Source organism: Streptacidiphilus carbonis (assembly GCF_000787775.1).
Taxonomy (GTDB): domain Bacteria; phylum Actinomycetota; class Actinomycetes; order Streptomycetales; family Streptomycetaceae; genus Streptacidiphilus; species Streptacidiphilus carbonis.
Genome location: NZ_BBPM01000026.1, coordinates 58,502 through 102,311, shown reverse-complemented (window position 1 = coordinate 102,311; position 43,810 = coordinate 58,502). Strand labels below are relative to the sequence as shown.

Sequence of the window (43,810 nt, the reverse complement as noted above, 5' to 3'; positions counted from 1 at the left end):
CCCAGACCGGGGGCCCCCCCTTGATCCCGAACCGCCGATGTCCACACCGAAGACGTTCACGTCGTGAATCCCCTGTTCGTCGTCGAACCCGATAACGCCAACCTAGGACCTACCCCGTCCGGCCGCCTCACGTACGTGAATCAGTACGAGCCGGCCGTGAACCGGGGGAACCGGCCGCGGGCCCTACTTGCCCGCGGCCTCCGCGCGCAGGTCCCGGCGCAGCTCCTTGGGCAGCGAGAACTGGATGTGCTCGTCCGCGGTGCGGACCACCTCGACGTCGCCGAAGCCGCGCGCGGCCAGCCACTCCAGCACGCCCTCGACCAGGATCTCCGGGACCGAGGCGCCGCTGGTGACGCCGACGGTGGCGACCCCCTCCAGCCAGGCCTCGTCGATCTCCTCGGCGAAGTCGACCAGGTGGGCGGCCCTGGCACCGGCTTCCAGGGAGACCTCGACCAGTCGCACCGAGTTGGAGGAGTTGCGCGAGCCGACCACGATGACCAGGTCCGAGTCGGCCGCGATCTGCTTGATCACCACCTGCCGGTTCTGCGTGGCGTAGCAGATGTCGTCGCTGGGCGGGCTGGTCAGCAGCGGGAAGCGGGTCTTCAGGGCGCCGACGGTGGCCATCGCCTCGTCCACCGAGAGGGTGGTCTGCGACAGCCACACCACCTTGGACTCGTCCCTGACCTGCACCTTGTCGACGTCCCCCGGGCCGTCCACCAGGTGCGTGCGCTCCGGCGCCTCGCCCATGGTCCCGATGACCTCCTCATGGCCCTCGTGGCCGATGAGCAGGATGTCGTAGTCCTCCTCCGCGTAGCGGAGGGCCTCCTTGTGCACCTTCGTGACCAGCGGGCAGGTCGCGTCGATGGTGGCGAGCTTGCCGCGCTGGGCCTCGTCGTGGACCGAGGGGGCGACGCCGTGGGCGGAGAAGACCACGATGTTGCCCTCGGGGACCTCCTCGGTGGCGCCGACGAAGATGACGCCCTTCTTCTCGAGGGTCTGCACGACGTACTTGTTGTGGACGATCTCGTTGCGGACGTAGATGGGGGCCCCGTACTGCTCCAGAGCCTTCTCCACGGCGATGACGGCACGGTCGACGCCCGCGCAGTAACCGCGCGGGGCGGCGAGCAGGACACGGCGGGATGCGGTAGCAGGCATGGTCCCCAGCCTACCGGCAGGGCGGGGCGGCCCCCGGGGCCGTCCGGTCGTGGCTCTCGGCGCTGTCGGACCCTGCCGATAGTCTCGACGCATGGCCCTGGACACTTCGGCGGACACCCCCATCCCGGTGGCGAAGGTGTCCCAGCTCATCGGCGGCTGGATCAACCGTCTCGGCGCGGTCTGGGTGGAGGGGCAGATCACCCAGCTGAGCCGGCGTCCCGGTGCGGGCGTGGTGTTTCTGACGCTCCGTGACCCGTCCGAGGACGTCTCGCTCTCGGTGACCTGCTACCGCACCGTCTTCGACCCCGTCGCCGAGCTGGTGTCCGAGGGCTCGCGGATAGTGGTGCACGCCAAGCCCGAGTGGTACGGGCCGCGCGGCACGCTGTCGCTGCGCGCCGCCGAGATCCGCCTGGTCGGCCTGGGCGACCTGCTGGCCCGGCTGGAGCTCCTGAAGCGCACTCTGGGCGCGGAGGGGCTGTTCGCCGCCGAGCGCAAGAAGCCGCTGCCGTTCCTGCCGCAGTGCATCGGCCTGGTGACCGGGCGCGCGTCCGCCGCCGAGCGCGATGTGCTGCAGAACGCGCGCCGGCGCTGGCCGGCCGTCCGCTTCGAGGTCCGCAACGTCCCGGTGCAGGGGGTGCACGCCGTCCCGGAGGTGATCGCTGCCGTCAAGGAGCTGGACGAGCACCCGGACGTGGACGTGATCATCGTGGCCCGGGGCGGCGGCAGCGTGGAGGACCTGCTGCCCTTCTCCGACGAGCAGCTGGTCCGCGCCGTCTCGGCGGCCCGGACACCGGTGGTCAGCGCCATCGGCCACGAGCCGGACCAGCCGCTGCTGGACTTCGTCGCCGACCTGCGCGCCTCCACTCCGACCGACGCCGCCAAGCGGGTGGTCCCCGACGTCCGGGAGGAGCTGGCCCGGGTGCACGGGCTGCGCGACCGGGCCAGGTACGGCGTCCGGGCCCGGCTGGACCGGGAGGAGAGCGGGCTCGCCTCGGTCCGCAGCCGGCCGGTGCTGGCCGCGCCGTACCGGATGGTGGACGAGCGGGCCGCCGAGCTCGGCGCCCTGCTGGAACGCTCCCGGCGGACCCTGGACCACCGGCTGGACCGGGCCGCGTCCGAGCTGGCGCACACCCTGGCCCGGGTGGTCGCCCTCTCCCCCGCGGCGACGCTGCAGCGCGGGTACGCGGTGCTGCAGCGCGAGGACGGCGCGGTGGTGCGCGACCCGGCGCAGGTCGCCTCCGGCGAGCGGTTGCGGGCCCGGGTGGCCGAGGGCGAGCTGTCGGTGACGGTGGATCAGGGCTGAGACAGCGCAGGCAGGAAGGCAGCGGAGGCCGGGACGCCGGGAGGCAGGGAGGCAGGGGAAGCGTCCGGACCTCAGCGGCGCCGGGTGCGGGACAGCGGGACGGAGTGCTCGGTGAAGCCGAGCTGCCGGTAGAGCTGCTGGCCGGAGGCGGTGGCGTGCAGGTCGATCCGGGTCGCGCCGCGGGCGTCGAACCAGTCGAGCAGGGCCTCGGTGCAGGCCCTGGCGTAGCCGCGGCGGCGGCTCCCCGGGTCGGTGCAGATGTTGAAGACGAAGCCGAACAGCCCGTCGGGGTGCGCGGGCGCCGGCAGCCGTTGTTCGAGCGTGCCGACGGCGCAGGCCGCGAGACGGCCAGGGTGCGCGGTATCGTCGACCACGAAGATCCCGAAGTTGCTGTCGGGATCGGCGGTGACCTTGCGGAGCAGGTCCTCTGCGGCCTCGCGCCAGCCGGCGGAACCGTCGCCGGCGGCGGCCGTCCCGGCCTGCATGGACTCGAACATCAGCTGCCGCAACCGGACCAGCTCGGGTGCGTCGTCGGGGACGCCGGTACGTACGGTGACCATGCGGCGGAGGGTAGCGAAACGGCGGCGGCACTGTCGCCGGAATTGGTCGCCGGAATTGTCAGTGCGGGCCCCTAGGGTGGGGCCATGGCTAAGAAGTCGGCGGGTGAGGCAGCGGTGGACGACACCCTGGGCTACGAGCAGGCGCGGGACGCCCTGCTGGAGGTCGTCCGGACGCTGGAGACCGGGGGGACGTCACTGGAGGAGTCGCTGGCCCTGTGGGAGCGCGGGGAGCAGTTGGCGAAGGTCTGCGAGCGGTGGCTGGACGGCGCCAGGGCCCGGCTCGACGCCGCCCTGGCGGAGGGCGAGGAGGAGCCCGAGGAGTGATCCACATCACGTGATCCCGGACTGCGGAAATAGTTGAAACTTCACCTATGTTGGAACCCGTGACAGCGGCGACCCTGCCGTCCGTCCACAGGTACACATCTCGAAGGTGAATCATGTCTGACGCTCTGGTACTCGACGCCGCCGCCCAGGACCTCCTGTTCCGCGAGGCCCGCACCGCCAACACCTTCACTGACGAGCCCGTCAGCGACGAGCAGATCCAGGCCGTCTACGACCTGGTCAAGTTCGGCCCGACGGCGTTCAACCAGCAGCCGCTGCGCATCGTCCTGGTCCGCTCGGCCGAGGCCCGCGAGCGCCTGGTCGGCCACCTGGCCGACGGCAACAAGGCCAAGACCGCCGCCGCCCCGCTGGTCGCGATCGTCGCCGCGGACCACGAGTTCCACGAGGAGCTGCCGACCCAGTTCCCGGTCTTCCCGCAGGCCAAGGACCTCTTCTTCGCGGAGCGCCCGGTCCGCGAGGCCTCCAGCTCCTTCAACGCCGCCATCCAGGTCGGCTACTTCGTCATCGGCATCCGCGCGGCGGGGCTGGCCGCAGGCCCGATGACCGGCTTCGACGCCGCGGGGATCAACAAGGACTTCTTCCCCGACGGCGACCACTCGGTGCTGGCCGTCATCAACATCGGCAAGCCTGGGCAGGACGCCTGGTACCCGCGCAACCCCCGCCTCACCTTCGACGAGGCCGTCACCACCGTCTGACGACGTGCACGCAGAACGCCCCGGCCGCTGACAGCGGCCGGGGCGTTCTGCTGTGCTGCGTCGGGGCTACTTCAGCGTCGCGGCGAACTTCTCCAGGTTCGCGAAGGACTCCGTGCCGGTCACCACCGTGGTGACCTTGCCGGACTCCAGCACCAGGGCCCGGTAGCGGTCGCCCTGGTAGTGGCTCCAGGCCTTGCCGTCGACCGTGCTGGTGGCGGCCTGCTTGACGCCGTTGGTCGTCGCGTCCGCGAGGAACGCGGTCACCGGGCCGTTGCTCTGCCGCACCGCGACGTACTGCTTGGCCGGGTCGATGAAGCCGAGCGTCCACTCCGCGTCCTGCGGGTCGTTCCCGTCGTACTCGACGGCCGTGGCGTTCCACCCGGAGGGCAGCCCGGCGGGGGCCAGCACCTGGTACGGGGCCGCGCGCTCGGCCGACGAGAGGGCGGACCGGTACTCGACCGCGTGCACCCCGTTGCCACCGCTGTGCGGGATGAAGTAGTAGATGACAAAGCCCGCCGCCATGACCGCGAGCAGCGACAGGATCATGTCGCGCACGGACTTCCCGGCCATGCCGGGCCGCTTCTGCGTCCTGGTGGGTGCTGTCCCGGTCTGCGCCGGCGCGCTCTCTGTTGCCACGCCTCCATGGTGGCCCATGCCCTGCCGGGCCGCCCGCACCGGGGTGCCGAACCGCCGCAATCCGGGCCCCCGCCCGGCCCGCTGAGCAGGCACCACTTACCCGGGGTGCCCCAGGCCACAGACATCTGTGCAGGTCACGGATAGGCTCGCAACACCCTCATCCGGCCGTCGTCGTACAAGAGAGGTACGCAACCGATGACCGAAAACCAGCACCACAACCACGCCCTTCCCTCATCCCTGGAGGTCGCCCCCGAGGCGCCCGATCGCAACCTCGCCCTTGAACTCGTCCGCGTGACCGAGGCCGCCGCCATGGCGGCCGGCCGCTGGGTAGGACGTGGCGACAAGAACGGCGCCGACGGCGCCGCCGTTCGCGCCATGCGCACCCTGGTCCAGACCGTCTCCATGAACGGCATCGTCGTGATCGGCGAGGGCGAGAAGGACGACGCGCCCATGCTCTACAACGGCGAGCGGATCGGTGACGGCACCGGCGCCGAGTGCGACGTCGCCGTGGACCCGGTGGACGGCACCACCCTCACCGCCAAGGGCATGCCCAACGCGGTCGCGGTGCTCGCCGTCGCCGACCGGGGCACCATGTACGACCCCAGCGCGGTCTTCTACATGGACAAGCTGGTCGCGGGCCCGGATGCGGCCGGACTCGTCGACATCACCGCCCCGGTCGAGCACAACGTACGGGCGGTGGCCAGGGCCAAGGGCTCCGCGCCCGAGGACGTCACGGTGGTGCTGCTGGACCGCCCGCGCCATGAGCAGCTGGCGGCCGAGATCCGGGCCACCGGCGCCCGGATCAAGTTCATCTCGGACGGTGACGTGGCCGGCGCCGTGATGGCCGTGCGCGAGGGCACCGGCGTGGACCTGCTGCTGGGCATCGGCGGAACGCCCGAGGGCATCATCGCCGCCTGCGCCATAAAGTGCCTGGGCGGTGTGATCCAGGGCAAGTTGTGGCCCAAGGACGAGGCGGAGCGCCGCAAGGCGCTGGACGCCGGGCACGACCTGAACCGGGTGCTGCACACCGACGACCTGGTCAGCGGCGACAACGTGTTCTTCGTCGCCACCGGGATCACCGACGGCGAGCTGCTGCGCGGCGTGCACTACAAGTCGGAGACGGCGACCACCAGTTCACTGGTGATGCGGTCCAAGAGCGGGACGATCAGGCAGATCGACAGCACCCACAAGCTGTCCAAGCTGCGCGCCTACAGCGCGATCGACTTCGACCGGGCCCGCTAGGCGCTGTCCGACGGACGCTCAGCCCGCGGCGGCGACCTGGCTGCCGACCCGCGCCGCCTCCCGGAGCTCCTGCTCCCGGCGGCGGCGCCGGGCGAGCACCACCCGGCGCTCGGCGGCGGTCAGGCCGCCCCAGACGCCGTACGGCTCGGGCTGCAGCAGCGCGTGCTCCCGGCACTCCAGCAGCACCGGGCAGCGTGCGCAGACCCGCTTCGCCTGCTCCTCGCGCGCCAGCCGGGCCGCCGTCGGCTCCTTGGAGGGGGCGAAGAACAGCCCCGCCTCGTCGCGGCGGCAGGCCGCGCTGGAATGCCATGGACTGTCATCCGCCGGTCCGCGTTGTGCCGGGACGTGTGCAACATGTGCACGGGGGTCGTCCATACGGGCCTGTATCGGATGAAGCACGACGCACTCCTGACGACAGTGGCGAATGCTCGGTGTGTGAGGCCAGAACTACCCCGTCGCAGACCGATTCATGCATTGCGCACACAATCCGGCGAACGCTGCGTCAGCCTTCGCCGGCGTCCAGGAATTTGCGTGCCTTGTCGCGGGCCCTTGCGGCCAGTTTGCTCGGCTTGCGCCGCTTCGCCTCGACCCCGCCGAACACCGCGGCGCCCTTGATGGTGACCACCGGGCCGTGCGGATCGGGACTCTCCTGCCGCCTCACGTCGAAGCCGCCGAAGATCCCGGCGCCGCCGCCGCGCAGGGTCACATGCTCGGGGACCTTGATCTCCACACCGCCGAACACCGCGGTGCAGTGGATCTCCAGCTCCGGGGCGTCGAACACCGCCTCGGTCAGGTCGATCTCCACCCCGCCGAAGATCGCGACGGCCTTGAGCATCCGGCCGGCCCGGAACCGGCCCTTGCGCTCGGCCCCGCCGAAGATCGCCACCATGGACTCCGGCTCGGAGCGGGACGGCAGCGCGGACCGGCCCGGACTCGGCGCCGGTCGCGGGGCGGCGGCGGCCGCACCGGCCGTGGGCATGCCCTGGTGGGTGGCGTGGTGCGACGGCAGGTCCCGGGTCAGCGGCACCAGTTCGCCCAGGGTCTTCGCCGCATAGACGGCGTCGACGCGCTCGCCGTGCTCCTCCGCGGTCAGCCTCCCCTCCGCGTACGCCTCGCGCAGCGCCTCGGCGACGCGTTCGCGGTCGGCGTCGGAAGCACGCAGGTCGGCTTCGGCCGGGTCGGCGTAGGGCTTCTTCAACGGATCCGGGACGGGCTTGGGCACGGGTGAGTTGTCCACAGGGTGAGGATAGTCACCCTGCCACCCTCCATGACAGCCCCGACGACCCCGATCAGTACCCTGGGGAAGGCTCCGCCACGGCTGCCGGAGCTCGGAGCCCGCCGCCGAGCTCCGATCGCCGAAGAATGAGGACCCCACGATGCCGGACTTCGCCTACACCGACCTGCTGCCGCTCGGCGCGGACCCCACCCCGTACCGGCTGCTCACCACCGAGGGCGTCTCCACCTTCGAGGCGAACGGGCGGCGCTTCCTGCGGGTCGAGCCCGAGGCGCTGCGGCTGCTGGCGGCCGAGGCGATGCACGACATCTCGCACCTGCTGCGCCCCGCGCACCTGGCGCAGCTGCGGCGCATCCTGGACGACCCCGAGGCCAGCCCCAACGACCGCTTCGTCGCCCTGGACCTGCTGAAGAACGCCAATATCGCGGCCGGCGGGGTGCTGCCGATGTGCCAGGACACCGGCACCGCGATCGTCATGGGCAAGCGCGGCCAGAACGTGCTCACCGAGGGCGGCGACGAGGCGGCGCTCTCGCACGGCATCTACGACGCCTACACCGAGCTCAACCTGCGCTACTCGCAGATGGCCCCGCTGACCATGTGGGACGAGAAGAACACCGGCAGCAACCTGCCGGCCCAGGTCGAGCTCTACGCGACCGACGGCGACGCCTACAAGTTCCTCTTCATGGCGAAGGGCGGCGGCAGCGCCAACAAGTCGTACCTCTACCAGGAGACCAAGGCGATCCTGAACGAGTCGTCGATGATGGCCTTCCTGGAGCAGAAGATCCGCTCGCTGGGAACGGCCGCCTGCCCGCCGTACCACCTGGCGATCGTGGTCGGCGGCACCAGCGCCGAGTTCGCCCTGAAGACGGCGAAGTACGCCTCGGCCCACTACCTGGACACGCTCCCCACCGAGGGCTCCCCCACCGGCCACGGCTTCCGCGACCTGGAGCTGGAGGCCCGGGTGCAGGAGCTGACCCAGAAGATCGGGATCGGCGCCCAGTTCGGCGGCAAGTACTTCTGCCACGACGTCCGGGTGATCCGACTGCCCCGGCACGGGGCCTCCCTTCCGGTCGCCATGGCCGTCTCCTGCTCGGCCGACCGCCAGGCGCTGGCCAAGATCACGCCGGAGGGCGTGTTCCTGGAGCAGTTGGAGACCGACCCGGCGAAGTACCTCCCGGAGACGACGGACGAGCACCTGGACGACGCGGTGGTCCGGATCGACCTCAACCAGCCGATGAACGAGATCCGCAGCGAGCTCAGCAAGCACCCGGTGAAGACCCGCCTCTCGCTGACCGGAACGCTGGTCGTGGCCCGCGACATCGCCCACGCCAAGATCAAGGAGCGCCTGGACGCCGGCGAGGGCATGCCGCAGTACCTCAAGGACCACCCGGTCTACTACGCAGGCCCGGCCAAGACCCCCGAGGGCTACGCCTCGGGCTCCTTCGGCCCCACCACGGCCGGCCGCATGGACTCCTACGTCGACCAGTTCCAGGCGGCGGGCGGCTCCATGGTCATGCTCGCCAAGGGCAACCGCTCCCAGCAGGTGACCGACGCCTGCGCCAAGCACGGCGGCTTCTACCTCGGCTCCATCGGCGGCCCGGCCGCGCGCCTGGCCCTCGACTGCATCAAGAAGGTCGAGGTCCTGGAGTACGCCGAGCTCGGCATGGAGGCGGTCTGGCGCATCGAGGTCGTCGACTTCCCGGCCTTCGTCGTCGTGGACGACAAGGGGAACGACTTCTTCGCTTCGCCGGAACCGACGCCCACCTTCACCTCGATCCAGGTCCGCGCGGGCGCATAGGGCCACCAGCCCGACGGACGGAGTCCGGCGCAGCCGGTCGAAGCTTGAGAGGCCCCCTGGGGCCGAGCAATGCGAGACCGGCCGTCGACGCAGGTGCCAAGGGGAACGACTTCCTCACCGGCCCGGGGGCCGCCGCGCAGCCGCTGATCACCAGCATTCCGGTGCGGTGGCCCGGTCGGGCTGGAGAGGCGAGCGGCGTCCGTAAGGGGGAACAGCCGCTCGCCTCCCGTCGCTGTGGGTAGACGGAACCCATGGCGATGAGCAAGGACGAACCCAGCATGGACGAGACGAAGAGCTACCGGATCGAGCACGACTCGATGGGCGAGGTGCGGGTGCCCGCCGGGGCCAAGTGGGGGGCGCAGACCCAGCGCGCGGTGGAGAACTTTCCGGTCTCCGGGCAGCGGCTGGAGCGGGCCCACATCGAGGCGCTGGCCCGGATCAAGGCAGCTGCGGCGCGGGTGAACGCCGAGCTCGGGGTGGTGGACGGGGACGTGGCCAAGGCCGTCGCCGAGGCAGCCGACGAGGTGGCCGAGGGGCGCTGGGACGCGGAGTTCCCGATCGACGTGTTCCAGACCGGGTCCGGGACCTCGTCCAACATGAACGCCAACGAGGTGATCGCCACCCTGGCCGCCGAACGGCTGGGCGCGCCGGTCCATCCGAACGACCAGGTCAACGCCAGCCAGTCGTCCAACGACGTCTTCCCCAGCTCGATCCACATCGCGGCCACCGCCGCCGTCACCCGTGACCTGGTCCCCGCGCTGGAGCACCTCGCGGAGGCGCTGGAGCGCAAGGCGGCCGAGTTCGCCGAGGTGGTGAAGTCCGGGCGGACGCATCTGATGGATGCCACCCCGGTGACCCTGGGGCAGGAGTTCGGCGGGTACGCCGCCCAGGTCAGGTACGGCGTCGAGCGGCTGCGGGCGACGCTGCCCCGGGTGGCCGAGCTGCCGCTGGGCGGAACGGCCGTCGGCACCGGCATCAACACCCCGCCGGGGTTCTCCGCCGCCGTGATCGCCGAGGTGGCGCGCGCCACCGGACTCCCGCTGACCGAGGCGCGGAACCACTTCGAGGCGCAGGGCGCGCGGGACGGGCTGGTGGAGCTCAGCGGTCAGCTGCGCACCGTCGCCGTCGGGTTCACCAAGATCGCCAACGATCTGCGCTGGATGGGGTCCGGGCCGCGCACCGGGCTGGGCGAGATCAACCTGCCCGACCTCCAGCCCGGGTCGTCGATCATGCCGGGCAAGGTCAACCCGGTGATCCCGGAGGCCGTGGTGATGGTCGCCGCGCAGGTGGTCGGCAATGACGCCACCGTGGCGGCGGCCGGCGCCGCCGGCAACTTCGAGCTCAATGTGATGCTGCCGGTGATCGCCAGGAACCTGCTGGAGTCGGTCCGGCTGCTGGCCAACATCGCCCGGCTGCTGGCCGACCGCACGGTGGACGGCATCACCGCCAATGTGGAGCGGATGCGGGAGCTGGCCGAGTCCTCCCCCTCCGTGGTCACCCCGCTGAACCGGTACATCGGTTACGAGGAGGCGGCGAAGGTCGCCAAGCAGTCGCTGGCGGAGCGGAAGACGATCCGTCAGGTGGTGCTGGAGCGCGGCTACGTCGAGCGCGGGGAGCTGACGGAGCAGCAGTTGGACACCGCGATGGACGTGTTGGGGATGACCCGGCCGTGACTCGCCGGGACCCGGCCCTGACCGCCCGTGGGGGTGGCGGTCAGGGCCGGGCGACTCGGGCCTCGCGGCTCAGGCGACGCCGATGTCGTCGGCCGAGTAGGCGCTCTGGCCGTACCACCCGTGGATGTACAGGGTCACCGAGGTGGACGACCCGGTGGTGAAGGTGACCGTGAGCTTCTGCCAGGTGGAGCCCGGGCTGGCCCAGGTACTGGCGCTGGCTCCGCCGCTGACGCCCAGGTAGACGTAGTTGCCCTGGATCCATCCGGTGAGGGTGTAGGCCGTGTTGGCCTTGAGCGTCAGCGTCTGCTGGCACTGGGCGGTGTCACCGGACGTCGGCGTGGCCGTCAGCGCATGGCTGCCGCTGTGGACGGTGCTGCTCTGGACGGTGGCGCCGCCGGCTGCGGAGCAGGTCCAGGGGGACAGCGAGCCCGTCTCGAAGCCGCCGTTGACGACCGCGCCGCCGCCGGGCGGGGTGGTGGTGGGCGGCGCGGTGGTGGGCGGGGCGGTGGTCGGCGGGGCCGTGGTCGGCGGCGCTGTCGTGGGCGGGGCGGTGGTCGGCGGGGCCGTCGACGGGGCCGGGCAACTGGACGCCGAGCCGTTGGTGTCGGTCACGGTGTCGTTGAACAGGGTCGCCGCCGGGTCCAGGTCGTACATCGAGAACATCATGGTGCCGCCCAGGCCGTTGCAGTGCAGGTAGTCGGTGGTGGCCTGGATGGACCGGGCGTCCTCGCCGCTCCAGAAGTTGGAGCCGTCGTAGAAGTACGCGGCCTGGGCCGCCGGATCCCAGAAGGTGTCGGCGGCGTTGTCGACGACGCCGGTCAGCTCCTTGTACATGCGTACGCCCGCGACGTTGCCGGAGTCGGCCGCGCCGGTCGCCGGGCCGGTCGCGGTCTGGAACAGCCCGTGGTTGCTGCCGGCCGGAACTCCGGTCCAGCCGCGGTAGTAGAACGGGACTCCCAGCGTGAGCTTGCCCGCCGGGAAGCCGCCGGTGATGCCGTACTGGGAGTCGCCGACGGTGTACGCCTTCACCGCCTCGTCCACCGAGTACTTCGCGGTGCCGGGTGCGACCGGGGTCATCGGGTCGTTCGGCCCGGAGTACAGCGGCGCCTGGTGGTTGGTGGGCCCGGTGGGCTCCCAGCCGCCGTGCATGTCGTAGGTCATGGCGTCGCCGAAGGTCAGGTACTGGCCGATCTTGTCGGTCTCGACGTTCTGGATCTTGTCCTGACCGGACGGCAGCGCGGCGCTGAGGGCGTAGCTCTTGCCGTCGGCCGAGCCCTGGGTGTTGAGCTCGCTGCGGAACTCGGCCAGCAGCGCGGTGAAGTCCGCCTTGTCCGCGGTGCTGGAGTGGTTGCCGGTGTGGCCGCCGCCGCCCGGGTACTCCCAGTCGATGTCGAAGCCGTCGAAGATGCCCTTGCCGGTGCCGGCCCCGCCGTAGCCGTTCTGCGAGGGCAGGTTGCCCTTGATGAACATGTCGATGCAGGAGGAGACCAGGGCCTTGCGCGAGGCGTCGGTCGCCGCGGCGTCGGAGAAGTACTTGGAGTAGGTCCACCCGCCGATCGACAGCAGGATCTTGAGGTTGGGGTTCTTCGCCTTCAGCTCCTGGAGCTGGTGGAAGTTGCCCACGATCGGCATGTTGTAGGCGTCCGAGGTGCCGTCGACGCTGATGCTGGAGTCGTAGGACTTGCCGTAGTCGGCGAAGGAGTCGCCCGCGCCGTCACCGGCGTTGGGGTTGCTCTCGTCCTGCGAGGCGGCCGAGTTGGCCTCGAAGCACTGGTGCGTGGTCGGGTCGATGTTCTCGAAGTCGTAGATCAGGTAGTCGAGCTTGGGCGCGATGCCCTCGGTCTGCAGGTTCTTGGGGTAGAAGGCGTTCTGGTAGATCGACCACTGGTCGAAGTAGGCGACCTTCAGCCCGCCGCTGGTGGCGGCGGCCCCGGTGGTGTTGCTCGCCGGGGTGACCGTGGCCGCCCCGGCCGAGGTACCCAGCAGCGACGCGGACAGCCCGACCAGGGCCGCGGCGACGGTGGCGACGGCCACGCCGAGCCGCCGCGAACCGCGACCGGACCGCTCGGAGCTTGTGTGCCCAGGGGTTCTGGGCAGGGTGTGGCGCATGGATTGGTGCATGGTGCGTCCTCCCGAAGTGGGGGATGAGGGGGACGGGAGCGCATGCGCATGCGTTGAGCTGTTGAGCAGGTACCTGCCACTCAATGTGGTACAGACCAATCATGCCGTCAAGGGCGAGGACCGATAAGGGTCTGGACCAATAAGGGAACTGACGGCTGGTTATGATCTGACTGGCCGCGCTGCGGTCGAAGGAGTTCAGGCACGGACAGAGGGTGGTCGGCGATGACCGATAACGCATCGGGCTGGATGAGCACGGCCATCCGCCTGGAGCCGATCCAGCCGGTGGACCTGCGCACCGACCGCCCGCAGTCGGCGCGGATGTACGACTTCCTGCTCGGCGGGAAGACCAACTTCCCGGTGGACCGCGCGGTCGCCGAGCAGGCACTGGCGGCCTATCCCGGGCTGCGCACGGTGACCCGGATGAACCGGGCCTTTATGCGCATCGCGGTCGAATTCCTGGCCCGGCAGGGAATGGACCAGTTCCTCGACATCGGCACCGGCATCCCGACCGCGCCCAATGTGCACGAGATCGCCCAGGGCATCCGTCCGGACGCCCGGATCGTCTACACCGACAACGACCCGATCGTGCTCGCCCACGCCCGCGCGCTGCTCACCGGGACGACCGCCGACGGCCGGGTCGACTACATCGAGGCGGACCTGCGGCAGCCGGAGCAGATCCTCGGCCACACCTGCCTCAGCGGCCCGCAGCCGGCGCTGGACCTGGACCGGCCAGTGGCGCTGCAGCTGGTCTCGGTACTGCACTTCGTCCCGGACCAGGACGAACCGTACGCCCTGGTCCGGGAGTTGCTGAAGCCGTTGGCCTCCGGCAGCTACCTGGTGCTGTCGCACGCCACCGCCGACAGCAACCCGGAGCAGGTCAACCGTGGCGCCGACACCTACCGCGCGGCGGGGGTGCGGTTCCAGACCCGCACCCGCGCGGAGGTCGCCGCCTTCGCGGACGGCCTGGACCTGCTCGCCCCCGGCGTCGCCACGCCGACCGCCTGGTGGCCCGGCTTCGCCGGGGACGCCGAACTCCCCTACGCCGAGGATCCGGCCGTCGACGACGCCTACCTGCTGATCGCCAGGAAGCCCTGAGCGGTACGCGGGCCCGTGGTGGTCAGCGTTGGCGTCCGCGCGGCTTCAGCGGGAGGTCGGGCAGGGCGGGCGCGGGGACGGGGGCGCCGTCGTAGCCGTGGACCTCGCCGAAGCGGGTGCCGGTCGTCCAGGCCTCGCGGGCCTCGGCGATCTCCTCCCCCGTCCTGGCCACGAAGTTCCACCACATGACCAGCTTCTCCTCGAACGGCTCGCCGCCGAGCAGCAGCAGGCTGCTGTCCGCGGCGGCGCGCAGCGGGAGGTCGCGGCGTCCGCAGCCCAGGTAGAGCATCGAGCCGCGCTCCACCGGCACCCCGTCCACCTGGGCGTCGCCGGCCATCACCAGCACCGCGTACTCGAAGTCGGGCTGCAGCGGCAGCCGCGCCGAGACACCGGCGGCCAGGGTGAGGTCGGCGCCGACCAGGGGTGAGTAGGTCCGGCCCGGGGAGCGGGCGCCGTCCAGCTCGCCCATGATCACGGTGGCGTGCACCCCGGGTGCGGTGACCTCCGGGAGGACCGGGTGGTGCTCGAAGTGCGGATCGGTGTGTCGATGCACGTCAGGGAGTGCGACCCAGAGCTGCGCGCCGTGCAGCAGCCGGGAGTGCTGGGACGGGGACTGCTCGGAGTGCGCGATGGCCCGTCCGGCCGTCATCAGGCCCAGCTCACGCGGCCGCACCGTGGCCAGGCTGCCGAGGCTGTCGCGGTGCTGCACCTCTCCGTCGTGCAGCCAGCTGACGGTCTGCAGGCCGATGTGCGGGTGCGGGGGGACCTGCATCCCGGGCTCGGAGGCGATGTCGTCGGGGCCGTAGTGGTCCACGAAGCACCAGGCGCCGACCATCCGGCGCCCCAGGTTCGGCAGCAGGCGGCGCACCACCGTGCTGCCGCCGAGGGGGACCTGCTTGGCCGTCAGCAGCTCGTGCACGGGGGTCGCCGAGACGTCCTCGCGGCCGCCGCACAGTCGCGCCTGCGGCGCGGTTTCCAGGTTGCTCATGGAGCCAGCCTAGATCTGTTCCGCCTCTGTTCCGGCTGGTCGCGCGCCCAGTTGGTCGGACTCGGTCCCGCGCCCCTGGAATTCCGCCGCCAGGAGCGCGGCGCGGACGTCCTCGTCGACGTGCTGGCGGGTCTTGAGGTAGCCGACGGTGGTGTTGGTGACGGCGACCAGGGGGACGGCCACCACCGCGCCGCCGATGCCGCCGACCACCGAGCCGATGGTCACCGAGAGCACCACCGCGATGGGGTGCACCCGGACCGCGCGGCCCAGGATCAGCGGCTGCAGCAGATGCCCCTCGATCTGCTGCACCGCCAGCAGCACCGCCAGCACCATGGCCGCGGTGAACACCCCGTTGGTCACCAGCCCGATCAGCACCGCCACGGTGCCGGTGACCAGCGCGCCGACCAGCGGGACGAACGCGCCGAGGAAGATCAGCACCGAGATCGGCAGCGCCAGCGGCACCCCGAGCAGATAGATGCCTATGCCGATCGACACCGAGTCGATGAACGCCACCAGCACCGTGCCGCGCACATACGCGGTCAGCGTGGACCAGGCCCGGGGCCCGGCCCCGGCCATCCCGCGGCGGGCGCCGGGCGGGAACAGCCGGAGCAGCCAGCCCCAGATCCGCTCGCCGTCGTAGATCAGGAAGAAGGTGCAGAACGCCGCCAGGAAGACGCCGGTCAGGATCTCGATCACGACGCCGACGGTGGAGAAGCCGAAGGAGGTGATCTGGTCGCTGTTGGTGCCGATCGCCTTGGACAGCTGCCCGGCGAACTCGTTGATCTGCTTGTCGGTCAGATGCATCGGGCCGTGGGTCAGCCAGGTCCGGATCTGCGAGATGCCGTTCTGGACCTTGCCGGTGACCTCGTTGAGGTTGGTCGTCACCTGCCAGCCGACGAACCAGCCGACCAGGCCGATGCCGATCAGACCGCCGATGAAGGTCATCGCCGCGGCCAGCCCCCTGGGCACCCCGTGCCGCCGCAGCCAGGCCACGGTGGGCTGCAGCAGCGCGCTGATCAGCAGCGCCGCCACGAAGGCGAAGGCGACGATGCGCAGGGTCTGGACCACGCGGAACAGCACATAGACGCCGGCGCCGACGATCAGCAGCCGCCACATCAGCTCTGCGGTCACCCTGAGTGACCAGGGCACCGCCTCGGTCGGGCTGGTGGGCCTGGCGGGATAGTGCGACAGCCCGTTCTCCACCGGGGGGAGGACCGCCACCGGCGGCGGCGGGTCGTTGCGGTGCTCCACCACCCTGACGTCGGCCTCGACCTCACGGCGCCGGTGCTCCAGCCGCGCGGTGATCCGCGACAGCAGGGACGCCCCCCACTCCGCCGGTCCCCTCTGCTGCTCGCCTGGCATCGCCCGCCCCGCCCCTTCACACCGATGAAGCCTGCTCACGCCCGCCCGTTCCGGCCCCTGAGGGCTCCGAGAGTTCCGAGGGCTTGGAACCGAACGGTACCCGGTGCTCACGAACGAGAGCGGGGCGGCCCACCCGAAAGCCGAGCCGGTCATCTTTCGACAGCCGATCGGAAAATCGGGTCATTCTCGGCTTTATGGGTTTAGCCGGACAGGGATCAGGGGACGACCAGCATCGAGGCCGCTCCGCACACGGCGGCCGTTCCGTGGGAGATGTATCGAAGCCCCCGATCGGACAGGGATCGGGGGCTTCAACATGTCTGCGGGGCCGCGGGCGCGCCGTCCGGCCTGCGCGTCAGTACGACTGGTGGACCTGCCAGTAGGCCCAGGCGTCGCAGGGGCTGCCGTAGCGGGAGTCCATGTAGCTGAGGCCCCACTTGATCTGGGTCGCCGGGTTGGTGCGCCAGTCCGATCCCGCCGAGGCCATCTTGTCCCCCGGCAGGGCCTGGACCAGGCCGTACGCACCGGAGCTGGCGTTGGTGGCGGTGTAGTCCCAGCCGCTCTCGCGCTCGACGATGTTGCTGAAGCAGGAGAACTGCGAGGCGGGGACGATCGACTGCGCTATGGCCTGCGCGGACCCGGCGCTGTAGGTCTGGGTGACGGCGGCGCGGGCGGCGGCACGGCTCGCGGCGGCCACCTCGTCGGCGTGCGCCTTGGCGGCCTTCGCGGCGGCTGCGGCCTTGTCCGCGTCGGACTTGGCCTTGGCGACCTGCGCGGCCTTGATCCGGGCGGCCTCGGCGGCGGCCTTCTGCGCGGCGGCGGTGGCGGACGCCTGCTGGGCGTCGGCCTGCATGGCGATGTTCTCGCTCACCGTCTGGGCCTGCTCGCCCGACGGGATATCGGCGAAGAGAGTGGATCCTGCGACATCGGCGGTCTGCACGGTGGGCTGGGTGTCGCCAGAGGCGACGCCGACCACGGCTCCGACGGCAGTGACGGCGGTGGCGGAGGCCACAGCCACACCCCGAACCGAAATCCGGTTCACACGGTTTCCTTCCAGCGTCGTCCGTGTGGTGACCGCACGGACGAACCCCACCCCTGACGCTGGCCTCCCCCTGCGACGGTCACGGGAGACACGGGCCCGGAGCGCCCCGGTGGGAACGGGGCGCCATGGAACTCGGGCGGTACGGGACCGGACGTTTCACTCTGACGAGTGGTCAGTCCTGTCCCATACGGGGCCTGACAGAACCCACACCTTGCCCGACCCGGACGGCCCGGCGCAATTCCCGGTTACGTGTCGAACCTCACATGGCCGATGGGGCGGGAAGTTCTGCCGTTCCCCTGTGGGACACCTGGTGCCATGGTTACGATCGAGCAACTTTGCCTACGGCCGAGGCACGACAAGGGGCGCGGAAAACTGCGCCGCCGACCGTGCACCTCGGTGCACCGTCAACAGCACGGTTCCCCGCGCCCCGGCACGCTCAGCTGTGGATGTCCTCCAGCAACTCCGTGACCAGCGCCGCAATCGGCGACCGCTCCGACCGGTTCAGGGTCACATGCGCGAACAGCGGATGCCCCTTCAGCTTCTCCACCACCGCGACCACGCCGTCGTAACGCCCCACCCGCAGGTTGTCCCGCTGGGCCACGTCATGGGTGAGCACCACCCGCGACCCCTGGCCGATCCGGGACAGCACCGTGAGCAGCACGTTCCGCTCCAGCGACTGCGCCTCGTCCACGATCACGAAGGCGTCGTGCAGCGAGCGCCCGCGGATGTGGGTGAGCGGGAGGACCTCCAGCATCCCGCGGGAGAGGACCTCCTCGATCACGTCCGGCGTGGTCACCGCCGAGAGGGTGTCGAAGACCGCTTGGGCCCAGGGGCTCATCTTCTCCGACTCGGAGCCGGGCAGGTAGCCCAGCTCCTGCCCGCCCACCGCGTACAGCGGCCGGAAGACCATCACCTTGCGGTGCTGCCGGCGTTCCAGCACGGCGTCGAGGCCGGCGCACAGCGCCAGCGCCGACTTGCCCGTACCGGCCCGGCCGCCCATCGAGATGATGCCGATGTCCGGGTCCTGGAGCAGGTCCAGGGCGATCCGCTGCTCGGCGCTGCGACCGCGCAGGCCGAAGACGTCCCGGTCGCCGCGCACCAGGCGCACCCTCCCGTCAGGCGTGACCCGGCCCAGGGCCTTGCCGCGCTCGGAGGTGATCACCAGGCCGGTGTGCACCGGCAGCTCGCGCACCTCGGGGATGTCGACGGTCTCCGCGTGCCCGGCTTCGAACAGGGCGTCCACCTGCTCGCCGGCGACGGTGAGCTCGTGCATGCCGGTCCAGCCGGAGGTGATCGCCAGTTCGGCGCGGTACTCCTCCGCGAGCAGCCCGACCGAGCTGGCCTTGACCCGCATCGGCAGGTCCTTGGAGACGACGGTGACGTCGTACCCCTCGGCCTGGAGGTTGCGGGCGACCGCCAGGATGCGGCTGTCGCTGTCCCCGAGCCGGTAGCCGGCCGGGAGGACGGACGGATCGGTGTGGTTCAGCTCGACCCGGATCGTTCCGCCGACGTCGCCCACCGGAATGGGGGCGTCGAGCCGTCCGTACCGGACCCGGTAGTCGTCCAGCAGGCGCAGCGCCTGGCGGGCGAAGTAGCCGAGTTCCGGGTGGTGCCGCTTGGCCTCCAACTCCGTGACCACGACCACGGGGAGCACGACCTCGTGCTCCTCGAATCGCGTCATCGCGTTCGGGTCGGCCAGCAGAACGCTGGTGTCGAGGACGTACGTGCGCCGGTCTTGCGTGCTCCGGCGGCTCTTGGAGCTGACCACAGGGCCTCCCGGGCGGACGACCTGCTGTCATCCGCGGTTCGCCGGACCCTCGGGCCCCGATGGCCGAGGTCACGGTCTGATCCGGTTATTCCCCGGGTCGCCCGAACCATGCCGACGGCTCTGTTTATTCAAAGAGCGAACTGACGCCCCATCGCCATCAGCAGTTGCGCCGCCCTGCGCACACCCCGTCAGCCGCCGAAACGGCGCTGCCGATTGGCGTAGTCGCGCAGCGCGCGGAGGAAGTCGACCTTGCGGAAGGCCGGCCAGTACGCCTCGCAGAAGTAGAACTCGGAGTGCGCGCTCTGCCAGAGCAGGAAGCCGGACAGCCGCTGCTCGCCGGAGGTGCGGATGACCAGGTCGGGGTCGGGCTGGCCACTGGTGTAGAGGTGGCGGGCGATGTGCTCGACATCGATCATCTCGGCCAGCTGTTCGACCGAGGTGCCCAGTGCGGCCTGCTCCTGCAGCAGCTTGCGGACCGCGTCGGCGATCTCGTGGCGGCCGCCGTAGCCGACGGCGACGTTCACGAGTATCCCGCTGTGGTGGGCGGTGGCCTGCTCGGCCTCCTTGAGCACGGCGGCGGTGGAGGGCGGCAGCAGGTCCAGGGCGCCGACCGGGTGGACCCGCCAGTGGCCGGTGGCGGCCAGGTCGCGCACCGCCTGCTCGATGATGCCGAGCAGCGGGACCAGCTCCTCCTTGGGGCGGCTGAGGTTGTCCGTGGACAGCATCCACAGGGTGACCACCTCGACGCCGACCTCCTCGCACCAGCCGAGGAAGTCCGGGATCTTGTCGGCGCCGCTCTGGTGGCCGTCCACGGTCGACATCCCGGCCGCCCGGGCCCAGCGGCGGTTGCCGTCGAGCATCACCCCGACGTGGCGCGGCACGGCGGTCCGGTCCAGGTGCGCCTCGACCCGGCGTCCGTAGAGCCCGTAGGTCAACTGTCGGAGCACCGGTGTGCGGCGGATGACCCTGCCGAGGTCCATGGTTGTTGCGCCCCTCTGCTGCGACCTTCCGGGCAGGCGGACACGGAGCACCAGCCCACCCCCCGGGAGGTCACCCTACTCCCGGCCTCTGAGGGTCACGACTCGATCCCCTCGGGGAGCGACGCCCCGGACCCCCACGACGGCCTGCGTCCGATGGCCCGTCGGATCGGCAGACTATTGTTCATTCGTCTGACAAAATGCGCCCTCCGGAGAGGCATCCACCCCATGATCCCAGCTCCTTACCAGCCGGCCGACACCCGCTACCAGGGTTCGATGAACTACCGCAGGACCGGCCGCAGCGGACTGAAGCTGCCGGAGATCTCGCTCGGCCTGTGGCACAACTTCGGCGACGACAAGCCGTTGGAGACCCAGCGGGCGATCCTGCGCCGCGCCTTCGACCTCGGCGTCACCCACTTCGACCTGGCCAACAACTACGGCCCGCCGTACGGCGCCGCCGAGGCCAACTTCGGCCGCCACCTGGCCGCGGACTTCCGCCCGTTCCGTGACGAACTGGTGATCTCCACCAAGGCCGGCTACGACATGTGGCCCGGCCCGTACGGCGAGTGGGGCTCGCGCAAGTACCTCACCGCCAGCCTGGACCAGTCCCTGCAGCGGATGGGCCTGGACTACGTCGACATCTTCTACTCGCACCGGTTCGACCCGGACACCCCGCTGGAGGAGACGATGGGCGCGCTGGCGTCCGCCGTCCAGCAGGGGAAGGCCCTGTACGTCGGCATCTCCTCGTACAACGCCGAGAACACCCGCAAGGCCGCCGCGATCCTGCGCGACCTGGGCGTTCCACTGCTGATCCACCAGCCGTCCTACTCCATGCTGAACCGCTGGACCGAGGAGACTGCAAATTCTGAGGGGCGCTCGCTGCTGGACACCCTGGAGCAGGAGGGGGCCGGCTGCATCGGCTTCGCGCCGCTGGCCCAGGGCCTGCTCACCGACCGCTACCTGCACGGCATCCCGGAGGACTCGCGGGCCGCGCAGGGCAAGTCGCTGGACCCGGGCGCGCTCAACGAGCAGACCCTGTTCAAGCTGCGCGCGCTCAACGGCATCGCCGCCGAGCGCGGCCAGTCGCTGGCCCAGCTGGCGCTGACCTGGCTGCTGCGGGACCCGCGGATGACCTCGGCGCTGATCGGGGCCTCCTCGGTGGAGCAGTTGGAGACCAACATCGCCGCGGTGCAGGGCCCGGCCCTGACCGGGGAGGAGCTGGCCGAGATCGACCGCTACGCGACCGAGGCGGACATCAACCTCTGGTCTGCCTCCAGCGAGGGCTGATCCGGTCCAAGAGCTGGTCCACCTTGGTACAGACCGCATTCGGGAGGTTCTCCTCCGGATGCGGTCTGTACCTTTTTGCGCCCCGGCTTCCTGATCGGAGTTGTCTCAACGGAACCTTAAGCAGCAGTTGGGGGTCTTGACAGGCCAACTGGTCTAGTCCAACTTGTGGGTCAAGCTTCGGCTCGCCGAGCAGTGTCCGCTCGCCCCGCGCCCGCCATCAACGGGTTCCGTGGGGGTACGGGGGTCGCTCCCCGGGGAGTTGGAGCACCTCCTGTCTTCCCTCCCCCACACCTTGAGGACAGATCCATGGCTTCCCCTCGCCGCGCCATCGGCGCAGTCACCGCCTGTGCAACGGCCGTCGGACTCGGTCTGACCGGCCTGGTCGCCTTCACCGGCGGCGCCAGCGCGGACACCACCAACCTGGTGGCCAACCCGGGCTTCGAGACCGGCACCCTCTCCAACTGGACCTGCAGCGGCGGCGCCGTCACCACGTCCACCGTCCACTCCGGCACCCACGCGCTGGTGGCGACCCCCACCTCCAGCGACACCGCGCAGTGCAGCCAGACCATCAGCGTCCAGCCCAACTCCTCGTACTCGCTCAGCTCCTGGGTCCAGGGGCCGTACGTCTACCTGGGCACCAGCGGTGACGGCACCACGGACGTCAGCACCTGGTCCAACAGCGGTTCCTGGAACCAGCTGAGCACCACGTTCAAGACCGGCGCGTCCACCACCAGCGTCACGGTCTACCTGCACGGCTGGTACGGACAGGCCGCCTACTACGCCGACGACGTGGTGCTGAGCGGCGCCGCCGGGGCGACCACCTCGGCCGGCCCGACGGCGACGTCGGCCAGCCCGACGCCCACCGCGACCACGGCCTCCCCCACGCCGACCGCCACCACCGCCTCGCCGACGCCCACCCCGACCGCCACCGCGACAGGTGGCACCGGCACCGGCAAGCACCTGGTCACCGGCTACTGGCAGGACTTCGACAACGGGGCCACCGACCAGAGGATCAGCGATGTCAGCTCGCAGTACGACATCATCGCGGTCTCCTTCGCCACGGCCGACCCCAGCAACACCGGCGGCATCACCTTCTCGCTCGACCCGACCCTGCAGAGCAAGCTCGGCGGCTACACCGACGCCCAGTTCAAGGCCGACATCGCGGCCAAGCACGCGGCCGGCAAGAAGGTCGTGCTCTCGGTCGGCGGCCAGAACGGCACCATCAGCGTCGCCAGCGCCGCTGCCGCCACCAACTTCGCCGACAGCGCCTACTCGCTGATGCAGACCTACGGCTTCGACGGGGTCGACATCGACCTGGAGAACGGCCTCAACCCGACCTACATGGCGCAGGCGCTGCACTCGCTCGCGAGCAAGGCGGGCTCCGGCTTCGTCCTCACCATGGCTCCGCAGACCATCGACATGCTGAGCGCGGGCTCGGACTACCTGGCCACGGCGCTGGCGGTGAAGGACGTCCTCACCATCGTCAACACCCAGTACTACAACTCGGGTTCGATGAACGGCTGTGACGGCGGGGTCTACTCCGAGGGCTCGGTGGACTTCATCACCTCGATGGCCTGCACCGCGATCCAGGCCGGACTCAGCCCCAGCCAGGTCGGCATCGGCGTCCCCGCCTCGTCCAGCGCGGCCGGGAGCGGCTACGTCGCTCCCGGCGTGGTGGAGAACGCCCTGAACTGCCTGGCGAAGGGCACCAACTGCGGCACCTTCAAGCCCAGCACCACCTGGCCGGGCATCGGCGGGGTGATGACCTGGTCGACCAACTGGGATGCCAGCAATGGTAACCAGTTCGCCAACAACGAGGGTGCGTTCGTCCACGCGATGCCGTGACGCCGAACCGTCCCTCAGTGGGTGAGCGCCACCGCGAGTAGCGTTCCCAGCAGCAGGAACGGTCCGAAGGGAAGCTCGTCGCGACGCCTCGCACGGCGCGCGACGAGCTTCCCCACGCCGAAGAGGGCTGCCAGCAGGAAGCCCAGCAGCACGCCCTCGAAGACGGCCGCGAAGCCGTACCAGCCGAGTACCGCGCCGACGGTCAGCCCCAGGGCCGCGTCGCCGAGGCCGAACGGCAGCGCCAGCGCCATCAGCCAGAACACCGCGCCCAGCCCGGCGGCGCCGTAGAGGGCGTGCAGCGGGGAGCCGGTGCGGTCCCCGGCGAGCCGGGCCGCCGTGAGCAGCAGCAGTGTCCCGGCCGCCGAGGGGTAGGTGAGCCGCCGCGGCAGCCGGTGCTCGGCGACGTCGACCAGCGCCAGCGGTACCGCGAAGGCGGCGGCCCAGAGCAGCGCCAGGACATGCCAGTGGTAGCCGGTGGCCGCCGCGGTGGCGCCCAGCGCCGCCACGCACAGACCCAGACTCCAGCTTTCCGGGCGGCGACTCCCCGTTCCCCCGCCTGACCCCGTTCCCCCGCCTGACCCCGTATCCCCGCGTGCCCCCGTCGCCGGTGGTCCGGGCAGTACGGGTTCCGCCCGGGAGTCCTGCATGCACCTCGCGGCCTCGCGCCGTGCCAGGGGATGCACCGCGGCACCGGCCAGGCAGCCGGAGACCACGGTGAACACATACGGACCCAGCACGGCCGCCCCTCTCCCCCGGAGGACTACAGGCTAGCCTCAGCCGGTGACCGCCAGGGCGTCGATCTCCACCAGCAGGCCGACCGGGAGGCCCACGTAGACCGTGGTGCGGGCCGGGAAGCCGCCCTCGGGGAGGGCCTTGGCGAACCAGGCGTCGTAGGCGGCGTTCAGCTCGGCGAAGTGCGCGGTGTCGGTGAGGTAGACCCGCATCATCACCACGTCGCCCCAGCCCGCGCCGCCCGCCTCCAGTACGGACTGGACATTGCGCAGGGTCTGCTCGACCTGCTCGGTCAGCCCGGGGCCGACCGGGGCGCCGGTGGCCGGGTCGAAGCCGACCTGGCCGGCGACCTGGAGCAGACCGCCCTTGGCGACGCCCTGGGAGAAACTGGCGATCGGGGTCGGGGCCTGGTCGGTGCGGACGACGCTCTTGCTCATGGCGGTGGGCTCCTCGATGGCGGGTATACGTCCTGTACGAGCGAACTGCTGTGCGGCAGGATATGCAATCAGCATTGCGCCTGTCGCAACACCTCGTCACACCCGTATCGCCGTATCGCCGTATCGCCATGAGCCCGGGAGCACCGTGGACCGCCTCGCACTGGAACAGCTGGCCCGCACCGTCGTCGACTGGCGGTTCAAGGGCATGCCGCCCACCCGTGAGGAGGTGACCGTCGCCGAGCTGACGGCGGCCAAGCCCAACCTCTTCACCGACGGCTTCACCACGCCGCTGCTGACCCTGGACGCGGACGCGCTGCGCCACAACCTCGACCTGATGGCCCGCTGGACCGCGGCGCACGGGCTGGCCTTCGCCCCGCACGGCAAGACCCCGCTGGCCCCCCAGCTCTACCAGCGCCAACTGGAGCTCGGCGCCTGGGGGATCACCGCGGCGATGCCCTCGCATCTGCGGATGTACCGGGCCTTCGGGGTGCGGCGGGTGTTCCTGGCCAACGAGCTGGTCGACCCGGCCGCGCTGGCCTGGCTGGCCGCCGAACTGGACGCCGATCCGGAGTTCCGCTTCGTCTGCTACGTCGACTCGGTGCGCGGCATCGAGCTGATGGAGGCGGCGCTTCCGACCGGTGGCCGTCCGGTGGACGTGGTGGTCGAGCTCGGCGCGGACGGCGCACGCACCGGCGTGCGCGGGGTCACGGCCGCCGTCGAGCTGGCCCGGCGCGCCGCGGCCTCCGAGCGGCTGCGGCTGGTCGGCGTCGCCGGGTACGAGGGGACCATCGCCACCGTCGACGACCGCGCCCAGGTCCGGGCCTGGCTGGCGGACCTGGTCGAACTGGCCCACCAGGCGGACGCCGCCGGGCTGTTCGAGCGGGCCGGGGAGCTCGCGGTCGTCGAGGAGATCATTGTGAGCGCCGGCGGCAGCGAGCACTTCGACCTGGTCGCCGAGGCGCTGACCGAGCAGACGCTGCGGCTCTCCCGGCCGGTGCTGCGGCTGCTGCGCTCCGGCGCCTATGTCACCCACGACGAGCTGCACTACGCCGCCATCTCGCCGCTGCGCGACGCGGCCGAGGCGGAGCGGCTGCGGCCCGCGCTGCGGCTCTGGGCCCAGGTGGTCTCCCGGCCCGAGCCGGGGCTCGCCCTGCTCAACGCGGGCAAGCGCGACGTCCCCTACGACCTCGGCCTGCCACTGCCGGACGTGGTCCGCTCCGCCGCTACCGGCGCGGAGCGCCCGGCCACCGGACTGACCGTCAGCAAGCTCGCCGACCAGCACGCCTTCGTCGCCGTCGGGTCGGGGGCCGGCGTCGAGGTGGGCGACTGGGTCGGGCTGGGCCTGTCGCACCCCTGCACCGCCTTCGAGAAGTGGCAGCTCATCCCCGAGGTCGAGGCGGACGGCACGGTGGTCGACCTGATCCGGACCTTCTTCTGATGGCTCGACAGGTCCTGGTCCGCGGCGCCCTGGTCGTCGACGGCTCCGGCGGCACGCCCTACCGCGCCGACACCCTGGTCCGGGACGGCCGGATCGCCCTGATCCACCGCGAGACCGACCCTGGACCCCGACCCGGCACGGACCCCGACGGCCGTACCGTCGACGCCGACGGCCTGGCGCTCACTCCGGGCTTCATCGACATGCACGCCCACTCCGACCTCGCGCTGCTGACCGACCCGGCGCACCTGGCCAAGGCCGCCCAGGGCGTCACCCTGGAGGTCCTCGGCCAGGACGGCCTCTCCTACGCGCCGGTCGACGCGGCCACCCTGGCCGGGCTGCGGGTCCAGCTCGCGGGCTGGAACGGCGACCCCGAGGGTCTCGACTGGTCCTGGCGCAGTGTCGGCGAGTACCTGGACCGGCTGGACGCCGGACCGCAGGGCGGCGGACTGGCCGTCAACGCCGCCTACCTGGTCCCGCACGGCACCCTGCGCGCCCTGGTGCTGGGCTGGGAGGACCGGGCCGCCACGGTGAACGAGCTGGAGCTGATGAACCGGCAGCTGGACCAGGCCCTGGCCGAGGGCGCCGTCGGTCTGTCCGCCGGGCTCAGCTACTCCCCCGGGATGTACGCGGACACCGCCGAACTGGTCTCGCTGTGCCGGACCGTGGCCGCCCGCGGCGGCTACTTCTGCCCGCACCACCGCTCCTACGGCGCCAACGCCCTGGCCGCGTACGCCGAGATGACCGAGGTCGCCCGGCAGTCGGGCTGCGGTCTGCACCTGGCCCACGCGACGATGAACTTCCAGGTCAACGCGGGTCGGGCGGGCGAGCTGCTGCACCTGCTGGACACCGCGATCGCCGAGGGCGTGGACCTGACCCTGGACAGCTACCCCTACCTCCCCGGCTCGACCACCCTGGCCGCGCTGCTGCCCGGCTGGGCCACGGCCGGCGGACCCGAGGAGACCCTGCGCAGGCTTGCCGACCCCGCCGCGCTCACCGAGATCCGCGCGGCGCTGGAGCAGCACGGCTCGGACGGCTGCCACGGCGTGGTCGCCGACTGGGACACGGTGCAGGTCAGCGGGGTGCGCAACCCGGCGCTGCGCTCCGCCGTCGGGCTGACGGTCGCCCGACTGGCGGCCAGGGACGGGACCGACCCGTTCAGCGCCTACGTCCGGCTGCTGCGCGAGGACGGGCTGGGGACCACGGTGCTGCAGCACGTCGGCCACGAGGAGAACGTCCGGGCGATCATGCGCCATCCCGCGCACACCGGCGGCAGCGACGGACTGCTGGTCGGCGACCGCCCGCACCCCCGGGCCTGGGGCACCTTCCCGCGCTACCTGGGCCACTACGTCCGCTCCGAGGGGGTGCTCGGCCTGGCCGAGTGCGTACGGCATCTCACCGGCCGCCCGGCCCGCAGGCTCGGGCTGGCCGACCGCGGCCTGGTCCGCGAGGGGTACCGGGCCGACCTGGTGCTGCTGGACCCGCAGACGGTGGACGCGGGGGCCGGCTACGAGCGGCCGCGGACCGCCCCGTCCGGCATCCCCTACGTCCTGGTCGACGGGGTGCCGGTGGTCGACGACCACCGGCGCACCGACGCCACTCCCGGACGCAGCGTCAGAAGGAGCGGCACGGCCATTTCCTGACAGCCGGTCAGCCGATGGACGGGGAGTTCGCGCCGGGGGTGGTCGGTGTGATCACCAGATGGTGCGTCACACCCGGGGTGGGCTTCACCGTCAGCGACAGGATGTGCCTGCCGGCGTCCCACTTCTGCTTGTAGGCCCCGTTGAGCTGGATGTCGCCGCCGTCCGGGAAGTCGCCCGGCGGCAGGTAGACGTCGGTGCTGCCGGTCACACCGGCCTTGTCGTTCCAGTCGACGGCCAGCTCCAGGGTGGACTTGTCGTAGCTGAAGTCCACCGGCTGGCCGGCGATGGCCCGCGGGTAGGCGGTGGCCAGCACCGGGGCTATCCCGGAGGGCTTGCCTGGCGCCGCCCACGGCGACCAGCTGCCGGGGTCGCTGGACCAGTAGGCCGATCCGATCATCATGCTGTCCAACAGCGTCTGGACATGGTCGACGTAGAGGTGCGCGCCGTCCTGGGTCGCGTCCAGGCCCCACTCGCCCATCAGCACCGGCGCGTCCATCCGTGCCGCGGTGCGCTGCACCTGGGTCTGCCAGGAGGCCATGGTGCGGTCCGCCAGATAGGCGTCGGTGCCGGTGTAGGTGCCGCCGCTGTCCATGGGGGCCGGGTACAGGTGCGGCGCGTAGCCGATCCTGGCCTCGTCGCCGGCGGTGGCCGTCCTCGGGTCGTCGAGCTTGGGCAGGGCGCTGGGCAGGCCGTGGTCGGCGGTGGCCGCCGCGGGTTCGACGAAGATCCAGTGGTCCGGGTCCACGGTCCTGACGGCGTCGATCACCTGCTGGTAGAGGTGCGCCAGCGGTCCGGTCTCGAACGCCGGGCCCTGCAGCGATCCGCCCCAGGGCTCGTTCATCACGTCGTAGCCGAGGACGGTGCCGTTCTTGGCGAAGTACGAGGCGACATGGGTCCAGGCGGCGACATAGTGCTGCCGGTACTCGGGATGGCCCGGCTGGGTGCCCCAGAACTCGTCGAAGGCGTGGGTCACCCCGGGCTGGACGTAGGTCATCTCCCACGGGCTCTGCTTGTCCGCGGCCAGGCCGCCGCTGTCGGTGGCCCAGGCCGGCGCCCCGTTGCCGCCGACGGCGGCCCCGTAGACGTCCTGGTGCATGTCCAGCAGCACCTGGTAGCCCTGCGCCTGGTACCAGTCGACGCGCTGCTTCACCTCGGCCAGGTAGTGGTCGTCGTAGACGCCGGGCTCCGGCTCGACGTCGCTCCACTGGATCAGGAAGCGCACGAAGTCCGTGCCCAGAGTGTTGTATTCCCCGGTCACATCCCCCTGTTTGATCCAGGGCATTCCGTCGGCCGAGGTCTTGGCACTGCTGGAGGTGTTCAGTCCGTAGAGGATCAGAGCACGGCCCTGCGAATCGGTGATGAATCGCTCATGCCACCCTCCGCCCCCGGACGACTTGGCCCCCACCGCCCCCAGCAGTCCTATCGCGCAGGCCAGAACCACCAGGTTCACCAGCCATCGCCGCAGCCGTGCCACTCGCCCCACACCCCGCCCGCCCCGAAGTACCGATCCGGTGATCCTAGATCGCCGGAACCATACCTCCCACCCTCTCAATGTCCTGATCCGGTACCAAGATGTCCCGGCATATTCGCAGGTTGAGATTGTCCGGGAACGGCTGTCCAGAAGGAGACCGCGGCACTAGAGTCCGGCGCATGGCCATGATCGAGCAGCGCCCCTCCCCTCTGCGGGCGGCCGTGTCGCGCGCGCTGACGGGACGGAAGGTCGCCTACGCGGGCGGCCTGGTGACGCTGCTTCTGGTCCTGGCCTTCGGGACGGACTCGCTGCTGTTCTGGTTCACCCAGAACTACGGCGACCTGCTGATACCCAGCGCCCTGGGCGTGCCGGTGCTGCTGCCCGGGCTGCGCTTCACCCGTTTCGCCCAGGAGAGTTGGACCGCGCTGGGCTGCGAGGACTTCGCGGCGCTGCTGCTGGTCGGCACGGTGGTCCGGCTGCTCGGCCGGCACCGGAGGCTCTACCCGAGCTCCGGGCGGCTGCACCGGTTCTTCGTCGGCTGGGGCGCGCTGATGGCGGGCGGGCTGCTCTCCGGCTTCTTCCGCGGTCTGGTGGTGGCACGGGAGGTGGCCGGCGGCCCGCTGGCCTACTTCGGCTACCCGTTCCTGGGCGCGCTGGTCAGCCTGGTCTGGTGCATGGCGCTGGGCTGGATCCCGGGCCTGGCCGCGGTGTTCGCGGTGGTCCCGGCCGCGGCGGCGGAGCGGGCCCGCGAGTGGTGGGCCGAGAGCGGACGGCTGGTCCTGGTCTACCTGGTCGAGCCGGCCAAGGACCTGGGCGTGCAGGCCGCCCGCGTCTGGCGTGAGCGGGGCGGCGCGGAGGCCGCCGCGAAGCTGTGGAGCCGGGTGCGGGGTCTGCTCCGGTCGTCCGGCGAGCGGCTGTCCGCCGGCTACGGGTCCACCGCCGGGTTCAGGGCCGCCGCCAGGGCGAAGCTCCCGGCGAAGGCGAAGCTCCCCGCGAAGGTGGGGCTGCCGTCGAAGGTCAGGCTCCCCTCGGGGGTGAGACTGCCGTCGAGGATGAAGCTCCCGTCCGGGGTCAGGCTGCCGGTGAAATTCCCCCGTCAGCGCACCGGCGGCCGCGACGACACCGTCCCACATGACGAAAACCACAGGGCGTCCAGCACCAAGGCCCCGTAGAGTACCGAGCCATGCAGGTGATCCAGTCCAGCAAGCTCGCCAATGTCTGCTACGACATCCGCGGACCGATCCTCGACGAGGCCATGCGCCTCGAGGAGCAGGGCCACCGGATCCTCAAGCTGAACACCGGCAACCCGGCACCCTTCGGCTTCGAGGCACCGCCGGAGATCCTGCAGGACATCCTGCGCAACCTCGCCACGGCACACGGCTACGGCGACTCCAAGGGCCTGCTCGCGGCCCGCCGCGCCGTGGTGATGCACTACGAGGACCTCGGCTTCGAGGACCTGACCGTCGAGGACGTCTACATCGGCAACGGCGTCTCCGAGCTGATCCAGATGGCCATGCAGGCGCTGCTGGACGACGGCGACGAGGTGCTGGTGCCCGCGCCGGACTACCCGTTGTGGACCGCCTCGGTGAGCCTGGCCGGCGGCACCGCCGTGCACTACCGCTGTGACGAGCAGGCGGACTGGTACCCGGACCTCGACGACATCGAGGCCAAGATCACCGACCGCACCCGCGGCATCGTGATCATCAACCCGAACAACCCCACCGGCGCCGTCTACGACGACGAGCTGCTGCGCGGCATCACCGAGATCGCCCGCAAGCACAACCTCATCGTCTACTCCGACGAGATCTACGACAAGATCCTCTACGACGGCGTCAAGCACACCCCCACCGCGCTGTTCGCCCCCGACCTGCTCTGCCTGACCTTCAACGGCCTCTCCAAGGCCTACCGGGTGGCCGGCTTCCGCTCCGGCTGGATGACCGTCTCCGGCCCCAAGGAGCACGCCCGCAGCTATGTCGAGGGCATCAACGTCCTCGCCACCATGCGGCTCTGCGCCAATATGCCGGCCCAGCACGCCATCGCCGCGGCGCTCGGCGGCCGGCAGTCCATCAAGGACCTGATCCTCCCGGGCGGGCGGCTGCTGGAGCAGCGGGATGTGGCCTGGAAGCTGCTCAACGACATCCCCGGCGTCACCTGCGTCAAGCCCAAGGGCGCGCTCTACGCCTTCCCCCGGCTGGACCCCAAGGTCTACCGGATCAAGGACGACGCCCAGATGGTGCTGGACCTGCTGAAGCGGGAGCACATCTACGTGGTCCAGGGCACCGGCTTCAACTGGCCCGACCCGGACCACTTCCGCCTGGTCACCCTCCCCCGCGTCGAGGACCTCGCCGAGGCCGTCACCCGCATCGGCACCTTCCTGGACGGCTACAGCCAGCCGTAGCGGCGGGCCGCGGCGGCGGCGGGCGGCGACCGGCCGCGACGAGTGGCGGAATGCCCCCCAGTTTGGACAGAGTCCAAGTTAGGATGGTGTCCCGCACCCCGTTCACCGCATGCCCCGAGGGCGCCCCATGTACGAGCAGCCCAAGACCGTTCCCGGCTACCGGCGCGCGCCGACCAGGACCCAGGTCCACAACAGCAGCGCGCACAGCAGCACCGTTCCGGCCCCGCCGCGCGACACCAGGCTGGTCGGCCACCTCGCCGCGCTGCGCGCCGCCACCGAGGCGGTCCGGCGGACCACCGAGGAGCCCGCGGACCAGGCCGAGCTGGACGCCGCGCTCAAGCAGATCAGCGCCAGGCTCAACGAGGTCTCGGCCGTGTCGGCCCGGGCCGTGGCGGTGGTGCCGTCGGCTGCCGCCGACCGCGGCAAGTGCCTGCGTGAGCTGCATGAACAGGCCCATGCGCTGGCCGGGCGGCTGCTGGTGGTCGCCGCCGCACAGCAGGACACCGCCACCGCGATGCTGGCGTGCCGCCGCATGGACACCCATGCGGCGGCACTGGCCGCCCTGCCGGCGGCCGGCTGATCCCAGCCGCTAGCCCAGTCGCTCGACCAGCCGCTCGTACTCCGCCCACAGCTCCTTCGGCGCGTGCTCGCCGAAGCGCTCCAGGTGCTCGGGGATCAGCGCGGCCTCCTGCCGCCAGATCTCCGGGTCCACACTCAGCAGCAGCTCCAGGTCGGCATCGTCGATGTCGAGCCCGTCCAGGTCCAGCGCGTCGCGGGTGGGCAGCACCCCGATCGGGGTGGTCACCCCGTCCGCGCCGCCCTGCAGCCGCTCCACGATCCACTTGAGCACGCGGCTGTTCTCGCCGAAGCCCGGCCAGACGAACTTGCCGTCGGCGTTCTTGCGGAACCAGTTCACGTAGTAGATCTTCGGCAGCTTGGCGGCGTCCGCCTCCCGGCCCAGCTTCACCCAGTGGGCGAAGTAGTCGCCCATGTTGTAGCCGCAGAACGGCAGCATGGCGAAGGGGTCGCGGCGCAGCTCGCCGACCGTGCCCTCGGCCGCCGCGGTCTTCTCGCTGGCGACGTTGGCGCCGAGGAAGACGCCGTGCTGCCAGTCGAAGGACTCGGTGACCAGCGGGACCGCGCTGGCGCGGCGTCCGCCGAAGAGGATCGCCGAGATCGGCACCCCGGCCGGGTCCTCCCACTCGGGGGCGATGATCGGGCACTGCGAGGCCGGGACGGTGAACCGCGCGTTGGGGTGCGCGGCCGGGGTCCCGCTCTCCGGCGTCCAGCTGTTGCCGCGCCAGTCGGTGAGGTGCGCGGGGGGCTCCTCGGTGAGCCCTTCCCACCACACGTCGCCGTCGTCGGTCAGCGCGACATTGGTGAAGACGGTGTTGCCCCACATCGACTCGACCGCGTTGGCGTTGGTGTCCGCGCCGGTGCCGGGCGCGACGCCGAAGAAGCCGAACTCGGGGTTGATCGCGTAGAGCCGGCCGTCGGCGCCGAAGCGCATCCAGGCGATGTCGTCGCCGATGGTCTCGACCTTCCAGCCCGGGATGGTGGGCTGGAGCATCGCCAGGTTGGTCTTGCCGCAGGCGCTGGGGAAGGCCGCGGTGATGTAGACCGGCTCGGCCTTGACGTCGGGCGACACGGTCGGCGGCGTCAGCTTCAGCACCAGCATGTGCTCGGCCAGCCAGCCCTCGTCGCGCGCCATGGTCGACGCGATCCGCAGGGCGTAGCACTTCTTGCCGAGCAGGGCGTTGCCGCCGTAGCCGGAGCCGTAGGACCAGATCTCGCGGCTCTCCGGGAAGTGCGAGATGTACTTGGTCTCGTTGCAGGGCCAGGCGACGTCCGCCTGCCCCTCGGCGAGCGGGGCACCCAGGGTGTGCACGGCCTTGACGAACTCGCCGTCCTCACCGAGGAAGTCGAGGACGGCCTGTCCCATCCGGGTCATGGTGCGCATCGAGACGGCGACGTACGCGGAGTCCGTGATCTCGACGCCGCACGCGGCGAGAGGGGATCCGACCGGGCCCATGCTGAAGGGCACGACGTACATCGTCCGACCGCGCATCGAACCCGCGAACAGCTCGCCGAAGGTCTCCCGCATCTCGGCGGGGGCCTTCCAGTTGTTGGTGGGTCCGGCGTCCTGCTCCCGCTCGGAGCAGATGAAGGTGCGGTCCTCGACCCGGGCGACGTCGCGCGGGTCGGAGGCGGCGTAGTAGGAGTTGGGGCGCTTCTCGGGGTTGAGCCTGGTGAATGTCCCCTTGTCGACCAGGAGGTCACACAGGCGCTGGTACTCGGCTTCAGAGCCGTCGCACCATTCGATTCGGTCGGGCTGGGTGAGCTCTGCGATCTCCTGGACCCAGGCGAGCAGCGGTTTGTGCTGCGTGGGGGCGGAGGCGGCGAGGGCAGAGTTCTCGTACGGCACGATCGCTCCGTTTCGCACCGAATCGTCCTTGATCCGGTGACGGGGTTGAGGGTTCTCGCAGCGTAACGCCGATATTCCTAATGCGACATACCGCCCCTGTCCCCCCAATGTGACCCGGCACACAAAGTTGTCCCACCAGCGGGCGACGAATCAGGAAATCCGTCGCATCCACGGCGCTCCAGCAGGATGTTCGGAGCCGCGTGAGTGAGGATTCACACCATCTACTGATAAGTAACCTACGGTTCCGTAGGTAGTCTGACCCCATGACCGACGCCATCAGCGCCATCACCCCGCTCAAGCCCAGACTGCGGGGCTGGCTGCACGCCGGGATGTTCCCCCTGTCCGTCGCCGCCGGGATCGTCCTCATCTGCCTGGCGGGCTCGACCCAGGCCCGGATCGCCTGCGCCGTCTACTCGGCCTCGGCCTGGATGCTCTTCGGCATCAGCGCGCTGTACCACCGCTTCGACTGGGGCCCGCGCGGCGAGGCGGTGCTGCGCCGGCTCGACCACAGCAACATCTTCCTGATCATCGCAGGCAGCTACACCCCGTTCACCATCCTGCTGCTGAGCGGCGGCCGTCGGCAGTTGCTGCTCTGGCTGGTCTGGGCCGGCGCCCTGGCCGGGATCGCCTTCCGGGTGTTCTGGGTCGGCGCGCCCCGCTGGCTCTACACCCCCTGCTACATCGCCCTGGGCTGGGCGGCGGTGTTCTTCCTGCCGGACTTCCTGCGCACCGGCGGCATCGCCGTGGTGGTGCTGCTGGTGGTCGGCGGACTGCTCTACAGCGCCGGCGGCGTCATCTACGGCCTGAAGCGGCCGAACCCGTCACCGCGCTGGTTCGGCTTCCACGAGGTGTTCCACCTCTGCACGCTGGCAGCCTTCATCGTCCAGTACGTCGGCGTCTCCCTGGTGGCGTACTCGGCCGTGGCCTGAAACCGACGCCGCTCCGGCGCTGCCCACAATCGCATATTGACTGTGCCCATCTTTTGAGAGTTACTGTCATAAGACAGAAGCACTCAACTGATGGAGCCTGCCATGTCCTCTCCCGAACCTCCCCGGCCACCCGTCGCCGCCGTCCCGCGCCGCTGGTGGGCGCTGGCCGCCCTCTGCCTCGCCGTCCTGGTCCTCGGCTTCGACGGCACCGTCCTCAATGTCGCGCTGCCCGACATAGCGGTGCAGCTGCACGCCGGCACCGGCGAGCTGCAGTGGATCGTCGACGCCTACCTGGTGGTCTTCGCCGCCGCGATGCTGCCCGCCGGACTGCTGGGCGACCGCTTCGGCCGGCGCAGGCTGCTGATCGGCGGCCTCACCCTGTTCCTGGCCGCCTCGCTGGTCGGCACCTTCGCCGACTCCGCGAACACCCTGATCGCCGTCCGCGCGCTGATGGGCCTGGGCGGGGCGCTGATCATGCCACTGGCCATGTCGATCATCCCGACCCTGTTCCCGCCGAACGAGCGCAGCCGCGCCGTCGCCGTGATGACCACCGGCACCGCCCTCGGCCTGCCGCTCGGACCGATCCTCGGCGGGCTGCTGCTGAACCACTTCTGTTGGGGCTCGATCTTCCTGATCAACGTCCCGCTGATCGCGGTCGGCATCGTCGCCCTGGTGCTGCTGGTCCCCGAGTCCCGCAACCCCGCCGTCCCCCGGGTGGACCCGGTCAGCGCCCTGCTCGGCACGGCCGGCCTGGCCGCGCTCACCTTCGGCTTCATCCAGGCCCCCACCGACGGCTGGGGATCGCCGCTGATCGTCTCCGTGCTGGCAGCCTCGGCGCTGCTGCTCGGCGGGCTGGTGCTGCGCGAACGCTCGGAGGAGAACCCGATGCTGGACCTCACCCTGCTCGCCGACCGGATGTTCCGCTGGAGCACGATCGCCACCGTGCTGGTCACCGCCGTGATGATGGGCGCGCTGTTCGTCCTGCCGCAGTACCTGCAGTCCGTGCTCGGCTACGACGCGCTGGGCACCGGACTGCGGCTGATGCCGCTGATGCTCGGCCTGATGGTGGCGGCGCGGACCTCCGAGCGGCTGGTCGCCCGGATCTCCGTCCGCTGGGTGATCACCGCCGGGATGCTGCTGGTCGCCGCGTCGATGTTCCTGGGCAGCCTGACCCGGGCCGGGGACGGCTACGGCTGGGCCGCGATCTGGCTCAGCGTGCTGGGCCTGGGCATGGGCCTGACCATGGTCCCCGCGATGGGCGCGGCCATGGCGGCCCTGCCGACCGACCGGGCCGGCGTCGGCTCCGGGCTGCTGCAGACCTTCCGCCAGTCCGCCAGCGCCATCGGCGTCGCCCTGCTCGGGGCGCTGCTGGCCGGGATCTACGCCGGCAGGCTCGACACCTCCGGCCTCCCCGCACCGCTGGCGCACACCGCCCGCGGCTCCGTCTCCGCCGCCCAGGCCGTCGCCGACCAGTTGCACTCCACCGCGCTGGCCGCCTCCGCCCACAGCGCGTTCCTGCACGGGATGACCACCGTGCTGCTGGTCTCCGGCATCGGCGCGGTGCTGTCCGCGATCCTGGTCGCGGCCCGGATGCCCGGCACCGCGGCGGACCCGGCCCCGGACGTCGCCAACGGCGCGGCCGATCACGCACAATCAGTGGCATGACCCCCGCGCCGCCGAAATCCATGGACCCCCGGGCCGCGACCGACCTGGAGGAACTCCTCTCCGCCCCGCTGGGGCTGCGGGAGCGCAAGAAGCTGAAGACCCGCCGCGCGATCCGCGCGGCGGCCTTCCGCCTGTTCGCCGCGCAGGGCTGGGACGCCACCACCGTCGACCGGATCGCGGCCGAGGCCGATGTCTCGCCCAGCACCTTCTTCCGGTACTTCCCCACCAAGGAGGACCTGGTCATCACCGACGACTACGACCCGGTGATGGAGGCCGCACTGCGCGCCAGGCCGCCGGACGAGTCGGTGATGGAGTCACTGCGCCAGGCCATCCTCCCGTCCCTGCGCCGGATCATCGGCTCGGAGGGCGACGACATGCTGCTGCGGATGCGGCTGCTCAACGAGGTCCCCGCGATCCGCAGCCGCAGCACCCTGGAGATGATCCGCTCCCGGGACATGCTGGTCACCGTCCTGGCCGAGCGCACCGGCCGCCCGGCAGGCGACCTCGGCCTGCGCGCCCTGGTCTCCGCCGTCCTCGCCGCGTGCAGCGAGGCGGTGGACTACTGGTCCGCCAACGACGGCCGGGGCAATGTCGCCGACCTCTGCGAACAGGCGCTGAACGCGGTCGCCGAGGGCTTCAGCGGCTGAGCGCGGCCGCCCAGGCCACGCTTGATCTCGCTTCTTAAAGCGCCACCGTCAGCTTCTCCGCCAGTGCCACAGGATCGGTGACCGGGGCGTCGCAGCTGAACCGGCGGCAGACGTAGGCCGTGGGCAGGCCGTCCCGGAGGGGGCGGTCGGTCAGTAGCGGGACCGCGGTGGCGTCCGGCTCGCCCACTGCCAGCACCGCGCCCGGCGCGGTGGCCAGCAGGGCGGTGCGGCGCAGCGCCGCCGTGCCCGGGTGGTCGGCCGGGCCGACCACCGCGATCTCGCGCGGGCCGTCGACCAGGGCCTCGGCCACGGCCAGGCCCCAGCCGATGAAGCGCGGAGCGCGCGGACCCAGCGCGGTGACCACGCCCAACGCCCGTTCGGCCGCGGTCCGGTGCCGCTCGGACCCGGTGAGCGCGGCGTAGCCGAGCAGCGCTCCGGCCGCGGCGGTCCAGCCGGAGGGGACGGCGTTGTCGGTCGGGTCCTGCGGGCGGCGGATCAGCCGCTCGGCGTCGGACGCCGTGTCGTACAGCGCACCTGACGCCTCATCGGTGAACCGGCTGAGCACGGTGTCCAGCAGCACGCCGCTGAGGGTCAGCCAACTCTCGTCCCCGGTCACGGAGTAGAGCGCCAGGAAGCCCTCCGCGGTGTCGGCGTAGTCCTCCAGCACCCCGGCGTTGGCGCCGGGGCGGCCGTCGCGCGAGGTCCGCAGCAGGCGTCCCTCCGGTTCCGGCGTCAGATGGACGGCGACCAGCAGGTCGGCGGCGGCCAGCGCCGCCTCCAGGTACTCGGGGCGCTCCAGCAGCGCGCCGGTCTCGGCGAGGGCGGCGATCGCCAGCCCGTTCCAGGCGGCGACGACCTTGTCGTCCCGGGCCGGCCTGGGGCGCTCGGCCCGTGCGGCGAGCAGCCGGTCCCGTACCGAGGCGAACCACTCGGCGTCGTCGCAGTCCTCCGGGAGCTGCAGCACCGACGCCCCGCCCTCGAAGGTCCCGGCCGCCGTGACGCCGAACAGCGCGGCGGCCCGGACCGCGTCCTCGGGGCCGAGCGCCTCGGCGAGCTGGGCCGGCGTCCAGGCGTAGAAGGCGCCCTCATGGTTCCGGCCGTCGGGCCCGGCACTGTCGGCGTCCAGCGCCGAGGCGAAACCGCCCTCGGGGGTGCGGAGTTCGGCCAGCAGGAAGTCGGCGGTCCGCAGCGTGACCCGGCGGGCGAGGTCGGATCCGGTGGCCCGCCACAGGTGCAGGTACACCCGCAGCAGCAGAGCGTTGTCATAGAGCATCTTCTCGAAGTGCGGAACCACCCACTCCGAATCGACCGAGTAGCGCGCGAAGCCGCCGCCCAACTGGTCGTGGATGCCGCCGCGGGCCATCGCCGCGCAGCTGCCCTCGACCATCCGCAGCGCCTCGGCCGAGCCGGTCGAGGCATGGTGCCGCAGCAGGAACTCCAGCGCCATCGACGGCGGGAACTTGGGCGCGCCGCCGAAGCCGCCGCGCTTGTCGTCGTACTCCCGCCCGAGCGCGACCGCCGCCTGCCGCAGCTCCGCCGCGGTCGGCGGCCGCTGCCCGGCGGCCCCGTACACATCACCCCGTCCGGCCAGGTCGGCGACGATCCGCGCGGACACCTCGGCGACCTCGTCCCGCCGGTCCCGCCAGGCCGCGGCGACCCCCTCCAGCACCTGCCGGAACGACGGCATCCCGTGCCGGGGCTCCGGCGGGAAGTAGGTCCCGAAGTAGAACGGCTCCCCTCCCGGCGTCAGGAACACCGTCATCGGCCACCCGCCCTGCCCGGTCGCCGCCTGCACCGCCTCCATGTAGACGGCGTCGACATCGGGCCGCTCCTCCCGGTCCACCTTCACCGCCACGAAGTGCTCATTGAGGTACCCGGCCAGCCCGGCGTCCTCGAAACTCTCGTGCGCCATCACATGACACCAGTGGCACGAGCTGTAGCCCACGCTCAGGAGGATCGGGACGTCACGTCGGCGCGCCTCGGCGAACGCCGCCGCGCTCCACTCCCACCAGCCGACGGGGTTGTCTGCGTGCTGGCGAAGGTACGGGGACGTGGACTGCGCGAGCCGATTAGCCATGAATCCATCCTGACGCACACCCGGGGTACGACGCGCATCGCCGGAGCCACGGCCAGGATTGTTTGGAAGCGCTTCCAATCTTTCGTTCAACTCATTGACAGAGGTCGGGCGACGAAGCACCATCTCGTCCAGGTTCTGAAGGCCTGGCAGCACCTGCCGACCTGTGGGAGCGCTTCCAGTTCTCTGCTTCCAGGCCTCTCCTCCCACCCTTGGAGTCAACGTGCAACCACAGAGTCTCCGGCGGCCGTTCGCCGCCGTCGCGGCGCTGGTCCTCGGCGCCGGCCTGGCGGTGCTCGCGCCGGGTACGGCGTCCGCCGCGTCCACCGCGTCCACCGCGTCCACCGGTCACGCCATCAGCCCGTCCACCCGTTTCTTCGTACCGCCGCCGGCGGACGGATCGGTGCAGCAGATCGCCCAGTTGGCGAAGAAGGGCGACCTCAGGGACGCCAGGCTGCTGGCCGAGATGGAAGCGGTGCCGTCCGCCGTCTGGCTCACCGGCGGCACGCCGGCGGAGGTGGGCAAGCAGGTGCGGACCACCCTGGCCGAGGCCGCCCTGGAGCGGGCCGAACCGGTGTTCGTGGTCTACGACATACCCGGGCGCGACTGCTCCGAGTACTCCGCGGGCGGGGCCGCCGACCAGGCCGCGTACCAGAGCTGGGTGGCCGCGGTCGCCGCCGCTGTGGGCCGCGCCCACGCGGTGCTGCTGGTCGAGCCGGACGCGCTGGGCAACGAACCGTCCGACTGCAACCTCCCGGTCTCCGCCTACCCCCACACCGACGCCGAGCGCACCGCTGAAGTCGCCTACGCGGCGAAGACGTTGGAGCAGGACCCGAACACCAGCGTCTACCTGGACGGCACCAATCCGCACTGGCAGGCCGTTCCCAACATCACCGCCCGTCTGCTGGCCGCCGGCGTGCAGCAGACCCAGGGGTTCTTCCTGAACGTCTCCAACTTCCGCACCGACCCCGAGCTGCAGGACTACGGCTCCTGGATCTCCGACTGCGTCGCCATGGTCACCGACCGTTCGCACTGGGCCTACGGCCACCCCGAGTACTGCGCCAGCCAGTACTACCCGGCCACCGTCGACGACTTCAGCACCTGGAGCCAGACCACCGACTGGTACACCCAGAACCTGGGCGGCGCGGTGCCCGCCACCCACTACGTGGTCGACACCAGCCGCAACGGCCAGGGCCCCAACACGATGTCCGCCTACGGCGCGGCACCGTACGACCAGAGCGCAGCCACCGTGGCCACGCTGATGCAGGGCAACTGGTGCAACCCCACCGGCGCGGGGCTGGGCGTCCACCCCACCGCGAACACCGGCGTCCCGCTGCTCGACGCCGACCTGTGGGTGAAGACTCCCGGCCAGTCCGACGGCCAGTGCGACGCCCTGGGCGGCGTGCGGGCCTGGGACTACACCGCCTACAGCCGTCCCGGCTGGCCCACCGACGCCGCCGGCCAGTCCGCGTTCGACCCGCTGTGGGGCCAGGTGGATCCGGCCGCCGGCAGCTGGTTCCCGGCCCAGGCCCTGCAACTGGCCCGTCTGGCCGACCCCGCGCTGGGTTGAGCCGGGTGCGTTGACCCGGAGCCCGTCCCCCGCCGGCGCCCGACACCACTGGTGTCGGGCGCCGACACGGTGGATCAGGGGTGGTACGGGGTGTAGGTGATGGCGCTGACCTTCAGATAGCGCGCTCCGTCGGCGGTGGCCCAGGTGGAGGAGTCGGGGTTGCCGGGCCAGTTGCCGCCGACTGCGGTGTCGATGATGAAGTGCATGCCGACGCCCGACGCGGTGGTGAACCACTTGGTGCCGGTGAAGACGCCGTCGATGCTGAAGTCGATGTGGTCGGGCCACCAGGTGAAGGAGTAGGTGTGGAAGGCGTTGGTCCAGCCGCCGGAGTTGTTCACGGCCCACTGGGTCTGGTTGTTGCCCGGGTCGTGGAAGGTCTGGTAAGCGGTGTTCGGGCGGGAGCCGACGATCTCGGCGGCATCCATCTCGGGCAGCCACGGGTTGAGGTAGGCGCCCCATACCGCGGGCAGCAGGCCGTCGCCGTTGGGCATGCTTGCGGTGAAGCTGTAGGTGCCGTAGCCGTACAGAGCCTTGGACTCCACGCGGCCGGAGTCGTACACGCCGCCGCCTGCGTTGTACGTCTTGATCATCAGGGTGCCGCCGTCGTACCAGACGCAGTTGGGCGTGTAGGTCTCCAACTCGTTGTTGTCCGTCCAGCGGCCGCTGACGACATTCCAGAAGCCGAGGGAGTTGAGGGTCTGGGGCGTGCCCCAGGAAGCGGCGTGGGCGGGGACTGCGGTGAGCGCCATCAGCAGGCACGTCGCCAGGGCCGCCATCAGCAGCCGCGCTGGTTTGAGAAGGGTCAGGGGCATGGTGGTACCTCCCGATACTGCGGGCCGAAGGGTGGTTCGGTGGTGGATATGGAAGCGCTCCCGTTTCAGGACTCCTGCGGCTTCGCACGACCAAGACCGTCTCTGGCTGATGCTTCGTCCGCCCTGCGGCGGCCAAGGCAAGGTGACCAGAAGGGATGTTCTCCGGAAACTGGAAGCGCTTCCATATTTCCATGATGATTGGCCTGGACATGCAGGGTGTCAAGAGTGCTCACAAGGGCTTTCCTGCACGGGTGCGCAGAGCACGGCAGGATGCCATCGTGGAAGCGCTACCATCGACGCTCCGGCTTGGTGGCCGAAGGCCACCAGCGCGGACCGCCGACGGCTCGTGGAGGGACAGGACAGATGCAGGCATCGCCGCGGCGACAGCCCACCTTGGACGAAGTCGCAGCGCGTGCGGGAGTCTCGCGCACCGCCGCATCGCGCGCGATCAACAACAATCCCCATGTCAGCCAGGCCAAACGCGACGCGGTGCAGCGTGCCGTCGACGAACTGGGCTACGTCCCCAACCCGACGGCGCGCGCCCTTGTCACCCGCCGGGTCGGTGCGGTCGTGCTGGCGGTCTCCAGCGACGAGCCCACGCTGTTCGCCGACCCGTTCTTCGCCGAAGTCACCGTCGGGGTCAGCTCGTTCCTCGAACAGACCGACCTGGAACTGATCCTGCTGCTCGCGCACACACCCCACGGCAGGGACCGGCTCCAGCGCATCCTCAGCGCCCGCCGCGCCGACGGGCTGATGCTGATGGCGGTGCGCGGAGACGATCCGCTGGGGCAGCTGGCCGAGCGGACGGACATGCCGGTGGTCTTCGGCGGCCTGCCCCTGCACAGCACGCCCCGCTGGTATGTCGACCCCGACAACCGCGGCGGTGGCCGCCTGGCCGCGGAACACCTGCTCCGCTCCGGTCGGCGGCGCATCGCGATGATCACCGGTCAGGTCGACCTGCATGCCTGCGTCGCACGCGAGCTCGGCTTCCGCGAAGCCCTGACCCTGGCCGGAGCACCGCTCGTCGCACTGGAGGTCGGCGACTTCACCCTGCCGGGAGGTGAAGCGGCGATGGAGCGCCTGCTCACCGCCCACCCGGACATCGACGCGGTCTTCGCCGCCGGGGACAACATGGCTCTGGGCGCCCTGCGTGCCCTGCGGCGCCACGGACGCGGGGTGCCGCACGACGTCGCCCTCGTCGGCTTCGACGACCTCGCCGGCGCACCCTACGCAGCCCCGTCGCTCACGACCGTCCACCAGCCGGTCCGCGCCCTCGGGCGGGAGATGGCGCGCATGCTCGTCGACGCCATCGACGGCCAGGACCCGAACCCGCTCATCCTGCCCACGCACCTCACCGTCCGCGACAGCGCCCCCGAACACCGCGCCGACCAGGCGTGACGGCGCCCCGCGCAGGCCCCCCGGGTGCCCCCCGCGCGGTGACCGCTGAGCGCGGCGGCCGGGGGGGCCGAAAGGTAGGGTTCCCGGGGGTGGCGGGTATTTCCCTGCACCATTGAGCCCACAGGTTCCTCATTCCCAGGGAGCACGTATGGCAGGCCGACCCGAGCGCCGACCGCAGCAGACCCATCGCGGCCGGGTGGAGCGCGTCGAGCGGCTCACCCCGCACATGATCCGGGTCGTCCTCGGTGGAGAGGGCCTGGCGGCCTTCGGCACCAGGGGGCTCACCGACCACTACATCAAGATCCAGTTCCCGCGTCCGGGCGTGGCCTACCCGGTCCCCTTCGACCTGGACCGGATCCGCGCCGAACTGCCGCGCGAGCACTGGCCGGTGACCCGCACCTACACGGTGCGGCGCTGGGACGCGGACACGGGTGAGCTGGCCGTGGACTTCGTGCACCACGGCGACGAGGGCGTGGCCGGGCCCTGGGCCGCGCAGGCGCAGCCGGGGGACGAGATCCACTTCGGCGGGCCGGGCGGCGCCTACGCGCCCTCCGCCGACGCCGACTGGTACCTGTTCGCCGGCGACGAGAGCGCGCTGCCGGCCATCGCCGCCTCGCTGGAGCAGCTGCCCGAAGGAGCCAGGGCGAAGGTGTTCGTCGAGGTGGGCGGCCCCGAGGAGGAGCAGAAGCTGCCCGCCCCGGCCGACGCCGAGATCACCTGGCTGCACCGCGGCGCGGAGCGGATCGGCGCGGCCCTGGTCCGCGCCGTCTCCGGGCTGGACTTCCCGGCCGGCGCCCCCGAGGCGTTCGTGCACGGCGAGGCCGGCTTCGTGAAGGAGCTGCGCCGGCTGCTGCGGGTGGAGCGTGGCATCCCGTTGGACCGGCTGTCCATCTCCGGCTACTGGCGTACCGGCCAGGACGAGGACGGCTGGCAGTCCACCAAGCGGGAGTGGAACCGCAGCGTGGAGGAGGAGCAGGAGGGCTGACGCCCCATCGGGCGTGAGCGGAAAGCAGCGGTGGGCGGCGGGCGCCGCCGGCGGTACGGACCCCCCGGG

At 71.2% G+C, this 43,810-nt stretch carries 37 protein-coding genes; 20 read left to right on the top strand and 17 right to left on the bottom strand.

Annotated elements, in window-relative coordinates; genetic code table 11:
- Positions 1 to 183: 183 nt before the first annotated feature.
- Positions 184 to 1,155 carry a 4-hydroxy-3-methylbut-2-enyl diphosphate reductase gene (locus tag TR46_RS21255; protein WP_042403627.1) on the bottom strand — a complete coding sequence of 324 codons (972 nt, stop codon included), beginning with the start codon at positions 1,153 to 1,155 and terminating at the stop codon, positions 184 to 186.
- 91 nt (positions 1,156 to 1,246) lie between these two features.
- On the opposite strand from TR46_RS21255, the gene xseA reads away from it, so the two are divergent.
- Positions 1,247 to 2,458 (top strand): exodeoxyribonuclease VII large subunit, encoded by a 1,212-nt coding sequence (gene xseA, locus TR46_RS21250; protein WP_042403625.1) that lies wholly within the window; start codon positions 1,247 to 1,249, stop codon positions 2,456 to 2,458.
- Between the two features lie 71 nt (positions 2,459 to 2,529).
- Here the strand turns inward: xseA and TR46_RS21245 are convergent, their stop codons facing one another.
- The gene (locus TR46_RS21245; protein ID WP_042403623.1) at positions 2,530 to 3,018 is read right to left on the bottom strand and encodes a GNAT family N-acetyltransferase; all 489 of its coding nucleotides are present in this window, start codon (positions 3,016 to 3,018) and stop codon (positions 2,530 to 2,532) included.
- 84 nt (positions 3,019 to 3,102) lie between these two features.
- On the opposite strand from TR46_RS21245, the gene TR46_RS21240 reads away from it, so the two are divergent.
- Both TR46_RS21240 and TR46_RS21235 read left to right on the top strand, forming a co-directional pair.
- Positions 3,103 to 3,342, top strand: coding sequence for an exodeoxyribonuclease VII small subunit (locus TR46_RS21240; RefSeq protein WP_042403621.1), 240 nt, complete (start codon positions 3,103 to 3,105; stop codon positions 3,340 to 3,342).
- A gap of 113 nt (positions 3,343 to 3,455) precedes the next feature.
- Positions 3,456 to 4,055 carry a malonic semialdehyde reductase gene (locus TR46_RS21235; protein ID WP_042403619.1) on the top strand — a complete coding sequence of 200 codons (600 nt, stop codon included), beginning with the start codon at positions 3,456 to 3,458 and terminating at the stop codon, positions 4,053 to 4,055.
- A gap of 66 nt (positions 4,056 to 4,121) precedes the next feature.
- Here TR46_RS21235 and TR46_RS21230 read toward each other — a convergent pair whose 3' ends face one another.
- Positions 4,122 to 4,691 (bottom strand): DUF4245 domain-containing protein, encoded by a 570-nt coding sequence (locus tag TR46_RS21230; protein WP_161790174.1) that lies wholly within the window; start codon positions 4,689 to 4,691, stop codon positions 4,122 to 4,124.
- A gap of 195 nt (positions 4,692 to 4,886) precedes the next feature.
- On the opposite strand from TR46_RS21230, the gene glpX reads away from it, so the two are divergent.
- Positions 4,887 to 5,933 (top strand): class II fructose-bisphosphatase, encoded by a 1,047-nt coding sequence (gene glpX / locus TR46_RS21225; RefSeq protein ID WP_042403616.1) that lies wholly within the window; start codon positions 4,887 to 4,889, stop codon positions 5,931 to 5,933.
- An 18-nt stretch (positions 5,934 to 5,951) separates the two neighbouring features.
- On the opposite strand, the gene TR46_RS21220 is transcribed toward glpX, so the two are convergent.
- Positions 5,952 to 6,308 carry a WhiB family transcriptional regulator gene (locus tag TR46_RS21220; protein WP_042403614.1) on the bottom strand — a complete coding sequence of 119 codons (357 nt, stop codon included), beginning with the start codon at positions 6,306 to 6,308 and terminating at the stop codon, positions 5,952 to 5,954.
- Between the two features lie 127 nt (positions 6,309 to 6,435).
- On the bottom strand, positions 6,436 to 7,170 hold the full coding sequence (locus tag TR46_RS21215; protein ID WP_042403612.1) for a DUF1707 SHOCT-like domain-containing protein: 735 nt from the start codon (positions 7,168 to 7,170) through the stop codon (positions 6,436 to 6,438).
- Between the two features lie 139 nt (positions 7,171 to 7,309).
- On the opposite strand from TR46_RS21215, the gene TR46_RS21210 reads away from it, so the two are divergent.
- Positions 7,310 to 8,965 carry a fumarate hydratase gene (locus TR46_RS21210; RefSeq protein ID WP_042403611.1) on the top strand — a complete coding sequence of 552 codons (1,656 nt, stop codon included), beginning with the start codon at positions 7,310 to 7,312 and terminating at the stop codon, positions 8,963 to 8,965.
- 278 nt (positions 8,966 to 9,243) lie between these two features.
- Positions 9,244 to 10,638: a class II fumarate hydratase gene (locus TR46_RS21205; RefSeq protein ID WP_042403683.1), complete on the top strand. Its 1,395-nt coding sequence runs from the start codon at positions 9,244 to 9,246 to the stop codon at positions 10,636 to 10,638.
- Positions 10,639 to 10,707: 69 nt separating this feature from the next.
- On the opposite strand, the gene TR46_RS21200 is transcribed toward TR46_RS21205, so the two are convergent.
- The gene (locus tag TR46_RS21200; protein ID WP_152626601.1) at positions 10,708 to 12,747 is read right to left on the bottom strand and encodes a glycosyl hydrolase family 18 protein; all 2,040 of its coding nucleotides are present in this window, start codon (positions 12,745 to 12,747) and stop codon (positions 10,708 to 10,710) included.
- 234 nt (positions 12,748 to 12,981) lie between these two features.
- Here TR46_RS21200 and TR46_RS21195 point away from each other — a divergent pair, with 234 nt between their 5' ends.
- The gene (locus tag TR46_RS21195) at positions 12,982 to 13,854 is read left to right on the top strand and encodes an SAM-dependent methyltransferase (RefSeq protein WP_052432977.1); all 873 of its coding nucleotides are present in this window, start codon (positions 12,982 to 12,984) and stop codon (positions 13,852 to 13,854) included.
- Between the two features lie 22 nt (positions 13,855 to 13,876).
- Here the strand turns inward: TR46_RS21195 and TR46_RS21190 are convergent, their stop codons facing one another.
- From TR46_RS21190 to TR46_RS21170, 5 genes are all read right to left on the bottom strand, one after another.
- The gene (locus TR46_RS21190; RefSeq protein WP_042403608.1) at positions 13,877 to 14,842 is read right to left on the bottom strand and encodes a pirin family protein; all 966 of its coding nucleotides are present in this window, start codon (positions 14,840 to 14,842) and stop codon (positions 13,877 to 13,879) included.
- 9 nt (positions 14,843 to 14,851) lie between these two features.
- Positions 14,852 to 16,204 (bottom strand): AI-2E family transporter, encoded by a 1,353-nt coding sequence (locus TR46_RS21185; protein ID WP_042403607.1) that lies wholly within the window; start codon positions 16,202 to 16,204, stop codon positions 14,852 to 14,854.
- Positions 16,205 to 16,556: 352 nt separating this feature from the next.
- The gene (locus TR46_RS21180) at positions 16,557 to 17,243 is read right to left on the bottom strand and encodes an aggregation-promoting factor C-terminal-like domain-containing protein (RefSeq protein ID WP_042403606.1); all 687 of its coding nucleotides are present in this window, start codon (positions 17,241 to 17,243) and stop codon (positions 16,557 to 16,559) included.
- 436 nt (positions 17,244 to 17,679) lie between these two features.
- Positions 17,680 to 19,011 (bottom strand): RNA 5'-3' helicase PhoH2, encoded by a 1,332-nt coding sequence (gene phoH2, locus TR46_RS21175; RefSeq protein WP_042403604.1) that lies wholly within the window; start codon positions 19,009 to 19,011, stop codon positions 17,680 to 17,682.
- 188 nt (positions 19,012 to 19,199) lie between these two features.
- A complete protein-coding gene (locus tag TR46_RS21170) occupies positions 19,200 to 19,991 on the bottom strand; it encodes an isoprenyl transferase (RefSeq protein WP_042403602.1) in 792 nt (263 codons plus the stop codon).
- Between the two features lie 225 nt (positions 19,992 to 20,216).
- Between TR46_RS21170 and mgrA the strand changes: the two genes are divergently transcribed.
- The gene (gene mgrA, locus TR46_RS21165) at positions 20,217 to 21,275 is read left to right on the top strand and encodes an L-glyceraldehyde 3-phosphate reductase (RefSeq protein ID WP_042403601.1); all 1,059 of its coding nucleotides are present in this window, start codon (positions 20,217 to 20,219) and stop codon (positions 21,273 to 21,275) included.
- Positions 21,276 to 21,581: 306 nt separating this feature from the next.
- Positions 21,582 to 23,120 carry a chitinase gene (locus TR46_RS21160; protein WP_052432976.1) on the top strand — a complete coding sequence of 513 codons (1,539 nt, stop codon included), beginning with the start codon at positions 21,582 to 21,584 and terminating at the stop codon, positions 23,118 to 23,120.
- 14 nt (positions 23,121 to 23,134) lie between these two features.
- Here TR46_RS21160 and TR46_RS21155 read toward each other — a convergent pair whose 3' ends face one another.
- Complete coding sequence (locus tag TR46_RS21155) at positions 23,135 to 23,626, bottom strand: prepilin peptidase (protein WP_052432975.1); 492 nt, start codon at positions 23,624 to 23,626, stop codon at positions 23,135 to 23,137.
- A 267-nt stretch (positions 23,627 to 23,893) separates the two neighbouring features.
- Complete coding sequence (locus tag TR46_RS21150) at positions 23,894 to 24,289, bottom strand: RidA family protein (protein WP_042403597.1); 396 nt, start codon at positions 24,287 to 24,289, stop codon at positions 23,894 to 23,896.
- A gap of 145 nt (positions 24,290 to 24,434) precedes the next feature.
- On the opposite strand from TR46_RS21150, the gene TR46_RS21145 reads away from it, so the two are divergent.
- Together TR46_RS21145 and TR46_RS21140 are read left to right on the top strand one after the other, a co-directional pair.
- Positions 24,435 to 25,727, top strand: a complete 1,293-nt coding sequence (locus TR46_RS21145; protein ID WP_439654377.1) for an alanine racemase — start codon at positions 24,435 to 24,437, stop codon at positions 25,725 to 25,727.
- Entirely contained in the window at positions 25,727 to 27,367 is a 1,641-nt protein-coding gene (locus TR46_RS21140; protein WP_042403595.1) for an N-acyl-D-amino-acid deacylase family protein, read from the top strand. Before TR46_RS21145 ends, TR46_RS21140 begins: the two co-directional genes overlap by 1 nt.
- 7 nt (positions 27,368 to 27,374) lie before the next feature.
- Here the strand turns inward: TR46_RS21140 and TR46_RS21135 are convergent, their stop codons facing one another.
- Positions 27,375 to 28,817 carry a cellulase family glycosylhydrolase gene (locus TR46_RS21135; protein ID WP_201776432.1) on the bottom strand — a complete coding sequence of 481 codons (1,443 nt, stop codon included), beginning with the start codon at positions 28,815 to 28,817 and terminating at the stop codon, positions 27,375 to 27,377.
- Positions 28,818 to 29,017: 200 nt separating this feature from the next.
- Here TR46_RS21135 and TR46_RS21130 point away from each other — a divergent pair, with 200 nt between their 5' ends.
- The 3 genes from TR46_RS21130 (at position 29,018) to TR46_RS21120 (ending at position 31,816) form a co-directional block, all read left to right on the top strand.
- Positions 29,018 to 30,010 carry a hypothetical protein gene (locus tag TR46_RS21130; RefSeq protein ID WP_042403594.1) on the top strand — a complete coding sequence of 331 codons (993 nt, stop codon included), beginning with the start codon at positions 29,018 to 29,020 and terminating at the stop codon, positions 30,008 to 30,010.
- Positions 30,011 to 30,021: 11 nt separating this feature from the next.
- Positions 30,022 to 31,236, top strand: a complete 1,215-nt coding sequence (locus TR46_RS21125; RefSeq protein WP_042403591.1) for a pyridoxal phosphate-dependent aminotransferase — start codon at positions 30,022 to 30,024, stop codon at positions 31,234 to 31,236.
- Positions 31,237 to 31,363: 127 nt separating this feature from the next.
- Positions 31,364 to 31,816, top strand: a complete 453-nt coding sequence (locus tag TR46_RS21120) for an SCO4983 family protein (protein ID WP_042403590.1) — start codon at positions 31,364 to 31,366, stop codon at positions 31,814 to 31,816.
- Positions 31,817 to 31,825: 9 nt separating this feature from the next.
- Here TR46_RS21120 and TR46_RS21115 read toward each other — a convergent pair whose 3' ends face one another.
- On the bottom strand, positions 31,826 to 33,661 hold the full coding sequence (locus tag TR46_RS21115) for a phosphoenolpyruvate carboxykinase (GTP) (protein ID WP_042403671.1): 1,836 nt from the start codon (positions 33,659 to 33,661) through the stop codon (positions 31,826 to 31,828).
- Positions 33,662 to 33,924: 263 nt separating this feature from the next.
- Here TR46_RS21115 and trhA point away from each other — a divergent pair, with 263 nt between their 5' ends.
- From trhA to TR46_RS21100, 3 genes are all read left to right on the top strand, one after another.
- Positions 33,925 to 34,590 (top strand): PAQR family membrane homeostasis protein TrhA, encoded by a 666-nt coding sequence (gene trhA / locus TR46_RS21110; RefSeq protein ID WP_042403586.1) that lies wholly within the window; start codon positions 33,925 to 33,927, stop codon positions 34,588 to 34,590.
- Positions 34,591 to 34,692: 102 nt separating this feature from the next.
- On the top strand, positions 34,693 to 36,255 hold the full coding sequence (locus TR46_RS21105; RefSeq protein ID WP_042403582.1) for an MFS transporter: 1,563 nt from the start codon (positions 34,693 to 34,695) through the stop codon (positions 36,253 to 36,255).
- Entirely contained in the window at positions 36,252 to 36,902 is a 651-nt protein-coding gene (locus TR46_RS21100) for an acyl-CoA-like ligand-binding transcription factor (RefSeq protein ID WP_084718791.1), read from the top strand. Before TR46_RS21105 ends, TR46_RS21100 begins: the two co-directional genes overlap by 4 nt.
- 34 nt (positions 36,903 to 36,936) lie before the next feature.
- Here the strand turns inward: TR46_RS21100 and TR46_RS21095 are convergent, their stop codons facing one another.
- Positions 36,937 to 38,979: a thioredoxin domain-containing protein gene (locus tag TR46_RS21095; RefSeq protein WP_042403575.1), complete on the bottom strand. Its 2,043-nt coding sequence runs from the start codon at positions 38,977 to 38,979 to the stop codon at positions 36,937 to 36,939.
- Positions 38,980 to 39,199: 220 nt separating this feature from the next.
- Here TR46_RS21095 and TR46_RS21090 point away from each other — a divergent pair, with 220 nt between their 5' ends.
- A complete protein-coding gene (locus tag TR46_RS21090) occupies positions 39,200 to 40,546 on the top strand; it encodes a glycoside hydrolase family 6 protein (RefSeq protein ID WP_042403571.1) in 1,347 nt (448 codons plus the stop codon).
- A 74-nt stretch (positions 40,547 to 40,620) separates the two neighbouring features.
- Here the strand turns inward: TR46_RS21090 and TR46_RS21085 are convergent, their stop codons facing one another.
- On the bottom strand, positions 40,621 to 41,358 hold the full coding sequence (locus TR46_RS21085) for a glycoside hydrolase family 16 protein (RefSeq protein ID WP_042403568.1): 738 nt from the start codon (positions 41,356 to 41,358) through the stop codon (positions 40,621 to 40,623).
- 363 nt (positions 41,359 to 41,721) lie between these two features.
- On the opposite strand from TR46_RS21085, the gene TR46_RS21080 reads away from it, so the two are divergent.
- Both TR46_RS21080 and TR46_RS21075 read left to right on the top strand, forming a co-directional pair.
- Positions 41,722 to 42,756: a LacI family DNA-binding transcriptional regulator gene (locus tag TR46_RS21080; RefSeq protein WP_042403565.1), complete on the top strand. Its 1,035-nt coding sequence runs from the start codon at positions 41,722 to 41,724 to the stop codon at positions 42,754 to 42,756.
- A gap of 148 nt (positions 42,757 to 42,904) precedes the next feature.
- A complete protein-coding gene (locus TR46_RS21075) occupies positions 42,905 to 43,741 on the top strand; it encodes a siderophore-interacting protein (RefSeq protein ID WP_042403563.1) in 837 nt (278 codons plus the stop codon).
- Positions 43,742 to 43,810: the final 69 nt, after the last annotated feature.

Coding starts and splice junctions, on each gene's coding strand:
- TR46_RS21205 (WP_042403683.1), top strand. CDS start 9,244: ATGGACGAGACGAAGAGCTACCGGATCGAGCACGACTCGATGGGCGAG.
- TR46_RS21130 (WP_042403594.1), top strand. CDS start 29,018: ATGGCCATGATCGAGCAGCGCCCCTCCCCTCTGCGGGCGGCCGTGTCG.
- TR46_RS21170 (WP_042403602.1), bottom strand. CDS start 19,991: ATGGACCTCGGCAGGGTCATCCGCCGCACACCGGTGCTCCGACAGTTG.
- TR46_RS21240 (WP_042403621.1), top strand. CDS start 3,103: ATGGCTAAGAAGTCGGCGGGTGAGGCAGCGGTGGACGACACCCTGGGC.
- TR46_RS21255 (WP_042403627.1), bottom strand. CDS start 1,155: ATGCCTGCTACCGCATCCCGCCGTGTCCTGCTCGCCGCCCCGCGCGGT.
- TR46_RS21235 (WP_042403619.1), top strand. CDS start 3,456: ATGTCTGACGCTCTGGTACTCGACGCCGCCGCCCAGGACCTCCTGTTC.
- TR46_RS21190 (WP_042403608.1), bottom strand. CDS start 14,842: ATGAGCAACCTGGAAACCGCGCCGCAGGCGCGACTGTGCGGCGGCCGC.
- TR46_RS21075 (WP_042403563.1), top strand. CDS start 42,905: ATGGCAGGCCGACCCGAGCGCCGACCGCAGCAGACCCATCGCGGCCGG.
- TR46_RS21150 (WP_042403597.1), bottom strand. CDS start 24,289: ATGAGCAAGAGCGTCGTCCGCACCGACCAGGCCCCGACCCCGATCGCC.
- xseA (WP_042403625.1), top strand. CDS start 1,247: ATGGCCCTGGACACTTCGGCGGACACCCCCATCCCGGTGGCGAAGGTG.
- glpX (WP_042403616.1), top strand. CDS start 4,887: ATGACCGAAAACCAGCACCACAACCACGCCCTTCCCTCATCCCTGGAG.
- TR46_RS21125 (WP_042403591.1), top strand. CDS start 30,022: ATGCAGGTGATCCAGTCCAGCAAGCTCGCCAATGTCTGCTACGACATC.
- TR46_RS21105 (WP_042403582.1), top strand. CDS start 34,693: ATGTCCTCTCCCGAACCTCCCCGGCCACCCGTCGCCGCCGTCCCGCGC.
- TR46_RS21160 (WP_052432976.1), top strand. CDS start 21,582: ATGGCTTCCCCTCGCCGCGCCATCGGCGCAGTCACCGCCTGTGCAACG.
- TR46_RS21095 (WP_042403575.1), bottom strand. CDS start 38,979: ATGGCTAATCGGCTCGCGCAGTCCACGTCCCCGTACCTTCGCCAGCAC.
- TR46_RS21085 (WP_042403568.1), bottom strand. CDS start 41,358: ATGCCCCTGACCCTTCTCAAACCAGCGCGGCTGCTGATGGCGGCCCTG.
- TR46_RS21245 (WP_042403623.1), bottom strand. CDS start 3,018: ATGGTCACCGTACGTACCGGCGTCCCCGACGACGCACCCGAGCTGGTC.
- TR46_RS21220 (WP_042403614.1), bottom strand. CDS start 6,308: ATGGACGACCCCCGTGCACATGTTGCACACGTCCCGGCACAACGCGGA.
- TR46_RS21100 (WP_084718791.1), top strand. CDS start 36,252: ATGACCCCCGCGCCGCCGAAATCCATGGACCCCCGGGCCGCGACCGAC.
- TR46_RS21120 (WP_042403590.1), top strand. CDS start 31,364: ATGTACGAGCAGCCCAAGACCGTTCCCGGCTACCGGCGCGCGCCGACC.
- TR46_RS21200 (WP_152626601.1), bottom strand. CDS start 12,747: ATGCGCCACACCCTGCCCAGAACCCCTGGGCACACAAGCTCCGAGCGG.
- TR46_RS21185 (WP_042403607.1), bottom strand. CDS start 16,204: ATGCCAGGCGAGCAGCAGAGGGGACCGGCGGAGTGGGGGGCGTCCCTG.
- TR46_RS21140 (WP_042403595.1), top strand. CDS start 25,727: ATGGCTCGACAGGTCCTGGTCCGCGGCGCCCTGGTCGTCGACGGCTCC.
- TR46_RS21195 (WP_052432977.1), top strand. CDS start 12,982: ATGACCGATAACGCATCGGGCTGGATGAGCACGGCCATCCGCCTGGAG.
- trhA (WP_042403586.1), top strand. CDS start 33,925: ATGACCGACGCCATCAGCGCCATCACCCCGCTCAAGCCCAGACTGCGG.
- TR46_RS21210 (WP_042403611.1), top strand. CDS start 7,310: ATGCCGGACTTCGCCTACACCGACCTGCTGCCGCTCGGCGCGGACCCC.
- TR46_RS21080 (WP_042403565.1), top strand. CDS start 41,722: ATGCAGGCATCGCCGCGGCGACAGCCCACCTTGGACGAAGTCGCAGCG.
- mgrA (WP_042403601.1), top strand. CDS start 20,217: ATGATCCCAGCTCCTTACCAGCCGGCCGACACCCGCTACCAGGGTTCG.